Consider the following 57,671-nt stretch of genomic DNA (forward strand, 5'->3'; position numbering starts at 1 on the left):
AATCCATTCATATCTTTCATATTGATATCGAGGAAAATGAGATCCGGCTTTTCAGTATTGATCTGTTTTATAGCCGATTTGCCATTAGAACATTCGGCGATTACTTCGATAGCAGGAATTTCTTCAAGTAAATTCAGCAACCGTCGCCGTGCAAGTTCTTCATCATCTATTACCAATGCCCTCATACTTCAGGATTTAGATACCCAATTTAAAATTTATTTGCACCGGTTGAACGTTTCCCATCAAAAAACCATCAAACGGCAGGGGCGTTTGATGGCGGCAGGAACAATATGCCATAGCTTTAATTTCCAGCAACTTCTATTGCCCGAAGAGGAGCTTCAAGAGTGACATTTTTTCGCTGCTTTCCATTTTGGAGTTTTACTCTGTAGAATTCTTTGTTGATTTCCCCCATACTGCCGCGGGCAATATGTACATTTTTAACCATCGCCCATCCTTTATGATCCCGGTAAAGTTGATGTCTTAATTCTTTGGGAAGCAAAATGTTCTTAAATCTTGATGATGTTTTTACCAGCTTCCCTTCCGCGTTAAAATCGGCTTGTAAAATACCTCTGCTACTGGTAAGGGTAACGTTATAGGAATGTATTCCCTTTCCCTCAATCTCAGAAAGAAGTTTTTCTACATTCAGATTATTTTCTAAAAATAACACCGGATCCTGTTGAAATTCTCCCACATAATTTTCTTTCACATTAAAAGTAAAATTATTTCCACTTCTGGTCATTTCTGAAGAAAAAGGTGCGAATCCTACCTTTGTTTCTTTAAGTTCTGTAATCTCCTGTGCCTTTACGACTCCCCCCATCAGCACCAATACCAAATAAAAAATCAGCGTTTTCATTGTTTAAGTTTTTGAGTTAATAATTTGATTTATTGATATAAAAGTAGTGGCATTACATTCCTCTTTTAATGGGAAAGATGTAGACGACTCAAAAAGAGTAACGGGCGTATCAAAAAACAGGTAGACAGTAAAAATGAAGTACTTGTGAGAGAGATATGCGTTTATATCAGAATTTTGGTTCCCGGCATCCGGAAATTAGTGCCTCGTATGAAGAAAGGAGAAAAATGACAAAAGACAAACCGCCCCTTTGAAAAACTATCCGATTACCCTACATTCTCGGAGTTACATCAATTCGAGGCGGCTCTTGCCTTAACTATAATATTTTTAGATCTTTTAGTATACCAATTAAATGAGGGGTAGTATTAGCGGCAAATTCTTCCCGCAGTTCCTTTAATCTCTTTTCAATAGAACTTTTGCTGTTGGGAGAAATATCGCGTTTTTTAAAACTTTCCTGAATTTCTTCCTGTGTTAAACCTGTAGCTATAGCCGTAAGCAATTCCATATCCCAATCCTTCAGCATCAAAATATTGTCCCTGTTCAAGACGTTTTCAATGCCTTTGGAGTTGTATGCCTCTCCCCGGGTTAAAGCTATAATGGCTTCCTCAAGATCCTTAAGTCCTCTGCGGTCCTTACACACATAAGCGTCAATATTTCCGGAGTCCCAAAGGCTGCGTACCGTCTGTGGATGGTCTTCAACAGAATTGATCAAAACCCTTAGATTAGGATCTTCCTGTTTTAAAACACTTATCAATTCCTTACCCGATTTAATATTTTCAGTCCTATGATCGTTTTTGAAGGATAGGTCGCAGATCAGGAGGTCAAAAGGTTCTCCTGTTGAAAGTGCCTGTTTGGCAAGGATCCTGGCTTTGTCACAATACTGCGCATGTTCTACTTGTTCTATCCCCAGGTCCTTAAGCACCGCTGCAACTGCAATATTGATGCTGTCCATATCCTCCGCAACTAAAACTTTCTTGAACATTACCGGTTTTAAAAAATGAATTTTATTTGTTAATTCAAAGTTAAGCTATAACGGGAAACATTTTTTACGGTTTCCCGTAATTGCATTTATTTTTCGCTACTTTTTATAAAATTTGTTGCCCAACTTCAAAAAGATACTTGAAAGCTTCCTGGAAAATTCCCAGGATTAATGCTGCAGCTGCTTTATATTATTCTCAAAACTGTATATTTGAAGTGCCCGTAGCATACAAATATGAGTAGCCCCGAGATTATTGCATTTATATTAAGTTTTCTAGCACTTCTTCCCACAATAGCATCTATTTCCAAGCTGGACAACTGGTGGGTGAGAGATTTTGATTTTCCAAGATTACAAATCAGCACCATAATTTTATTCTTTATAATTTATTGTGCTGCCATCTTTGACTTTAGTTCTTTTTTGGAAATCCTAATGCTGCTGCTGCTCATAGGCAGTTTTGTATACCAGGCTGTAAAAATCTATCCCTATACATTTTTTGCAAAGAAGCAAGTAAAAAAGTACAAAGGGAATGATGAAAAAAGACAGATTTCTATACTCGTTAGCAATGTTCTTACCACCAATACAAAATATCAAAAGCTTATTCACCTTATCAACCGGGAAAATCCCGACCTGGTTTTAACCCTGGAAACCGACGAGGTTTGGGAAAAAGAACTTGAAGTTATTGAAGACGAATATCCTCACACCGTAAAGATCCCTTTAAAGAATCTCTACGGCATGCATCTTTATTCTAAACTGGAACTCAGCAACATTGACATAAAGTATCTCATTTCTGAAGAAATACCCTCGATCCACGGGAAGGTAAAATTGCGCAGCGGGGAAAAAGTAAAAATTCATTGTTTGCACCCCAAGCCTCCAAGTCCTTCTGAAGATGACACTTCAACAAACCGTGATGCGGAACTTTTACTTGTGGGAAAAGAGATCGATGGAAAAAACTCCACCCTTGTTTTTGGAGATCTTAATGACGTCGCCTGGTCCCGTACAACCGAACTGTTCATGAGACTGAGTGGCCTTTTAGATCCCAGGATCGGGAGGGGCTTCTATAACACGTTTCACGCCCAGTATCCGATATTCAGATGGCCCCTGGACCATGTCTTCCATAGTAGTGACTTCTTACTGCAGAAGTTGAAAAGATTGGAAAGCATAGGATCTGACCACTTCCCTATTTACATTAAACTTGTTTATGAACCGGAGAAACAAAACCTCAACGGGCATACTGAAGGAGTTGAGGAAGAAGAAGCAGAATGGGCTGAAGAAAAAATAGAAAAAGGAATTCACCCCGAGGAAGAATCTAAGGTTTAAGATTTCAAGATCAAACCTCTTTGTCTCAACTTACTTATAGATACCGCTCCGTTCAATGACCACTGACCACCTATCACTAATCACTGATCACTAATAACCGGTTCCAATACTGTCCAAACATTTTCGGCAACAATGTCGTAACCTTCTTCGGTGGGATGTATCCTGTCCTGTTGATTCAGGGAAGGATTTCCGGCTACTCCTTCCAGGAGAAACGGAATAAGGTGCAGGTCGTTCTCCTGTGCCAGCTCGGGAAAGACATTTTTGAATTCTTCGGTATAATCCTGACCTAAATTTGGTGGAACCTGCATGCCGGCAAGAATGATCTCTACATTAGGATTTTTCGCTCTCACAATATCGATGATCGCCTGCAAATTCTGTCTTGTCTCCTGAACAGGAATTCCCCTAAGACCATCATTTGCCCCCAGTTCCAGAACAAAAACATCCACCTTTTGGTTTAGCACCCACTGTATCCTGTTTCTTCCTCCCGCAGTTGTTTCTCCGCTAAGTCCGGCATCCACAACTTCATAATTAAGACCAATCGAGTCTATTTTCTGCTGAATTTCGGCAGGAAATCCTTCAGCAGGATCGAGGCCCATGGCAGCAGTGAGACTATCCCCAAAAAATAAAATTGTTTTTGTGTCTTTAGAAGTATCCTTTTCAGTTTCTTCAGATTCTTCGGCTTCTATTTCAGCATTGGTTTCATTTTTTGAAGCTTCTCCGCAGGAAGAAAATAACAGCAGGGTTAAAAAAGATAAATAGACTAGGTTTCTCATAGCATTGGAGTTCAAATGAAAATCATTTCTTACTTTGCCTTTTTTTGAAAGACAGGTAAGAATGACAAAGATATTAAACGTGCGCAACCTGGAGAAAAGCTATAACAGCGGCTCCAAAAAGCTCACTGTGCTTCACGATATTAGTTTTGATATTGAAGAAAAGGAAACTTTTTCCATAGTAGGTCCTTCTGGGAGCGGTAAAACTACTCTCCTGGGGCTCTGTGCGGGTTTGGACAGGCCGGATTCGGGTAGTATTGAACTTTGCGGGACAGAATTGGGGCATCTGTCTGAAGATGAACGCGCTGTCCTGAGAAACCGAAAGGTTGGTTTTGTGTTTCAGGATTTTCAGCTCCTGCCTACGCTTACTGCTCTTGAAAATGTGGCAGTTCCACTGGAATTACAGGGGGCGAAGAATGCCTCGGAAGTAGGAAAAGAATTGCTTACAAAAGTAGGATTGGGAGGAAGATTTGATCATTATCCTTCCCAGCTTTCCGGAGGGGAGCAACAAAGAGTGGCCGTGGCAAGAGCCTTCTCCAACCGTCCCTCCATTCTCTTTGCAGATGAACCCACCGGCAACCTGGACGCAGAGACGGGGGAAAAGGTCATCAAACTTCTCTTTGAACTTAATAAAGAAGCCGGTACTACTCTGGTTATCGTAACCCATGATCTTGACCTGGCAAGAATGACTCAGCGCATCCTGCGTCTAAAAGGCGGAAAAATTATTGAAGCGCATGAACAGCACTAGAACAAAGACCTCCTTTGGCTGGCTTTTAAAAATGGCCTGGCGGGATGGGAAAGCCAGCAGTCGCAAACTTATTTTGTTCATGGCTTCCATAGTCCTTGGCATTGCCGCTGTAGTTTCCATTCAATCCTTTGGAGAAAATCTTAAGCAAAACATCGCTCTGCAGTCAAAAGCTATGATGGGCGCCGACTTCAAGATCAATATGGACCAGGAGCCTACACCTCAAGTCACCGCCATTATAGATTCTCTTGGGGGAGCACAGGCACGGGAAATAAGCTTTAGTTCCATGGCTGCTTTTCCCGGAAAAAATAGCACCAAACTCGTGCAGGTTCGTGGAATAGAGGGTTCTTTTCCATTTTACGGAGACATGGAAACAACTCCTCCCAATGCAGCACAGCAGTTTCAAAAAAAAGGAGGAGTACTTCTCGATGCCACAGCAATGCTACAACTGGGGTTGCAGCCCGGAGACCAGATCAAAATTGGGGAAGTCACCCTTCCAATATTGGGATCTTTAAAATCTGTTCCGGGAAGTAATGCCTTTTTTAGTTCGCTGGCACCCCCTGCAATAATCTCTTATGATTTCATCGAGAAAACCGGTTTGGTACAGACCGGTAGCCGGATTAATTATGAATTTTATTTTAAGGATCCCAGTACTGACCTGGAACAGCTGGATGAAAAGCTTGATGACCGACTGGAAGAGTTTGATGCCGATCTGGACACTCACATCTCCACCAGTGAGCGGTTAGGAAAGCGCTATGAAAATTTTGGGAAATTTCTCAATCTCGTAGCTTTTATAGCCTTGCTCTTAGGCTGCGTGGGAATTGCAAGTGCAATAAATATCTACATCAAAGGCAAATTAAAGGCTGTGGCAATTCTTAAATGCCTTGGCACCACCAAAAAGCAGTCCTTCATGATCTATTTGCTTCAAATTGCAGGCATGGGATTTTTAGGAGGAATTTTAGGGACTATCGCAGGATTGCTTTTACAACAGTTATTTCCGTTGTTACTGGGAGATCTTTTACCGGTGGATGTGCAGATAAATTTTGACCTGCAGATCATTCTTATGGGACTTCTCCTGGGAGTGCTCATGTCGGTTTTGTTCGCACTAATTCCTTTGATTGGCACCTTATATGTTTCACCGTTAGAAACCCTTAGAGCGCGTAGCAGTAGTAATAAAAGATCGGGAAAGGCAGAAATTGCAGTCCTTTCTGCAATATTCCTTTTTATTCTGTTCTTCTCGTTTTGGTTATTAAAGGACTGGAGGTATTCCCTGGCTTTTGTTCTGGGAATAATAGTCACCTTTGCAATTCTTGCCGGAATTGCTAAACTCTTTATGAAAGTCATTCGGGAAAATTTTCCCACTAGCTGGGGCTTTCCTGCGAGACAAAGTTTACAGAACCTCTTTAGACCCCAAAATCAAACATTAACTCTCGTGCTGGCCATTGGGGTAGGTACATTTTTGATCAGTACCCTGTACTTTACCAGGGACATCCTTCTTGCCCAGGCCTCGCTGGATTCCCAAAGCAATAGTCCTAATATGATCCTGCTGGACGTGCAGAGGGGTCAGGAATCCAATGTAACCAAAACCATCCGGGATAACGGGAGCAAAGTCATTGATGACATTCCCATTGTTACCATGCGTGTACAAAGCATCAAGGGACGCAGTGTAAATGAAATTCGTGGGGATTCTTTATCTGATATTAACGGGTGGGTACTCAACCACGAGTTTAGGGTGACCTACAGGGATTCTCTTACGAATTCTGAGGTTCTCTCTTCGGGAAACTGGACTGCAGAAGTGGAAGCTACCAATCTTATTCCAATTTCTATCAGCGATAATTTTGCCGAAGATGCAGTGGTAGAAGTAGGAGATCGTCTAACCTTCAATGTTCAGGGAGTGATCATGAATACGGAAGTGGGAAGTATAAGAACAGTTGACTGGAGCCAGATGCAACCAAATTTTTCCATTGTTTTCCCTAAAGGAGTTCTGGAGTCTGCGCCTCAATTCAGGGTCATTACTACTAAAGTGGAAAATGAAGCAGCTTCTGCAGCTTTACAACAGCAACTGGTAAGCCTGTTCCCAAATATTTCTATTATAGACCTACGGCAGGTCCTTAGAGTGGTAGAAGAAATTCTTAATAAGATCGCATGGCTCATTAACTTTATGGCTTTCTTCAGTATCCTTACCGGAATTATTGTTTTATTGGGAGCAGTACGAACCAGTAAATTTCAAAGGATCAGGGAAAGTGTTCTTCTGCGAACTATGGGAGCCCGCAGCAAACAGATCCTGAAGATCCTTGCTTTGGAATATTTTTACCTGGGGGTATTGGGAACATTATCGGGTATCCTGTTATCGTTCATTAGCAGTTTATTGCTGGCTTGGCTGCTGTTCGACGCTACCTTTGTCCCTTCCCTGTTCCCCTTCCTTATCCTGTTTCCCGGAATCACATTACTTGTAATGATCATTGGCCTTACCAATAGCATTAGCGTGATCAAAAGTCCACCGCTGGAAGTCCTAAGAAAAGAAAGTTATTAGGTAAGGGTTAGGAAATCAAGGGAGCAACTTCCGGATGTTCCAGGATCTGCGGAATATGTTCTTTTCTTAGAGGCTTGGAATAAAATCCCATTACTCTTGGGTAGTCCAGTGCCCTTTTGTTATCGTGTCTAAATAAGGAAGAAGTCACTACCATAACAACCAGCTGGTTTGCATAGGGGCGGGTATGGCAGGCTTCCAGAAAATCCCATCCATTCATCACCGGCATATTGAGATCGAGCAACACAAGGATCTTTTGTTTTTCTTCGGCCACCTCATCTAAATAACTCAGAGCTTCCCTTCCATTCCCTACTATCTTAATATCATTTTTAAGAGCCCCTTTTAAACTGAATTTATGGAGTCGGGAGATTATGAGATCGTCTTCTACAATAAGTATTTCCAACTCCCTGTTAGTTTTCAATGCTTTCTGTTTTTTTTGATGATATTACCAATGATCTTATCTACTTCATCTGCCGAAGATCTGATAAGTTGTACCAGTTCTTCCCTGCTCCACTCCCCCTGTACCGGCTCAAGAAGCAGACACGGGAATGGAAGTGCTTCAAAGATCTCAAAGCAGGGATTTGTAATTGTAGCTCTATGCAAAATATAATCGTTCTGGGACCTTTTTATCCTGTAAGTTAGGAGATTTATTGTAAATGCCACAACCTTTTAGGTATTTTGTCGATCATTTAAACCATTTTATCAGATTTTTTTAGCTAATCAACTGGGCTGCAAATAAATAAAAACCTACTCTAACTTCCATTTTTTTAACAAATTAAAGCCCCCTCCCCATTTAAATATCGTAAGTAAATTCCTTCGGAATTGTTATTTAAACCATTCATTATTACTGGGATCCGTTTTTTCCTAAACTTCCGGAAAACAACCTTATAAATTAGCCTTGGATATACCGGGCTTTACTTTGATAGCCTCTCATTATTGCCGAACTTTGAAGAAGAATTGAAATGAAATATGCAAAAAGAAAAAAAGCCCACTCCTTATTCTATTCTTGAGCTGGCAAGTGTTGGAGCGGGGAATACTATTAAGCAAACTTTTGAGAATAGTCTGGATCTTGCAATAAAGGCAGAAGAGATGGGCTTTAAACGCTTCTGGCTGGCAGAACATCATAATATGAAAAGCATCGCCAGCTCTGCAACTGCCGTTCTTATAGGTTATATAGCCGGTGGCACTAAAAGGATAAGAGTAGGTAGCGGCGGTATTATGCTCCCTAACCATTCTCCTCTTATAGTTTCTGAACAATTTGGTACCCTGGGTTCCCTCTACCCTAATCGCATTGACCTGGGTTTGGGGAGAGCTCCGGGTACCGACCAGGTGACTGCCCACGCTATTCGCAGTGACCGGATGCAAGCCGTTTATAAATTCCCGGAAGAAATAAGCCAGATTCAGCAGTACTTTTCAGTCAAAAATCATAAGGCTCAGGTGCGTGCTACGGTTGCAGAAGGGGTAGAAATACCTATTTATGTGCTGGGTTCCAGTACAGACAGTGCTCATGTTGCCGCAGAGAAAGGTCTTCCCTATGCCTTTGCCAGTCATTTTGCACCTGCCCAGTTGTTTGAGGCACTCAATATCTATTACAATAAATTTCAACCATCCGAATTTCTGGACAAACCTTATACCATAGGGTGTATCAATGTAATCGCAGCCGATACCGATGAAGAAGCCGAAAAGATCTCCACTACCCTCATAAGAATGATGTTGGGGGTAATGACCGGCAACATTGACTATATGCAACCGCCTGTAAAAATGACTTCAGAATTGAGAGAACTGGCTGCTAATCCTGCTTTCCAAAGGATGCTTAAATATGCTTTTATTGGAAGTAAAGAAACTGTAAAAGAAAAGACACAAAAATTTTTACAGGAAACAGGAGTTAATGAAGTGATGGTCGCATCTCATATTTTTGCTCATGAAGACCGGGTACATTCTTACCGGCTTTTCTCAGAAATTATGAAAGAAATTTAGCAGGTTTATGGAGTTGGAACTTTTTCAGGTCAGCGCTTTTACACAAGATCCTTTTGCGGGAAATCCCGCCTGCGTCATACCCCTTCAAAAATGGCTTCCGGATGATCTTTTGCTTAAAATAGCCAGAGAGAACGCAGTCGCAGAAACGGCTTTCTACATGGAAGAAGGACCCGGATTTAAACTTAGATGGTTTACACCCGAAATGGAAATGGACCTTTGCGGCCATGCCACCCTTGCAACAGCCCATGTGATCAAAAACATCAAAAAATTTTCGGGTAAAAATATCATTTTTGATACCCGTAGCGGAAAGATTACAGTTTCTTTTAAAGATTCCAGGTATCTTCTGGACCTACCAAACCGTGATCCGACGCCTCATGGAATGCCCTTGCTCCTGAAGGATTCTTTGAATTTACAACCTGTTGAAGTTTTAAAAGCCCGGGATTTTGTCCTGGTTTTTCCTTCAGAAAATATCATAAAAGAAATCCAAATCAACCGGAATTACTTTGACCGACTTGAATTAGGTACAGGAGGCGTTATTGTGACTGCCCCGGGAGATGAATGCGATTTTGTTTCACGCTTCTTCACCCCGGGAGCTTCAGTTTTTGAAGATCCCGTAACAGGTTCTGCCCACTGTTCCCTTATCCCCTACTGGAGTAAAAAGCTGGGCAGGAGTAAAATGAAAGCACGGCAGCTTTCAGAAAGAGGGGGCGAATTATTTTGCACCTTAAAAGAAGATCGCATAGAAGTTGCGGGGCATGCCGTCACCTACTTTGCCGGCAGTCTCCTTTTAAACAATGTTTAACCTTCCTGCACCTCCCGTGCCGCCCGAAGTCCTGAACGCAAAGCGCCTTCCATAGTACTTCTCAAAATGCTGGTATGTTCCCCTGCAAAATGAATTTTTCCATGAGGAGCCTGTAAATCTTCAAGATAGGCCGTTACATCTCCCGGCGCAGGCCAGCTGGGACCACCCAGGGCATATGGATCCTCACTCCAGGCTTTTACATAACCTTCTGTGAAATGTTCCTGCACTTTTGGAAATACTTTTCCCATTTCCTGTAACTGTTGATCAATTGCCTCCTGCTCCTCCATTTCACCAAGGGTCTCTGCACGTTCACCAACTACATAACTCTCCAGCACGGCAGGACCTTTTTCCACATTATTAGCGTTAGTATAGGCATTCACCTGCATCACCGGCAAATCTGAAAAAACCAGGCCTGTCACTCCCTCTTGGCGCCAGAAGGGTTGATCCACTTCAAGAAAGACCCTTGTTAGGTTGAGTACCGGCATTTCTTCAATAGCCTTAAATTTTGCTGCGGAAAGAGCGGGTTTAAACGTCACTTTTTTAAGGACCTTTACCGGTAGAGTTACAATGACCTCATCTGCTTCAAAAGTGGTATTATTTCCCTTTTTTACCGCAGAAATTTTCACCTTCTCTCCTAAATCCTCAATAGTTTTTACCTCCACCCCGTAATGCAGGTCTTCTTTCAGCTTTTTAGCCATTTCTTTGGGAAGTTGGTCATTACCTCCTTTAAGAATAAAAGGCATCCCTCCCATAAACAACCCAAAATCGGACATCGCCATGGAAAGTCCCGAGGTGCCCTCGGGTGCTGCAGCAAACCACATGGTATTTTGCAGCAACTCTATAGCACCTTCACTGGCACCCTGCTTGCGAAGGTATTCGGCAAGGGATAACTTGTCGAAATTAACTACAGGGGCTTTATTCCATAGATCGGGCATACCTGATTCTTTCGGCAGAGTGTCAATTATGTACATCTTTACCAGGGAGAAAGGATCTTTCCCCTGTTCCTGTTCACTCAATTCATAAGGCCAGTTAAAAATTTCTCCTTTTTTACTAACTATTCTCTTTCCATTGAGATGATAAATGATACCTTCCTCGGGCATCGTCCATGGAATTTTCTCAAAGTTGAATTCGTTGATAAGCTTTAGAGCTTCTGTATAATTTTCGGAATATGCTGCTGCTCCTTCTTCCGCATAAATTCCATCGGGAAATGGCTTTCTTAGCGTAGATACTCTTCCTCCAGGCCGTTCCCGGGCTTCAAGAATGACTACTTCATGCCCATTGGATTTCAATTCGCGTGCTGCCGCAAGACCTGCCAACCCGGCTCCAACAACAATTACCTTTTTTGAACTTGTGGCTTTTCCGGAAAGAAAACCTGCTGCAGAAAGGCTTCCGGGAAAGAAAATACCCGTTCCCAGCGCTCCAAATCCTAAACCTACCTGTTTTAAAAACTTCTTCCGGGAAATTCCCTCCTTAGTCTCTTTTTTCATGATATTACTATTGATTGGTTATCAATTCTAAAAGCTGTTGCAGGGGGAATAAAAGCAGGAAGGGGGAAGAAAGGAACTGCTCCTCCCTCTAAAGATAAAAAAAATTATGATAAATACTTAGATCCCGGCATCAGCAATGTCTTCCTGCAGGAGAAGGGCGGCACAAAGGGAAGAAAGCAAAAGTCTTTCCGAAGGATCTTTTGTATGAAGATATACCTCCCCGTTGTCAACTAAAGATACAGCAGCAACAGATTTCCCATTGCTGTCAAATATCTCATAGCCTATTGAGCCCGCTATGATTTTTTGAGGGCCTTTTTTTCCGTCGAGATGGGTAATGGGCATTAGGGTGTAAAATTCTTTGTTATTCAGAGCAAAAAATCCCGTGTATTCACCGGCAAACCTTTGAGCTGCTTCATTATCCAGGACCAGTTGCCAGGGAGTGGTGTCCTCATTTAGAAATATTTGGAGGTAAAAAAGATTTTCAGAATATCCGGAGCCACCAAAAATGTCTTCAAGTATATTGATCACAGAATTAGGATTGTCTCCAATCTGCAAGTCTTCTGAATGAAACCGGGACACTGCATAAACATCTGCCGCATTACCAAAGAAGTCTTTCATAATAAAATAGAAAGATTGATCACTGTCTGCATAATCCATCGCTATAAGATTGGGATAATTTGGATCATGAGGTTGTCCGGAGAGGAGATCGACTCTTGTGTTACCACTTCGGGTCCAGGAGCGTTTAACTACAGAAGTCTGATAATCCCCAAAACTAATTTTTTGCTTTATCAATAACCCCTGCCTGCCTTTTACAGGAAATGCCGTAGTATCTGCAACTGAAAGTGCGGGTTTCATAGGAGTGCAGGCAACCATGACCATCACAGTTGCCAAATGGAAGAAAATTTTTCTCATAAATGTTCAATTATTTCTTCTAATACGATAAAAGGAAATAAATGTTACTGAAGGTGAGAGTTCGCTCAGGCAACATTTACCTGGGTCTCATGTTTTCTTCCCTTTACAAAGTACATCTTCATCATCCCTTTGTTCTTGACCATTATTTCTCCCCTGTAATGACAATGGAATTTGTCCTTGATCAATTCATAGGTGTTTTCTGAAATATTGATCTCTCCAGATTGGGAACAGCTTTCCATACGCGCAGCAATATTGACCGCGTCACCCCAGATGTCATATGCCCATTTCTTCCTGCCAACCACTCCTGCCACCACAGGACCTGAATTTATCCCTATCCGAACATCGAAACGGGTTTCTTTCTCTGTTTTTAATTCTTTCGCTTCCTTTACAAAAGCAAGCATATCACAGGCAGCAGATAACATTCTTTCCGCGTGATCCTCTACAGGAAAAGGAACTCCGGCAGCACACATATAAGCATCACCAACAGTTTTAATTTTTTCAAGCCCGTGTTGTTCTACGATCTCATCAAATTTTGAGAAATAAAAATCCACGCTTTTAACCAATTCTTCCGGAGAAAGATTTTCAGAGAAATGGGTGAAATTCTGAAAATCGGTAAAAAGAACGGTCACCGCCTCAAAACGCTTGGCCTTTACTTTCCCCTGTTCTTTTAACTCCATTGCCGTCTCCTGTGGAAGAATATTCAGCAAGAGAAGATCGGACCTGCTTTTTTCTCTTTCTATGACCTTTTTGGTCCTTCCTATATGTTTATTGCGCCGGTATAAACCAAATGCCAGTAGCGCAATAAGGAATAAGGCCACACTTACTGCAATGACCACATTACGTTGATTTGCCTCTCGTTCACTCAGGAGATCGACCTCTATCTGCTTTTGGGCAATCTCAAAATCTGATCGAAGATTGGCCATCTCTTCTATGGATTTAATATTTCTTATACTGTCTTTATAGATTACATATTGTTTGAAATGGTCAAATGCCTGTGGTATATTTCCTGAACGTTCGTAAAGGGTGGACAACAAAAGATGTACATTTTCGAGATCACGTTTAAGTTCATGGGTTTCGGCTGCCTTTAAACTTCTTTCTGCGTATTCAATGGCCAAATCATAATTTTCCCTATCAAACTGGACCTCTGCCATAGACAACAAAAAGTCAGTGATCGCACTATAATCCTTTACCTCCTCCAAAATTGAGATTGCTTGGTTAAGATAACTCTCACCTCTCCTGCTATCTCCTTTTCCCGCATATATTCTTCCAAGATTTCCAAGGCTGTAGGCTTCGTATAGATCTCTATTGTATTTTTTAAAAATTTCCCTTGCTTCCTGTGTATAAACCAGGGAAGAATCTAACTCCCCTTTATCAAAGAGACCATCACCAACATTATATAATGCCATCCCCAGAAATAAAGTGTCCTCTGCTTTCCTAAGATAATCGAGACCGCGATCAAAATAAGTGGCAGAATAAATAAAATTCCCACTTTCTGAATAAGTATTCCCAATTTCAACATTTGTAGCTCCCAATAAAAGGGGATCATTCAAAGATTCTGCTATTGCAATACTTTTGAAGAGATAATCCAGAGATTTTTCATACTCTCCTATCAATCTCCAGTTAGCTCCCTGAATTTTATAGGCTCTTTGTAAAAGTTGTTTAGAAGAATTAGAATCAAGGACCTCTAATGCCAGGTGACTATAATAGATTGCACTATCAGGGAACTTTACTTCACTGGCTATACTGAGTAACAATTCAGGATTTTTACGCATTTCGGGTTGCGTTCTAAAAACTGTTCTCAAACTGTCTAGATAGTTCAGTTCCTGGCCCTGAACCATAGCAGAGCCTAGCAGCATAATTAAAAGAAGAAATTTACCTGCTGAAGATCTCATCCTATTTAAGTTAAGTTTTCATCATAAGTTTGGGATCCACAGTAAACTGTCCATTTCGACCTTTTATCTCAAAAATTATATTGTAACTGCTTTCCATTCCATCTTCAAAGCCGGTCTTTACCTCGGCCATGTATGCTCCTCTGTCAGATGGATCATTTCTTTTGTCTTTCAGAAAATTATGTTCGCTGCCAGATTTGTTTTCTATGCCGATGATCCCTATTGTATCCTGGGGTCGATCTTTTGGCTGCCCAAACCAGAATACATTTTTCTGTGGATTGACCACCGAAAGAAAATTTTCAGGATCTTTTCGTGGATTTCTATTGTCGCGGTCATCTTTGAGTTCCACACACTCATCTTCATTTCCGGGTTTGATTTTTTCTGTATCTACAATCATGTAGATCCTGGTGTCTTTTGCTTCCATAGCTAAAAAAAGGTTAATTAACTGTATATTAAGGTACTAAAGAAAACTCTTTCAGCCAATTTATATCGTTGAATTACATAGAAAGCTATTCTATAGTCGCATCTACAAAAGATTTCGAAAGCAAAAGATTACAGGATTAATAAATATTTGTTAATCAGAAAATTACAAAAGAGCATAAGTCTTAAATTAACGGCATAATGCCCTCCTCAAGCTATTTAGCTGGAAAAATATAAGCGAAAGTAAACCTGTAGTATCTAATAATCTGCAGGACAGCATAATATTATCTTCGGAAAAATTCAAGATGAGTAACCGGCTTCTTCTGGACTGAAGAAGGCTGAGCTTTCCGAAAAACAGCTTGTAAAATGGCATTTTTGAAAATTCTTATTTTTTTGTTGCTCCTGCAAACAGGTAGCTACACCGTTATGGCCCAAAACTCTCCTGGTCAGTCGGAGTTTACTGGTGATGTCTTGTTGTTTCATGATTCTATAACCACCGGTGAGCTAAAAGAAATTCACCTGTCCTCCCTCAAAGGATGGAAATTTTCTCCAAAAAACGATCCTTCATTTTCTTCAAAGGACCTTGATGACAGTAAATGGATCACTATTTCCAAACCTCTCAGCGAAGAAGGAGCTGTACCCGACTCTTTGTGGAATGGCTTTGGTTGGTTTAGAATGAAAGTAAAAATTGACTCTTCCTTTAGCTCCTCTGTAACTTTTCAAAGCTATCCCGGGTCGGGAGCCGTCGAGCTGTACATCAACGATTCTTTGGTCCTAAAGAGAGGTAATCCCAGTCCCAATGCTGCAGCACAAAAACTTCAACCCGCAAATTTCTCTGTAGGGGAATGGTATCGCTTTAAGCCCGGAGAAACCTATCAACTGGCAATGAAATATTCATTTCACAACATAAGGGACTTAAGCTTCTTTATGCTTATGAATCCGGTGACAGATGTTGGAATTCACATGTTCCCTCCAAAAAGCTTAGATAAGATTATAGAGGAGGAACATACTATGCAAATTGTTTTTAATTCCGCCGGAATTATTCTATTCATGGTAATGGTACTCCACCTGTTCTTCTTTCTAAAAATAAAAAATGATCGCAATAACTTCTGGATCTTTTTAATAACCTTTCTGGTATTCATTTTTGCTCTTCTAATCAATATAAACAACCGGATAAATTCCAATAACTATAATCTTGAACTGGGGTTACTTTTTATCACGCAGGTTACCCTTACCATTGTTATGGGCATTCTCCCACTTGTATTGCATAAAGTGCTGGAAGTTAAAGCAGGTATTTTCTGGAAGATCTATACTATAGTTCCTTTTACGGTATTTATGGGAGTTTCATTGATCTACAGCCAGAATATCTTAAGCTCCATAGTAAAGAGCGAGTCGCCTCCGGTATTATTGATCCTTTTCACCCTGCTGGGAGGAATTGTTGCTCTCGTAAAAGCCCATAAAAGTAAGCGACGGGACATGTCTATAGTAGCAGCGTCCTTTTTAGGTTTTCCAATTTTACTGCTAGTGGCTATTATATCCTTTGAAGCGCTTGACATAGGGGGACTTCTCCTTGGGGCATTGATCATTCTTTCCATACTTACTGTTATTCCTATTGGCCTTTCCCTATTCCAGGCAAAAAGATTTCTAAGGCTTCACAACCAAATGGACCTCCTTGTAGAAAACCGCACAGGTGAATTGGAACAGGCAATGCAAAATCTTCAGAGATCTAATGAGGATCTTAAGGCAGCGCAGGATCAACTGGTACAACAGGAAAAATTAGCTTCTTTGGGACAACTTACTGCCGGAATAGCCCACGAAATTAAGAATCCACTAAACTTTGTCACTAACTTTTCTGATCTGTGTATAGAATTAATTGCTGAAGCCAAAGCCGAAGTACAGGCTTTAATGACTACAGAAAATAAAACTCCGGATCCTGAAAATGCCAAAGACAACGGCATATTGAGGACCTTAAAAGAACTTTTAATTACGGTTGAAGGCAATCTTGAGAAGATCTATGAACACGGAAACCGGGCAGATGGGATCGTCAAGTCCATGCTGCTTCACAGCCGTGGAGGCTCAGGGAAATTTCAGCCTGTTATGTTCAACGCCCTGGTAGAGGAGTATGTGAGGCTTGCCTATCATGGCATGCGGGCTTCTCCAAATCCTATAGACATTCAAATTGTCTTTGACCTTGATTCTTCCATTGATGAAGTAAGTCTCATCACGGAAGATTTCAGCAGGGTCATTCTTAATTTATGCAATAATGCTTTTGATGCAATTAGAGAAAAATTAAAAACTGAATCTTTTTCTCCCCGTCTTGAAGTAAAGACATTTAAAACCGAAGATTCAATAATCCTTGAGATCATTGATAATGGCACAGGGATCCCCGATGACATTAAAGAAAAAATACTCCAACCTTTCTTCACCACTAAAAGAGGAACCGACGGTACCGGTCTTGGTTTAAGTATAACCAATGATATCGTAAAGGCTCATGGAGGCAGCATAGGGATTGAATCAGTACCCGGTGAGGGAGCAAAATTTATAGTTAAAATCCAATAGAAAAAGTTTTCAGGAAAGATGTATTTAAAGTGGTTTTACATATTCGGAATTTTACTCCTGGCATTCAATGCCCAATCTCAAAGTACTACACCTGAGAATGAGGTTTATAGCATTCAGGATTCCCTTCTGCAGGGGTCTTTCATGGAAGTTTATTTACCAGATCTTATTGGATGGAAATTTTCACCATATGACCATCCGGAGTATTCTTCTCCAGATTACGATGATAGCAGCTGGTATACTACAACAACCCCCCTGAGAGAAGAATCAGCCATTCCGGATTCCTTGTGGAATGGCTTTGGGTGGTTCAGGCTTAAGGTAAAAATGGACTCAGATGAATTGATAAACAGCATCATTCAGAATTTCGGAGGGACAGGCGCAATTGAATTCTATATCAATGATTCTTTGGTATTTAAAAAAGGAAATCCTTCAGTAAATCCGGAGTTTCAGGAACTCAAAGGATTTAATAATCAACTGGGAGATCTTTACACGTTTGAAAAAGGAGAAAATTATCAGTTCGCTGTAAAATACTCCTATCATGATTATAATTTCTGGAATTCTTTCAGCTTTAATAGGGTAAGGCACGACTTCGGTCTTTCCCTCATAAGCGTAAAAGAAATTAATGAATTTGCCACATTTATTAAATCCCATTCAGGTGTTAACGCAGCAGCCCTGGTGGTACTTTTGATGGTCATGCTACTGCACTTTTTTCTGTATCGAAAATCCAAGATTAAGGATGGAAATTTCTGGATCTTTTTGATTACCGCTTCAATATTTATTTATTCTCTGGCCATGAATGTGGATAATTTCTGGTCTACTTCCAGCTTTTTCTGGCGGGCTTTTCTTCTTGGTTTAACTTCATTATTCTCTGCAGTGTCAATAGGTTTGATCCCTATTGTAAGCCATAAAGTATTAGAAGTAAAAGCTGGTTTTTTCTGGAAATATTTTCTCCACTTTATTTTACTCTCTTATTTACTTGATATGGTCTACAGGTCCACAAAATATTTTGAAGAGCAAATCAATTTATTATTAAGCCTGGCATTGGTACTTGCTGCAATAGTGGGTGGAATAACAGCATCTATTAAGGCAAAGAAGAAAAAGAAAAAAGATATCTGGTTAGTTGCAGGATCTCTTATAACCTTTCCCTTCCTGATGCTCCTTGGAATAGTGTTTATATTTTTCAATATTCAACATCTCCTTCTTTTATCCCTATTATATTTCTTTTTGTTTACGATCATCCCGATAGGTATGTCTCTTTACCAGGGAAAGAAATTTCTACGCATGCACAGCCAACTTGATGCCATGGTAGAAGAAAGAACCTCCGAACTGGAGCAGGCGATGAAGAATCTGCGGCAGTCTCATGAAGATTTAAAAGCTGCTCAAACTCAGCTGGTGCAGCAGGAAAAGCTAGCCTCTCTTGGCCAGTTAACTGCCGGAATTGCACATGAGATCAAGAATCCGCTAAACTTTGTCACCAATTTTTCTGACGTATGCCTGGAACTGGTGGAAGAAGCAAAAACAGAACTAAGGGTCGCCACAAAAGCCCAGGTCCCTACCGGAGAAAGAAATGGGATCGATACTTTACTTGATAATCTGCAGGAAATTCTGCAAACCATTGAAACCAATCTTCAGAAGATCTATGAGCATGGCAATCGTGCTGACGGAATTGTAAAATCCATGTTGCTCCACAGTCGCGGGGGATCGGGAAAAATGGAACTTACAGATCTTAATTCAGTCGTGAAAGAATATGTGAATCTTGCTTATCATGGAATGCGGGCTTCCAAAAACCCCATTGATGTAGTACTGGAATTTGACCTGGATATTGATATAAAAGAAATACCGCTTGTAGCCGAAGACTTTAGCCGTGTAATACTCAATCTGTGTAATAATGCCTTTGATGCTATGAGAGAAAAAACGGGAGAGCCTTCTTATAAACCGGTGTTAAGGGTGAGAACTGGAAAACAAAACAGTACGGTACTGCTAAGCATTGGGGATAATGGCCGTGGCATAGATCCTAAAATTGCAGACCATATTCTACAACCTTTTTTTACAACTAAAAAAGGTACTGATGGTACAGGGTTGGGTTTGTCATTATCAAATGAGATTGTGCAGGCACATGGCGGAGAAATAAAGGTTGAATCCACACCCGGCAAAGGAGCTAAATTTATTGTTGTTCTACCTACAAGCCTGTAACAATATAAAAGAAGGAAAAAAACTGCTTGCAATGTAAATTCAACAACGTAGGATTTTTTTTCTTAACTTGATCAAACCATCTATAAATAAGTGGAAAACAAAGCATTAAAAACTCAAGATTCTTTATTCCTTAAGCTTACTGAAGCCTTAAAGAAGGAGCTCTCTTTGGAGAAAGGAAAGGAAAAAATTATTGGGATAAAGTTTCAGAAGTCGGGAGAAGATTGGAACCTGGAGGAGTTAAAAGTGCAGGATCCGGAAGAAGACATCACCAGGGAACTTTCTGAAACGAAAAGACAGCTGAAAGCGGTGAAGAAACGTCTGAAGGCTGCGGAGCAACAATTGGTAAAACAGGAAAAATTGGCGAGTCTTGGTTTGCTAACCGCAGGCATTGCACATGAAATTAAAAACCCCCTCAATTTCATCACTAATTTTTCCGATCTAAGCGTGGAATATTTAGTTGAAATAGAAGAACTCCTGCAGGATCATAAGCACCTGAAAGAAATAAAAGATGCCTTTGCATTAATCCGGGATATAAAAACCAATCTTGGTAAAATCCATGACCATGGGCATCGTGCCGAAGGAATAGTTAGATCTATGCTATTGCACAGCAGAGGAGGAAACGGACATTATGATCCTGTCGACCTGAATGCCCTTCTTAAAGAATATGTAAACCTGGCTTTTCACGGCATGAGGGCCAATAAAAACCCTATAAATGTTGAGATCAACCTGGACCTTGATCCCAATTTGGGGAAGGTCACAGTCAATGCAGAAAGTTTTAGCAGAGTGATCCTCAACCTTTGCAAAAATGCCTTTGATGCGATGCGTGAAAAAGCAGGATCTCCCAGTGCACCTGATGATTACAGGCCTAAACTGAAGGTATCTTCCTTTACCGAAAATAAAAAGGCAGTTATAACTGTAGAAGATAATGGTCCCGGTGTACCCGATGAACTCAAAAATAAGATACTTACCCCCTTCTTTACCACCAAAAAAGGAGCAGAAGGCACGGGTCTGGGCTTAAGCATTTCGAAGGAAATACTTCAGGAACATAAGGCACTTCTCTCTATAGATTCAAAAGAGGGTGAGTTTACCCGCTTTAGAATAGAACTTAGTCAAAAGCTTTAAAAGGAAACGCTATGAAAATATTGATTGTTGATGATGAAAAAGATGTGGAAATGCTGTTCCGCCAAAAGTTCAGGAAAGAAATTAAACAGGAAGATCTTGAATTGGTTTTCGCCTTTTCGGGAAAGGAGGCAATTGAGATACTGGAAGAGTCCGACCCACCTTCCGTCGTTTATGTCTTTTCGGACATTAACATGCCGGGGATGACCGGAATAGAACTTTTACAGATTATAAAAAAGAAATTTCCGCAGATAAAGGTAAGTATGATTTCGGCTTATGGGGATTCTGAAAATTATAACAGGGCCATTAATTCGGGAGCTAAAGAATTTTTCACCAAACCTATAGATTTCACCTCTCTAAAAAGAGAAATAAGAGGCGTATTAAATACATAAAAAGCCATGGCCAAGATTTTGGTAGTAGATGATGAAGCAGACCTGGAGGTGTTGATAAAACAGAAATTCAGGCAGAAGATAAGGCAAAATGAATATGAATTTCTTTTTGCGCTTAACGGCCGTCATGCCCTGGAACAGCTGGAGAAAAATCCAGACATAGATCTTGTTTTAAGTGATATCAACATGCCCGAGATGGATGGACTCACCCTTCTTACCAGGATTAGTGAAAAAAATTCTCTGTTAAAAGCGGTTATTGTTTCGGCTTACGGGGATATGGAAAACATTAGAATAGCCATGAACAGGGGTGCCTTTGATTTTGTAACAAAACCAGTAGATTTTAAAGATCTGGAGATCACCATTGACAAAACAATAAACCACGTAAATCAACTTAAGGAAACGCTCAAAGCTGTAAAGGAAAATGATATTTTAAGGATGTATGTAGACGAGACTGTTCTAAATTTTATGGGAAAGAACGGGGTTGAAAATGCCCTTTTTGAAAATGAAACGGTTGAAGGTTCCGTAGCCTTTATCGACATCGTAGAATTCACCAAAATCAGTGAAACGGAATCTCCTGATGTGGTGGTTAAACTCCTTAACAAGTATTTTGACATCATGGTTAGGGAGATCATCAACCAAAGAGGGATTGTAGATAAATTTATGGGAGATTGTATCATGGCAGTTTTTAAAGGAGAATATCATCTGGACAGGGCAATTGATGCGTGCCTGGCAATAAGAGAAAGCCTGCAAAAGGTTGAAAAGGAAGAAGAGGAGGATTATAAGCTGAAGATTTCCATTGGAGTTAATTCCGGAGAAATGGTTTCAGGAAATATTGGTTCCAGCACCCTAAAAAGGTTAGACTATACAGTAATTGGTGATGTGGTCAATGTTGCGGCCCGCTTACAAGCTTCTGCTTCTGTAAACCAAATTCTGATCTCTGCCGGGAATTACGAAAAAATTAAAGAATCTTTTCAATGCAGGGAGGTTGGATTGATCAACTTGAAAAATAAAAAAGCGCCCCTTAAGGTTTATGAAGTGATTTGCTAAAAAATCTGAAAAACTAAAAATGCGAAAAAGCAAAAGGATAAATTGGAGTTCCATCTTCTCCTTACGATCCATTTTATATACCATCTTTGGTGTAATTTCGGCCATGATCGCCCTGGAAGGATTTATGCTGCCTAATCACTTTCTGGATGGAGGGGTCACCGGGATTTCTATTCTCGTTGAGGCCATTACTCTAATTCCTTTCACTTACCTTCTTGTGTTGTTTAACCTGCCGTTTCTTTATCTTGGATATAAGAAGATAGGCAAGACCTTTGCCATTAGGGCTCTGATCTCTATTATATTACTCACCATCTTAATGCACTTTATTGAAATTCCTGCCTTTACCGAAGATAAAGTGTTAATAGCGGTTTTCGGCGGATTTTTAATAGGTCTGGGCATTGGACTGGTAATAAAAGCTGGGGGTGTACTTGATGGTATGGAAATCATGGCTTTTTACACCACCCGTAAATCTGCTTTTTCCACTGCGGAAATTATTCTTACCTTCAATGGGTTGATATTCCTTGGAGCAGCCTTTGTTTTTGACATTGAAACGGCGATGTATTCATTTTTGGTCTATTTTACAGCTGCGAAAACTACAGATTATGTAGTGGACGGGTTTGAAGAATTTACTGCTCTAAGTATAATTTCCGGGGAGTGTGATCAGGTAAAATCTCTCATAGTAAATGATTTTGGAAAGGCGATAACCGTATACAAAGGAGAAAGAGGTTACCTGCCGGGTGCCTATAATGTCAAACATGATTGTGATATAGTAATGACCATAGTGACCCGCCTGGAGATCCATAGAATTAAGGAAGCGACCATTAAGATAGATCCCCATGCCTTCTTTTTTGTGCAAAGAATTAAAGAAGTAAAAGGGGGTATCGGAAAACAAACAGCAAAAGACCCTTTTGAAGATTATGTTCGAACAGATCTACAGGAAAGTAATATCAAACCTGGAGAATAACCTTCCAACCTGGTTATATTACCATTCCCCGGAACACACCAAATATGTTTTGGAAAAAACTATTTTCCTGGCAGAACAGGAAAGAGTTAGCGGCAGGGATCTTTACCTGTTAAAGGTAGCCGCCCTGTACCATGATCTGGGGTTTATTAAAGGCCGGGAAGAGCATGAACAAAAAAGCTGCGAAATAGCTGCTGAAGAATTGAAAGAATTTGATATTTCTACCCAGGAGAATGAGACGATCTGTAAAATGATCATGGCAACCAAAATTCCTCAACAACCTAAGACTCACTTGGAAAAGATCCTGGCAGATGCCGACCTTGAATATTTAGGAACAGAGAGTTTTCCTGAAATTAGTGAAGATCTTTATAAAGAACTACTACATGACCGGCCAAATCTTTCCCGACAGGAATGGAATGAAATCCAGGTAAAATTTTTACAGGACCACTCTTACCATACCAATTACTGCAAAGTGCATTGTGAAGCCATAAAAGCAGCTCACCTCGCAGATCTAAAGAAAAAGGTCAGGAAAGATACCTTACCGGGAACCCCTTAATCTCTTAGCTTTACCGGCTCCACATTCCAGATATTCTGACAATATTCAAGTATGGACCTGTCTGAGGAAAATTTTCCTACCCTTGAAACATTGAGAATTGACCGTCTTGTCCATTCTTTCTGATCCTTCCAGATCTGGTGTATCTCATGTTTTCTTTCACAGTAGGATTTAAAATCTTTTAAGAGTTGGTAAGGATCCTGTTGAAGCAAATTATTATACAAGGGCCTGAAGAGTTCATGGTCTCCATTTCCAAGTTCTCCCGAAACCAAAAAGTCAAGTACTCTTTCCAGATCCTCCTGTTCTTCATAATATTTAGAAGGCCTGTACCCCAGTCTGCGCGTTTCCTGTACTTCTTCTGTAGTTTGCCCAAACAGGAAGAAATTTTCTTCCCCAACTTCTTCACGTATCTCCACGTTGGCACCGTCTAAAGTTCCAATAGTAAGTGCACCATTAAGAGCAAATTTCATGTTTCCGGTACCGGAAGCTTCTTTCCCGGCCATAGATATCTGTTCAGACAGGTCGGCGGCAGGATAAACGCGCTGTGCCTGTTTAACGCTAAAGTTAGGAAGGAAAGCTACCTTAAGAATTTTATTTACATCTTTGTCATTGTTAACCAGATCGGCTACTGCTGTGACAAGTCTTATGATAAGTTTGGCCATAAAATATCCCGGGGCCGCTTTCCCGGCAAAGATAAATGCCGAAGGTGCAATGTTCTCACCCTTCCCATCTTTGATCTTGAGATAAAGGTCCAGAATATGCAATAACATCAAGTGTTGTCTTTTATATTCGTGGATACGCTTAACCTGTACATCAAAAAGCATGGTAGGATCAATTTTTACACCTGCACGTTCTTCCAGCAGCTGACTAAGCAGTTTTTTATTCTCCAGCTTCACTTCCATCCATTGCTTCTGAAAAATTTCATCATCTGCAAATTTTTCCAAACGTTTAAGGGTGGTGAGATCGGTAAGCCAACCGTTTCCAATTTTTTCTGTAATTAAGCGGGAAAGTCCCGGATTACTTACCGCAAGGAATCTGCGGTGAGCCACTCCATTAGTAACATTAGTAAATTTATCGGGCCATATTTCGGCAAAATCATTGAGAACCTGGGTTTTGAGGAGGCGTGAATGTAATTGTGAGACTCCATTTACCCTGAAGCTTCCTACCGTGGCCAAATGTGCCATTCTTACAGAAGGTTCCCCATGTTCATCAATTAAAGACATACGGGCTATTTGCTCCCCACTAAGTCCTTTTTCACGAAGCTCATGGAGGAACCGGCTATTGATCTCATAGATAATTTCCAAATGGCGCGGCAAAAGCCTTCCCATCAAACTTACGGACCATTTTTCAAGAGCTTCGGGTAGTAGCGTGTGATTAGTATAGGCAAAAGTATTGCGGGTGATCTTCCAGGCCTGTTTCCATTCCATTTCGTGCTCATCCACCAGGAGCCGCATTAATTCGGCTACCGCAATAGAAGGATGGGTATCGTTAAGTTGGATGGCAAATTTTTCATGAAATTCTTCCAGTTTTCGCCCCTGTACAAAATTGAGCCTTATCATATCCTGAAGAGAACAGGAAACAAAAAAATACTGTTGGCGCAATCTTAATTCCTTGCCGGAAAGATTTTCATCATTGGGGTATAAAACTTTCGTAATATTTTCTGACCGCACCTTCTTTTCTACGGCTTTATAATAATCCCCCATGTTGTAGACCGAGAAATCAAAGGATTCTGTTGCCTCGGCTTTCCACAGCCTCATGATGATCCCATTGCTTTGATAACCTAAAACGGGAGTATCGTAAGCAGTTCCCACCACTTCACTTTCCGGCTCCCATTCTACTGCATACTTATTATTCTCATTGGTACTATGAATTGTTCTACCTCCAAATTTGACCACATAAGAGACTTCTGGTCTTATCACTTCCCAAGGATTACCATAATGTAACCATTTATCTGTAGCTTCAGATTGCCAGCCTTCTTTGATCTCCTGTTTAAAAATTCCGAATTCGTATCTAATTCCGTAGCCAATGGCTGGGATTCCAAGGGTAGCAAGGGAATCCATATAACAGGAAGCAAGTCTTCCCAAACCTCCATTTCCCAATCCCGGCTCCACTTCCTGCTCAATGATCTCGTCCAGTTCGAGATCCAACTCCTTTAAAGCTTCCCGGGTTTCATCGACGATCTCCAGGTTAAGCAAGTTATTGCCAAGGTGGGGTCCCGGTAGATATTCCGCTGAAAAATAAGCGATTCCCCGGGAATTCTTTTTGGAAAATTCTTCGGTGGAACGAACAAACTGGCGTAAGACCCTGTCCCTTACAGTGAGAGCGAGTGCGGTATAAAGGTCATTGCTGGTAGTTACAGCAGGCACGCGACCTAACTGGTAAAATAATTTTTGTAAAAAGTCCTTTTTAATTTTCTCTTTTGAAAGTCCAATTTCATCCGCCTTTTCTCCTATTGTAGAAAAATAATGTTCAATAGATTTATTATGAGATTTCATATGCAGCTTTTTTTAGAAATTAAGAAAAAAAAGAAAGACAGTAATACAAGTCCCTTTTTTATAAGATTATTTTAGGACTTGCAGGAAATGTAGGTCGCAAAAATTTTCTTCAAAATTTAATTTTTAGACCTTATTGTTTTGTCATGAACAGCCCTTTTTCCTTGATCATTTGGGTAGTCTTTGGCGGCAGCATGTCTTCCCAACCAGATCTTCCTTCAACGATCATTTGATGAACCTCGCGGGAGAAGATGTCCAGGATCTCAGGATTGTAATTTTTGATGTCCACTACTCTACCATTATCTTTAAAGAATTTAAAGAGTTCCTTCATACGGGGATGAACTTTTAAATTATCACTGGTGATGATCTCCCCGGTTTCCGGATCTTTCATGGGATGCAAATAGATCTTGAGATCCCTGAAAAAGAGTTTTCCAAATGCTTCCAAAATCCCTCCGCTTAAATGGCGATAGTATTTTTCGTCAAAAAGGGCAACAAAAGTATTTATTCCCATGGTGAGCCCCATTCTCTCGGCAGTAAATTGAGAAAAATACTCCACTACCTTATAATATTCCTGAAAATTGGAGATCATTACCATTTGGCCCAGCGAACCTAACAGATCTGCACGGTCAAGGAAATCTTTTTCGTCAATAGTACCTTCAGATTTTAAATTTGACAAAGTTATTTCAAAGATCACCCTTGTCTTTTCCCTATCCACTTTTTTCTCATTCAGAAATAATTCCAGGGACTGCTCATACATATTCATGTTCACCTTGGTCACAGGTCGATAACTGCCGCGAAGGGTAAGAATATTTTTTTTGTAAAGCTCATTTGCAGGTAATACATTGTTGCCCGAGGGGGCAAACATCACTGCTTCGGTCATTCCGTTTTTTACAAGTTGCAGGCTCATTAACCGGTTATCAACATGTTCAAAGACCGGGCCTGTAAAATTGATCATATCGATCTCGATCTGGTCAAAAGTGAGGTGATCATATAGATGTTTCAGCAGTACTTTGGGATCGTCATACTGATAAAATGCTCCATAAATAAGGTTGGTGCCCATTGTTCCGAGAGTAATTTGCTGAAGGGCAGCATTGTTCTCATGAAACTGAACATGCATGATGATCTCACTATATTCTTCCCTTGGTTTCGTTTGAAATTTCAACCCAAGCCATCCATGCCCTTTATATTTCTTCGCAAAATCTATGGTAGCTACAGTATTGGCATAGCTAAAAAAAAGCTTATCGGGATGTTTTTCCCTTGATATCCTTTGCTCAATAAGACCTGTCTCATACTCCAGCATACTTTTCAGCCGCGCTTCGGTCACATATCTCGCATCCTTTTCAATTCCGTAGATGGCATCGCTAAAATCCTTATCATAGGCACTAATAGTTTTCGCAATTGTACCTGAAGCTCCCCCCGCTCTGAAAAAGTTGCGTACAGTCTCCTGTCCTGCTCCTATTTCTGCAAAGGTTCCATATATATTTTCATTTAGATTGATACGCAGTGCTTTATTCTTGATGGAGGTCACCGGATCAAATTCTACTTCACTAATTTCTTTAATTGGCATATTGGTCAAGCTTTTCACCATTCAATTTAAGTAATTTTTTTCGGCTACTTCCACCTTCCCCCCTGCTTTCTTAAAAAGACACCTTTGTTCCTGAACATTTTGAGCAGGCACAAGAAGAATTAGGAAAATCCTATGATTTTTAACAAAATTTTATACTTTTATGATCCCTACTTAACTTAACAATTTTTTTAATGAAAACTTTTAAAATCGCAATTCTGTTGCTATTCCCAATCCTGCTTGGCAGTTGCGCCTCAAAGTACCAGGCAGTAGGACCTTCCAATCTTAAATTATAACTCTCAACATGTTGAACAGGGAATTTCGCTGGAGTACAAGTATGACCTCCTTAAAAAGAAATATGCCAAGAAGGAAAAGAAAAAAGACGTGAGGCTGGTAGCAGTAAGGATCAAGAATAACAGCAATGAAGATGTCACATTTGGAGAAGACATTTTTCTTACCTACAAGAACGGCGGAAAGGTACTGCTAATGCCTACAGAAGAAGTGTTTAGCAAACTTAAACAACATCCTACGTCTCACCTGGCGTACTTACTGCTTTCCCCTGTTTCTGTCTATACTACAAAAACTCACGCCAACGGATTGACCGAAACCAGTAATGCCTTCCCTATTGGTTTAATTGTGGGACCAGGACTTGCAGCAGGTAACCTGATTGCAGCATCTTCGGCAAATAAAAAGTTTAAAAGAGACCTAAGGGAATATGACCTGCATGGTAAAAATATCGAAAGAGGAGCGACTGTTTACGGATTGGTTGGAATAAGAGCCAATAATTATGATGCATTAGAACTGCGGTTTGAATCCCCTGCAGTGCCCCCTCATGGTGAAACCACCACCCCATAAAACTCCGGAAGAAAAAATTAAAAAAGGGCCTGAAATTTCAGGCCCTTTTTTGTTAAATATTGAAAGAAACGGTTTATCTGTCTACCGCTACTTTATAGGTAGGATCTTCAAGTATATTTACCTCTATAATCTCATCGGCATTTCTGAGTAATTGTCGGCAGTCCCGGCTAAGGTGTCTAAGATGCAGTTTTTTACCCTGCTTCAGGTAGCGTTCAGTCAGTCTGTTCACTGCTTCAATGCCGGACATATCAACAATACGGCTTTCTGAAAAATCAATTACAACATCATCGGGATCTCCCAAAACGTCAAATTTTTCATTAAAAGCAGCCACACTTCCGAAGAAAAGAGGACCATAGATCTCGTAATGTTTCGTGCCCTTGTCATCAACAAATTTTCTGGCCCGTATTCTCTTAGCGTTATCCCAGGCAAATACGAGAGCAGAAATGATTACCCCCACAAGCACCGCCAGGGCAAGGTTGTGAAGCACAACAGTCACAAAAGTTACCAGCACCATCACCAGCACATCACTCTTGGGCATCCTGCGGAAGGTCCTGAGACTTGCCCATTCAAATGTACCGATGGCGACCATAATCATAACCCCGGTAAGTGCAGCCATTGGCAGTAGCTCAATAATATCGGCGGCAAACATGACAAAAACGAGCAGCATTACAGCAGCGATAATTCCTGATAATCTTGCCCGTGCACCCGAAGAAACATTGATCAAACTCTGCCCTATCATCGCACAACCTCCCATTCCTGAGAAAAACCCCGATAATATATTAGCAGATCCCTGTGCCACACATTCCCTGTTGCCATGACCTCTGGTTTCGGTAATTTCATCTACAATGTTTAAAGTAAGTAAACTCTCTATCAGGCCTACACCTGCCATAATCGCTGCATAAGGAAAGATCAACATGATAGCTTCCCAGGTGAACGGAACCATTGGAATATGAAAGGGGGGGAACCCACCATTGATAGAAGCAATATCTCCCACTGTTTTCGTATCGATGTTAAGGAAAGTGACCAGGCCAAAGATCGCCAGGATAGCGGCAAGAGAAGAGGGAAATACTTTAGTAAGTTTTGGCAGCCCCCAAATGATCAACATCGTTACCAGGACTAATCCAAGCAGGATATATAAACTGTTCCCCGTCATCCAAACCAATTCCCCTGCCTCATTTACAGTTTTGAATTGATCGAGCTGAGACATAAAGATGATAATGGCTAAACCATTGACGAAACCAAAGATCACGGAATGCGGCACAAGCCTAATCAACTTTCCCAGCTTTAGAACTCCTGCAAGCACCTGAAGGATTCCCGCAAGAACAACTGTAGCAAACACATATTCCACGCCATGAGAAACTGCAAGTGCTGCGACCACCACCGCTACAGCTCCTGTTGCCCCGGAAATCATTCCCGGTCGGCCTCCAAAAATGGAAGTTATAAGCCCCATTACAAAGGCGGCATAGAGCCCGGTAAGGGGTGAAAGCCCTGCGATCATGGCAAAAGCTACAGCCTCCGGAATAAGAGCAAGGGCCACAGTAAGTCCTGCAAGAACTTCGGTTCTGTAATTCACCTTTTGTTTAAAATCAAAAAGATTGATGAATTTTTTCATCTGTAAGTAATATTTAAAATAGATGGAATAAATAATTTCTCACTATAAGGAAAGGGAGTTTTCATGAGAAAAAGAAGTATCTCAGGGCGGAGTAACCGGTGAGTTGAATATTTTTTTTGTGCTCGTCATAAGAGCCGGCAAAAATAGCTTTTTTTAAGCTTTATCAAAGATTATTTCATCCGAACATCCAAAAAGGCCGGGGAATCGAGATTGTTGAGTACAATTGACGCCCGGGAAAAGAAGCATAGATATAGATCCAACAGAAATCCCGATATGATTTTAGAGAACAATACCGGTTTTACTGTCCACTGTACATAGGCCAATGCTCACATCACTAAGCCACTCTTACCTCTGCCGGATTGAATGTGTAGAGCAATTTGTAGTATTCATCCACAGATTTTTTCCAGGTAAACCTCATCTTACGGGCGTTAAGCTGGATTTGTTTCCAGGTGGTTTTCTCGTGCTGAAAAAGATAAAGTGCCTCCTTAAAACTTTCAACCATGTTGTAAACCTTCTCATCGTAGGTCTTGCCATCAAAAGCAAAACCTGTATGTACATGTTGGACCGTATCTTTTAATCCGCCGGTATGGTGGACTAAACAGGGTTGCCCGTTTCTCATGGCGAGCATCTGACTGATGCCGCAAGGTTCGAAGAGGCTGGGCATGAAGTAAAGGTCTGAATCCCTGTAGATGGAATTCACAACACTTTCTGACTGTGTATTGACAAAAATAAAATTCTCTCTTTCGTAGCTCAGGTTTCTTAGGAGCTCCTCATAATCGGGGGCACCTGTTCCTAACAAAACATAAATACCTCCTACTTCTTCTAATTGATCCAGAATTTGAAGCAGGGCTTCTGGAGATCGTTTAAAGAAATAAAATTTTTGTTCGGTTAACCGGGCTACACTTGCACAAATGAAATTTGGTCGCTTCTTAAGAAAAGGAACTACTTTTTCTCCGGTGTGGGCAAGAAAATCGGCTTTTTTTCGGTTTGGTTCCCTTTGAAGCTGTTGAAAAATGGTTGTAGCAATATTTGGGAATAACTTATTTTTTCTAACCGGTACATTTTGATAATCGGATCCATTGAGAATACCGTGGAAGCGCCCTTCTTTATCAGCCTGCCTAAGATCATTTTCAAGACCTTCTCCTCCAATGAATTCGGGGGCGTCGCTGGGCAGCAAAACATCCTGTTTATATGACGGAGAAACCGTGTGAACAGAATCGGCAAAGCGAATACCCATTGCCATGAGGTTAAAGCAATCGGGATATCGCGGATCGCGAAGAGCATCATAGTCCAGATCCAGCTTAGGGAACCATGTTTTCAAAGAGGAATAATTGTCTCCAAAGGGCCTGATCCCCTGAAGGGCCAGATTATGGATACAATAAACAGTCCTTATCTTTTTCAGTTTTGTATAAGCAGGATGATATTTTCTAAGGAACAACAACATACTGGAATGCCAGTCATGCAGGTGAATAATATCCAGTTTTCCAAAATGTCCCTGTTTGATAGCTTCGGCAACTGCAGTACAGAAGATGGTGTATTTCGTAACATCGGTAAAGAAAGGTTCATCATCGTGATCATAAACCCCTCCAATGCTACCGGTTCCAATTTCAGGATGATGAATCACATAATGGGTAATATTCTCATGCTCCTCTTTTGGCGGCACCTCGTAAAGTTCTGCCGAATAAACTATATCCCTAAGTGTGATCTTTAAAGTTGCTTTTAAGGTTCCAGAATAATGCAAACGCGAATAAGATGGCACGATCACGTGTACCCGGTCACCCCTCTCGGAGATCTGTCTGGGAACATCACGAATCACATCACCTACGCCTCCAACCTTGCAATTTGGAATGGCATCATTTTCTGAAGCAACAAAAAGAAAATTATTCATTTTACCCTGTAAAAACCTTTAATGGAAATCATGACGAAATTACATCCTTATTCCTTTATTTTCAGTATTTTACAAAGTTAAATTCATGATAATTTTATGTTAGAAAAACACTTAAAAAAGTGGAAAATGCGCAAACGTTTTCTACTCTGGGAAGTACCGTGAATCCTGTTGAAAAAAATTGGAGTGACTTCAGCCTCAGGGACTAAAATAAATGATCGTAGAGAAAATTTAACATTCTGCTGCTGTTAAATTTCTTCCTATTTCCACGAATTTTAGGAATTGCAATGAAATTTCAGAAGCCAAATTAACCTCTGGAACGATCTCTATGTTAACTTAACCGAAATGATCTTCACAGGACATGCTTTTGCCGCGGCTTCACATTCCTCAAAAATGGAATGATCTGTAGATTTTAAAGTATGGAAACCCTTGCGATCCAGAGATCTCAAGAGTACGCTTTTCCCATCTTTTTTAGACATTTGGAAATGTGCAGCGGCCAGCTCTACACAGTAATTGCAGCCAATACACTTATTTCGTTGCAGGGTTACCACCACCATTATGCCGGTACGATCTTATATAGTTTATCTGACAGTCTTACTCTAAAAGGCAATTTCATGGTACAGCTATCCCCCTTTGTCGCTGTTTCGGCAACCAGGTCGTTCACCATCATCTCTTCCAGATCAAATTCCTGTGCTCCTGTACTGGGGCCGGTGATAAGGATCCTGTCTCCCTTTTTGATGTCATAGGCTTCAATTTTAAATTCCGCAATTCCGGCTTTGGGAAAATAATGCATGCCTTTCCCTACATAGACTTTTTTCTGAGTGGCCAATGAGCCCGAGGCTTTGCTCCACTCCCCTAATTTTTGTCCCAGGTAATACCCGCTCCAGAAGCCACGATTGTAGACCGTACTCAACCGCTCCATCCAGTCTGCCACTTTTTCTTCGGAATAAGTTCCTTCATACCAGGAGTCGATCGCTTCCCTATAAGCCTTAGTCACCGTTGCTACATATTCGGGCGCACGGCCCCTCCCTTCGATCTTTAGAACCTGCACTCCTGCCTCCATTACCTCATCCAAAAAGTTGATCGTACAAAGGTCTTTTGGGGACATCATGTATTCATTATCGATCTCGATCTCAAATCCAGATTCCTGGTCGATCACTGTGTATTTTTTTCTACAGTTCTGCTTGCAGGCACCACGGTTTGCCGAAGAATTATGGGAGTGTAAGCTCAGATAACATTTTCCTGAAACCGCCATACATAAAGCGCCGTGCCCAAAGATCTCCACTTTCACCAGTTCCCCGGAAGGGCCTTTAATTTGCCCTTTTTGGATCTCATCGGTGATCTTCTTTACCTGCCTTAAGCTGAGTTCCCGGGACAGCACCATGGTTTCAGCAAAAAGACTGTAGAACCTTACGGTTTCAATGTTGGTAATATTCAACTGTGTGGAAATATGTACATCGATTTCCATGCTGCGGGCTGAGGCGATCACCGCCTGGTCTGATGCTATAACCGCGGTTATTCCCGCTTCTTTGGATTTCGCAAGCAGGTTTTTGATCAGGGAAAGATCATGGTCGTAAACAATGGTATTCAGGGTCAAATAAGTACGGACGTTCTTTTTCTCACAGCGTCTCACGATCTCCGGCAGGTCATCCATTGTAAAGTTAATGGAAGCGCGGGCACGCATGTTAAGCTGCTCCACACCAAAATAAACTGAGTCTGCACCGTTATCCAAAGCTGCCTGCAGGGATTCAAAATTTCCTGCGGGTGCCATGAGCTCCATCTTTCCTGAACTTTTTACCATAATTTATTTCAATAATAATGCTGCCCAATTACATATTATAACCGGCAGAAAATCTGCGGCAAAGAAAAAATTGTTTCAGGAATGAAAATATGATCCTGGTCACAAAACTTGACCAAAGGTCATCCTGGAAAGAAGGAATCCTGTTTAATAAGGCTTAGCAATAGGTATATAGAAAAAGCAGTAGTTACAGGCGGAGTAGGAAAATCTCTAAAACTGTACCTTTAGAAAAAAAATTATGGCATCTCAATTTTATGATTTTACAGCATCCGGTCTCGGCGGAGAGGAAATTAAAATGGAATCTTATAAAGACAAGGTAGTTCTGGTAGTGAATACAGCTTCAGAATGTGGCTTGACTCCCCAATTCGGGGGTCTGCAAAAATTATATGAGGAATACAAAGATAAGGGTCTTGTTATTTTGGGGTTTCCGTGTAACCAATTCGGAAAACAGGAACCCGGAGATGAAAAAGACATTGCGCAAGGTTGCGTGGTAAACTATGGGGTGGATTTCCCGATGTTTGCCAAGGTAGAGGTCAACGGAAATAATGCCCATCCCCTGTTTAAATATCTCAAAAGGGAACTGGGCGGGATCCTTGGCAGCAAGATCAAATGGAACTTCACGAAATTCCTAATCGACCGCAACGGAAAACCTGTAAAAAGATTTGCTCCTGTAACCAAACCGGAGAGCCTGGAGAAGGAAGTAAAAAAACTACTTTCTTCCAAGGTTTAAGGTTTAAGGTTTGAAGCTGATATAATTAAAAGTACTCGGATCTGACAACAGACAACAGCCAAGAGGCAGCCACAATGTGACTAAGGTCATAATTCAAGACAATTTTATCCGTTTTCTTTGCTTCGGAAAAAATTATATCATGAATGAGATTTTATCTTTGCCCAAGGGGCACCCGGTGAGCATCTATTCCGAAGAAAAAGAGCTGATCCAGCGGTTGGCGCAGGAGCTGCAGGAAACAGATCCTGAAGCCGAATACCAGAAGTTTTACAATATTTTCAACCAGTTACATCAAATCGAAAGACGGTTTGAGAGAAAAGAGAACCAGCTTTTCCCCTTTTTGGAGAAGAGAGGCTGGAACGGACCTTCACAGGGGATGTGGTCCTTTCACGACAACCTGCGGGAACAATTCAGATTGCTCCGAAAGAAGATCGAAAGTCGGGATTTTCCGGCGATAGTCCAGGATTCGCAATACCTCATTAGCGGGATCTTTAGGCTGCTGCTTACAGAAGAAAAGGTACTATTCCCCAACGCCATGGAGATCCTCACGGAAGAGGACTGGAAGCAGGTGCGCAAAGGCGAAGAAGAGATAGGCTGGATGCTTCCGCTGGAACCTGCGGCATTTCCGGAAAAAAAAGAAGAGGCCTACATTCATCCGGCTGAAGATCATACCAAACGTGAGCTTTCATTTTCTCTGGAAAACACAAGCCATTACGACGAAGGTTACATGACTGTAGATCAGGTAAATCTCTTGCTGCGCACCATGCCCCTTGATATTACTTATGTTGATGAGAACGATAAGGTGATCTTCTATAACCGGGGGGAGGAACGAGTGTTTCCACGTAGTGCCGGAATTATTGGAAGGGAAGTGAAATTCTGCCATCCGCCCAAAAGTGTGGGAACCGTTTTAAAGATCCTTGAGGAATTTAGAAAAGGAACAAAGAATGAAGCTGCTTTTTGGATCAACTTCAAGGGTAGATTGATCTACATCCGTTATTTTGCAGTACGGGATAAACAAAAAAATTACCGTGGAGTGATTGAAATGTCCCAGGATATTACTGATATAAAAAATATTGAAGGAGAAAAGCGGCTGTTGGAATGGAGTTAGTCTTGAGTATTGGGTATTGAGTATTGAGTAGTTATTATGAGAGTTAGTAGTTAGTTTTAGTGCCCCGAATTCCGGGGCACTAAATTTTAACTTTCATTTACATTTTGAAAAAAAGTTCACCGGCAGATTTTTAATAAATTTACTGTATTCCCAAATCTGCTGTATTATGATCAATATTTTAATCCTTTGCCTGCTGTTTCTGCTGTTTGGGATTTTGATCAAAATGGTATACAGCAATCGCAAACAAAGAAGCCTTATTCAAAAAGAAAAAGAATCTATTAAAGCTTTAAAAAACCAGAATGCCGCTTCTATTCTGAACAATGGCCGCTAAGACTTTCTTTCAGTTAAAACAGGCTTTTTCTACAAGCTGAATTTCTTATCTTTAAAGAGCTAAATTTTTCCTTATGAAAACCTTACTTTTTGCAGTAGCATGTTTTATGACAGCAGGCCTTGCGGCCCAGAACACTTCTCAAATTCTACCCAAAGAGATCCAGATCAAAACGGCCAGCCTTGCTGCTCCCGAAGATCTTAGGGAAGGGGTTAAGGTCTATGGCTATGATCAAAACGGGGAATTTGTAGTTTTACGCGAGGGAACAAATCATCTCATTTGCATTGCTGATGATCCTTCCAAAAAAGGCATAAATATCTCCTGTTATTCCGATAAACTCGAACCTTTTATGGCCCGTGGCCGACAATTGATCGCAGAAGGTAAAGGAGAAATGGAAAAAAGACAGATTAGGAGGAGTGAAGCAGAATCCGGAGAATTGCAATTAACTGATACCCCCGCAATGACCTACATCTTAAGCGGAACTGAAGAAAACTACAACCCTTCTACAGGAGAACTTAAAGACGGACATTTTAGATATGTGATATACATTCCTTATGCAACCACAGAATCTACCGGGTTACCCGATAAACCTTTTGCTCCGGGTATGCCTTGGTTAATGGACCCGGGGACGCACAGGGCTCACATCATGATTACCCCTCCAAAACAATAATAAAGTCTAAGACTTTAGGATTATTATTTAGGATTCCTGGCTCCAGGTTTAAGATTCCTGGTCCAGGGTACGGATTTTTATTTCCAGATTTAAAGGGCTACAAATGTGCAATTAAAATAGGGTTGAACGAAAAAGGATTCACCAATCACCACCTGCTTAACTTACGCGAAAATGTAAAGGTGGATTGGATCGATAAAGGATACGCGGTAGGTAATTAATTTTTAAGTTCTGCTAACAGATCATCAAAGTGTAAAGCTTTGGAGTACATAGCAAGACCACCCTGGCTATCTTTTGGCCATTCTCTCCTGGGGCGGTCATAGTATAATTCCAGGCCGTTACCATCGGGATCATTAAGGTAAATCGCTTCTGAAACGCCATGATCTGCGGCACCTGTGAGAGGATATTCCACTTCCAGAAGTCGTTGCAATACCTGTGCTAGCTCTTTGCGCTTCTCGTAGAGAATTGCTGTATGATAGAGACCTACGGCATTTTTGGGAGCTTCAGACGCACCTTTGCTGTGCCAGGTGTTAAGACCTATATGATGATGATATCCTCCCGCTGATAAAAATGCAGCTGAATCTCCCATCATTTGTGTAATTTCAAAACCAAGTATTCCGTTATAAAAATCCAGAGCCTTTTCAAGATCGGAGACCTTAAGGTGCACGTGGCCAATCCTCGCCGTGGATGGAGCCTTAAAATTTTCCCCGTTAGTCATACTTTGTTTTTTAAAGTTCCTGCTTCACTATTCTGTCAATGGAGATTATAAGCCATCATCAGACAAACTCATTTCAAGATAAGAAAGCTACAAGGGAACTGTTTTAAAAGAATCATAAAACCTAATCCGCTCCTGTTCATAAAAAAAGAGTGGCACTATGATTTTAATCTGGTAAAATTCGATTTAGCTAGCACGAGGTCTAATAATGGAGCTCTTCAGATAAAAATTAACAACAACTTAACCGAATACAACTATTTAGGTGTTGTTCATATCTGCATTTCTTTAGAAATTGTATAAAAACTGCTATGCTTTCCATTCAAGTTGACAAGAATATTATCTATACCGTCGCCGAAGAAAAACTCACCGATGAAGATTACGAAAGGTTAATCCCTCTGCTGGAGGAAAAGGTGAGATCATATGGCAAAATTCGCTGGTATTTTGAAATGAAGGAATTCGAAGGCTGGAGCCTTAGTGCAATGTGGCGGGATCTAAAATTTGATTTCAGCAACAACGAAAATCTTGAAAGAATAGCTATGGTAGGCAACAAGAATTGGGAAAAACAGCTTACCCTGCTCATGAAGCCTTTTACAGGGGCTACAATAAAATACTTTGACAGCAGCGAAAAGGATGAGGCTAAGAATTGGATAAAGAAGATAGAATTATGAAGATAAGTGATTCCTATGATTCCTGGGCCTCGTCATATGACTCGGGTAGAAATAGCACCCGCGACCTGGAAGCAGAGGTATTAAGGGAAACTTTTTTGAATCCGCATTACGGGAACATTCTTGAACTTGGCTGTGGAACCGGAAAAAATACAGGCTGGTTATCTGAAAAAGCAGATTTTGTTATTGCCATTGATTTTTCTTCCAATATGATCGCTAAGGCAAAGCAAAAGGTCACGGCGGAAAATGTCACTTTTATTGAAGCCGACCTCATCAATGAATGGCCCGTAAAACCCGGATGGGCCAATCTTATCACCTGCAGCCTTGTATTAGAACATATACAGGATCTTGAACAGATCTTTGCTGAAGCTGCACGTGCCCTGAAGCGCAACGGAAAATTCTATATTTGCGAACTGCACCCGGGAAAGCAATACGCCGGGGGAAGAGCAAATTTTAGTACTTCAGAAGGGTTACATACCCCCGAAGCTTTCGTGCATCACCTTTCAGACTACCTAAATGCAGCAAAAGCCAATGACTTTAAACTCCTTGACATTAATGAATTTTTTGTAGACAGGGAAAAGGAAAATATTCCGCGTTTGCTTTCCCTGGTATTCGAAAGCGGAATTTAGTCAGGAAATGGGAAAGTCCATATTAAAGACCTTCTCAAAAAAGAGAAAAGTGGCTTTTGCTTTTTGAATAGCCTCTTCTTCTTCGGCACGGTTAAAATTGTAGGCTTCCAGTTCCTTTTTAAAGCTGTTCCAATCTTTCAGGTTTTCTTTGTCACCATTGAAAAAGTAATGCCTGTCCACCTCGTTGAGCTTAATACAATGTTGCAGATTTTTTGCCAGCAGCATTCCCCCCAAAGCAGAACCTTCTACCACATAAGCAGCTCCTAAAGCTTCTGCAGGAGAATGGCATTCAAAAATGACATTTTTCACAGGTATTGTAGTAGAAACCTTTAGATTCTCTAAATCCTGTTTTAATTGCAGATGCTTTCCAGCCTTGTAGTTGGGAAGGTGATTTTTAATTTCATTCTCAGTTTCCCGGTACGCAATATAATTCTGTAGTAACAACAGCTTATATGTGGGAAGATCAATGCTGTGATCCATGATCTTTGTTGCAAGGTTTTGATCTTCTATTTGTTCATGTAACCAGCGGGTTTCCTCTTTAAGTTTTCTTATCATCATCATCACCTATTTCAAAATTCCGGATGGTTCTTTTAATTTTCCCCATATTATCTTTCTGCTCCTTATTGTCCAGCTTCAGGTTGTCCAGGTAATCGTAAATTTGATTAATGGCAATTCTGTTTTGGCGTAATCTTTCACGAACTTCATCTTTTGCATCCATTTTAAAGACTACCTTCTTAAGAAGAGGTCTCAATTTCTCTGCCAGGTTGTTCATGTCCTTTTTCAGGATATAGCCTGAAGCCCCTGCGAGGATAGTATTTGCTGCAAGTTCCTCATCGTGAATCGTTCCCGTTAAAAAGATCACCGGCAATTCAGGACTTTTTTCCTGCACCAGTTGCAAAACATCCAGTCCTGTACAGGTTGGAAGATTATAGTCGGAGATCACGACATCGGGCAAAAAGCTAATGAGTTTAGATTTACAGGAAGTGAGATCTTCTACCACCTCAATTTCAGGTTTTTCTACCAGTTTACCTATAGTACGCCGGGTAATTAATACATCAGCTTCATTATCCTCAACGAGTAAAATTCTTAATGGCGTTGTTATCATTGCTCCCTTTCCTTCACATTAAGCGGATCAAGATAAAAATAAAATTGAGAACCTTTTTCCGGTTCGCTTTCTACCCACACCTCTCCTCCGTGTTTTTCAACAATTTTTTTTACAATAGCTAATCCAATTCCTGATCCTTTAAAGCGGCTTCCAACTGCCCTAATAAAAGTTTCGAAGATCTTTTCCTTATATTCGGGTTTGATCCCTATACCGTTATCCCTTATGAAAAAAACATTATTACCCTTCCTATCGGTGATCCCGACTTCAACAACAGGAGCATCATTTTCTGCTGAATATTTATAGGCATTGCTAAGCAAATTCGCCCATAGCTGAAATAGCATTCTTCGATCTCCTTTAACTTTAGGCAAATCCTTATTTATTTTTATTGTTGTATTGGGATAACTTGATTTTATATTAAACAATTCCAGAACTTCCTGAATTAATTCTGTAGTATTTATTTCCTGAAAATCCAGACCGTGAATATGGCTTAGCCTCGAATATTCAAGAATATTGTCAATGAGCAAATTCATCTTTTCTGTAAGCCCGCGTGCCATTCTTAGCAATTGCTTACCATCGGCACTAAGCTCTTCCCCATGATCTTCTTCCAGAATAGTGAGGAAACCTTCCATTCCTCTAATAGGAGCCCTCAGATCATGAGAGAGTCCATAACTAAAAAGTTCCAGTTCCTGGTTGGCAGCTGTCAATTTTTCATTTAAAGCCTCAATTTCTTCCCGCTGCCTGGCAAGGAGGAAGTGACTCACGTTTTCCCTAAGAGCTCTTGCTATATTGCGGTCAAGCACATTCCAGGGTTCTGAGACGCCTGTAAGTTCCTGTGACCATTTCTCAAAGGATTTCCTCGGGCTAAGCCGCTGTTCTTTCTCGTTAAAAAAAGCTTTTTCTTCAGGATTTCCTCCCCAGTTCACTACCTGCACCTCTTCTGGCCTAAACCAAAAGAAATACTTATTTTCAGCAATCTTTAAGCTTAGTACTCCCGAGGCTGCTTCTTTATATGATTTAGCTTCCGGAAAAAGAGCAGATAGATTTCTGTCCATAAAAAGGCTCTTTGGCTGCTTTTTGATAAAATTAAAAAGCAGGCTTTGCAATTGTTCCCGAGTGGGGGTTTGCCCTAGTAATTCCCATGTGCCCTTTATATAAAAAGCGCCACCCCCACAGGAAATAAGGTCGGTAAATTTTACTGTATCGTGGCATAAGGCCTTTATAAGGTCCTTATGAAAATTCATTTGGTTAATCAATTGCCGCCTGATATTGTCTGCTAACTCAGACCGGTCTAAGGTTTCCCTGGTTTCCCTAAGGGTTAATTCTGTAGAAAATATTTGTGCCAAAAATCTACAACTCTCCCGTTGATAAAAATCCAGGAATTTGGCTGTTCTATGATGACAGGCAATAAGTCCCCACAACTTTCCTTTGACAATAATAGCAGCCGAGAGAGATGCTCCTACTTCCATGTTCCTCAGGTATTCAATATGAATAGGTGAGACTGCTCTTAAGGCAGATATGGAGAGATCTAAAGGCTTGTTTGTAAGAGGAGAAATTTCGGGAGTGATTGGGACCGGTTCATAAGAAACATTGGAAATTATCCTAACCCGGTGTTTAAGAAAAAGTTTTCGGGATTGTTCAGGAATATCGGTTGCGGGATAATGTAAACCTAACCAGGTTTCTAACTCCTCTTCCTTTGCCTCGGCAATAACCTCTCCATTCCACTGCTCATCAAAACGATAGATCATCACCCTGTCATAACCATACATTTCTTTTGTAAAGGACACAGCTATTTCGCTTAGATCTTCAACTGAAGATGCCGCCTGAAATCTATTGAGTATAGACGCGAGCTGCCTTTGAAAGACAAAAGGGTCCTGCACATCATGTAACGGCTCGAAATCTATAATTAAACTGCCTTCAGAAAAATGTGCAGAAACATTTATCCTCCTTCCGTTGATATTCACTTCCAGCGCTTCGGAAGTATCTTCTCCATGAAGCGCGTGCTTAAATTTTTTAAAATCCTTCTCTTGCAGCAGGTCCGGGATTTTTTTTTGTAGTAGTTCTTCAAAGTCTATCCCAATGATCTCTTCCGCGTTTTCTCCTACCTGTACAATTTGAAAAGTATGGGGGTCGCAAACTATTAAAACACCATAAGCCTGAGTTCTGCCAATGTTGTGAATAGGTTCTTTAGCGCAATTATCAAGATCTACCCGGTTCGGGTATGGTGAAGGGTTCGGGGCCATTAAAAATTTTTATGCTTTTAGTTTAAAATAAAAGGAACTTCCCACTCCTTCCTGCGATTCCACCCAAATACTTCCTTCGTGCAGGAGAACGATCTTCTCCACATGTGCCAAGCCTACACCCGTACCTTTATCGTCATCATTTTTAACCCTGTTAAAAATGGTGAAAATCTTCGCCTGATCTTCTTTGGCAATTCCCATTCCATTATCGACAATTGAAAAAAGCCAGTATTCTCCTTCTTTGTAAGCGGAAATCCGAACTTCAGGATTTCTATCCTTAGGTGTATATTTTATAGCATTACTAATTAGGTTTTGAAATAAAAGCCTTAATTCTACTTCATAGCCAAGGATCTCCGGAAGTTCACCCACATGTATCCTTGCTTTCCTGTCTTTAATGCTTTTTCCAAGGTCATTGGTCACCACCGCTACAACTTCCCGGGTGTTCACCAGTTTCTTCTTTCCGTTTCTTCCAATGCGGGAATGTTCTAAAAGTGCCCTTATCTGTTCGGAAAGACGCGTAGAAGCCTGTTTAATATATGAAATATAATTCTGCCCTTTTTCATCAAGTTCAGATGAATACATCTTGCCCAGAATGTCAATACCGAATTTTATGGTAGAAAGAGGCTCCTGGAGGTCATGAGAACAAATTGATACAAATTGCTCCAAATCCCGGTTAGCCCTTTCCAAATCTGCCTTTTGTTCCTTTAGTTGAGTTTCAGCAAGTTTTTGCGCCCCAATTTCAACAAAAGTATAACGAATGGTCACCAGTCTTTGTTCCTCATCTTTTTCGGCAATTGCATTAAGGATCACAGGCAAACGTTCCCCGGTACGGGTAAGGAGTGTTTGTTCAAGGTTAACAAGAGTACCTTTTTCTGCAAAAATTTTATGAGACTTTAGTGCTTCTACCTGAGCATTTTCTTCATAGAGGTCATAAATGGATTTGCCCACAAGATCTTCCCTGGAGTCATATTTAAGCTTCCTCACCGCCATGTTGTTACAATGGATAATCTTGTAATTGTGCGGGTTTACACTAATATGCATTACAGGATCCTCCTCGTAGAAATTCTTTAGCCTCTTCTCACTGGCCTGTAGCTTTTCTTTTGACTTGTGCAGGTTTTCTATATCGATGAAAGTAATGACCACGCCATCAATTTTCTGGTTCGAATTGATGTAAGGAGAGATCCTACGCAGAAAATGAGTACCATCTCTGGAAGTGACAGGTTTCTCTAAAGTTTTACCTGTAGCCAGAACTTTTTTACATCGTTCCACGAGTTTACTTCTTCCAATGTTCCCTGTAAAATGGCTAATGGGTCGTCCTATATCACTTTTCAGGAAACTAAAGTGATTTTGGATGGCAGGAGTAAATTTTCTTATGCTCAATGAATTATCCAGGAATATGGTTCCTATCTGTGTACTTTCAAGCAGGTTGTTCACATCTGCGTTAAGAGCAGCCAAATCTTCCATTTTCTGAAGATTTTCTGCATTTACAGTATTGATCTCCTCATTTACACTTTGAAGCTCCTCATTGGTACTTTGCAGTTCTTCATTTGAAGCGAGCAATTCTTCATTGGCCGCCTGTAATTCTTCATTACTTGTCTCAATTTCTTCCAGAGAGCTTTGGAGCTCCTCTTTGGTTTGCTTTAACTCCTCTTCCAGGTTGATCACATATTCCTTTGTGCGGGTAGTGAGAGTAAGATTATCTACAGTTTCCACTTCCTCTAGATTCAGTTCCTTTTCAATAAAAGTGATCATAAATCCTGTTTCGGAATCCAGGTGCTGCTGAACAAAAGGTTTAATTAGAATATCTACTGACTTTTTCTCATCCTGGTGGCGAAATACGGCATCACTGCAATAGACTGTTTCCTGAAGTTTGTTAGCCTTTTTAAGGCTGTTCTGGATAAGATATTTGAGATCTGAATCCAGCATATCAAGAAGGTTTGTAGAAAAACCGTTTACAGGAAGGTTGGCATATTTCCTGAATTCCCCAATTGCATCCAAAATGTTATAATCTGAATCTACATAAACACTGGCTGCGTTAAAATGGTCCAGAATAGTGGAATTAAAGTCTCCGGTAAGTTTGGTCGTAACTGAAACTGAAGGAGCTTTTAAAATTTGCCTTGGCTGATTTTCCTTCCTTTGCTGCCCATAATTTTGTTTTGACGGAAAGTGAGAAAGACCGGATTCAAGTCTTTTACTCGGTCTTATATTCTTGTAGATCTTCCATTTGCGGTCAACATCTTCAAAATTGTTCTGTTGAGGATGGACCGTTTCACTGGTACCTAAAACAAGTATCCCATTTTCTTTCAAACTATAGTGCAATACGCTCAGCGCTTTAGCCTGAATAGCGGGTTGGAAATATATAAGCAAATTGCGACAGGAAACCAGATCCATATTACTGAACGGCGGGTTCTTGATCACATTATGCCGGGAAAATATAACTGCCCGTCTCAGCTTTTCAACTACCTCATAGTTGTGGGCTTTACTGGCGAAGTACTTTGCCAGAAGTTCTGCAGGAACATCTGCCGCAATACTTTCGGGATATCGGCCCATTCCGCCAATTTCAAGATGCTTTTCTGCAATATCTGTAGCAAAAATCTTAAGCTCAATATTCTTATTCTGCTTTTCCATTTCTTCATAGAAGCACATGGCAAAGGAATAAGCTTCTTCTCCTGTACTACAGGCAACATCCCATAGTTTAATTATGTCTCCGTCCTCCTTTTCTTTAATAATTTGAGGTATGACAGATTTTCGGAGGACTTCCCACACCTTATTATCTCTAAAGAATTTGGTTACACCTATCAGAAATTCCCGGTATAAGATATCAACCTCACCTTCTGTACTGGTCAAATAAGTATAATATTCTGCCAGCGACCGACTTTTACAAACACTCACCCGCCTTGCTACTCTTCTTGCCAGAGTAGATCTTTTATATTCCCTGAAATCCAAACCTGTCTGCTCATCAATAAAGTTCAGGATTTTCATCAACTCAGACTGGTCGTAGGCTACATCCCCATCCTTAAAATGAAAGACAGCCGGGGCAGAAATAAAGTTGCTAAGCTCTGCTCCCATTTTTTTTACCGGAAGCACGTAATCAACCAATCCGGTATTGATGGCACTTCTTGGCATTCCGTCGAATTGTGCTTCGTCGGGTTCCTGCACCATTACCATACCGTCATTTTCTTTAATGGCACGTGCACCACGGGTACCATCACTTCCTGTCCCGCTTAAAATTACACCAATTGCCTTTTCCTTATGCTCCTTTGCAAGAGACTCAAAGAACATATCAATGGGAAGGTTAAGCGTCTGGTTCTTGGGTTTTTCGGAAAGGTAAAGGCGATCATTCTTTAATACCAGATTATTTACCGGCGGAATTAAATATACATGCCCCTGCATTACCTCCATTCCATTTTCCACTTCCAGAATGGGCAGATTGGTACTTCGGGAAAGCAACTCTCCCATCATACTTTTATAATCGGGTGAAAGATGTTGTATAATGACATATGCACTTTTAGAACCCTGCGGCACATTTTGAAAAAATGCCTTAAGAGCTTCAAGCCCTCCTGCACTGGCTCCAATTGCAATAATTCTTGCAAAAGTGGGTTTGGAAGATGGTTCGGGTCGAAGAGCCTGGGAATTGGATACGTTTTTACTCATACATGGTCTAAGGCTGTCAATGACTCAACATACGCTACACTGAAAATCCTGGAGTTTTCCTATTGTTTTTCAGCGTAAGCTGTGATCGTACTTAACAACACCAATAAATTTAAGCGCTTATTGAAAAATATCAGGCCGTGAAAATAATTCTATCTGGTTTTTTTTGCTGTTAATGAATTGTTAACTAACATTTCAGGAAAGAATTTTTGGCAATTAAAAGAAAATGACTAAGGTATTCTGCAGGTAATTTTTAATTGCATAACAATATTGATAATCTTTAAAACAAAAAGCTGTAAAACAATGAAAGAGAGAAGAATAACGCGCCTTCTTCCCCTTTAAAAGGCACGTTAGTGATCTTACTCCCTTTCTTTATTTTAAACAAAAAATTAAAGCTGTAACATAATAATTATCAACATCTTACAAAGATACTCTATCCTCTTAAAAAATCATAGTCTATAACCCGGGGAATTCCCCCAATTTTTATTTCGGAATTCTTAAAATTGAACACTAAGCGTATTTGAACAAATTTCCAAACTTGAAGAAACACAAATTTTATAGGTCAGTGCACCTCCTCCTTTAAAGGATGTGGAATCGGTATAGATTCCGGTGTCATCTATAGTTCTTAAAAATTCGCCATTTCTGTAGAGATCAACCTGCTCATAATTACCGGCAGGGCTCCAGGTGAGATCGGTTTGCCACTGCCCTTTATTCTTATAGCCTCTGCCAGTCAACAAAAATTCCCCGGGATTCATCTCCTCCCCCTTAACTGAAATATTTTTTGCTATAAATGAAGTTGCACCCAAATTGTCGGTCACCTGAAGTCCCACCTCATAATTACCGCCTGTTGCATAGGTATGCTGCGGATTCTGCTGATTTGATGAATTTCCATCTCCAAAATCCCAGCTCCAGGCAGTGATATTTCCGTCAGAATCTGAACTCTGATCTATGAATTCCAAGTCCAAAAGATCGGCGGAAAAGGAAAAATCGGCTTGCGGTGAATTATTTCCGGAACCCGAGGTTCCTCCATTTCCGATGACCACAGCTACCTCTTCAGAACAATTTTCGTATTCGATATTACACACCCGGTAAACTATTGTAGCATTCTTTTCAAAGAGGAATTCATCGAAAATATAAGGACCTTTTTCAAATCGCCCTATGATCATTCCGTTTCTATAGAGCTCGTAAATTCTTCCTTCCGGAGTATTCCAGTTAAGATGTACTCTATAGTCTCCTCTGGACTTTGACAGAAGAGCCTCAAGGGTTATTTTAGGCGCAGGAGGGGGTATAAAGTCTATTGTTCCCCAGGAATTATTGGCAAGAGCAGAGGTGCCAGACGGCACATCATCAATAAAGCCGGGAGTAGCGTTTTCAACAACAGCAGCATGAACCTGGGCAGGCGTAGCTTCCGGATGCATTTCCAAATATTGAGCTGCAATTCCTGAAACATGAGGAGCAGCCATTGAAGTTCCACTTTTTAGAACGGTTGCGGTATCAGCTTCAAATCCGGCTGAAGCAATGGAAACACCGGGTCCATAAACATCCACACAGTTGCCGTAATTTGAAAAATAGGCCCGTTTGTTATAAATATCACTGGCTCCAACTGTTAGAGCCCCGGGAGTTCTTGCCGGAGTGTATTCACAGGCATTTATATTTGAATTTCCGGCAGAAATAACATAATTAATTCCAGAAGAAATAGAATTTTCAATAGCCAGTTCCAGGGGCTCCTCTACTCCTTCCTTACCCAGGCTTATGTTCACCACTGCCGGATGAGCAGCATTTGCGGTGACCCAATCTACAGCCTGCAAGACCCTGGCTTCAGAGGTTTGAGAATGGCAACTAAAGACCCTTACCGAAATTAAATTTACATCTTTCGCCACCCCATAAGTTTTTCCCCCTATAGTACCCGCAACATGAGTTCCATGACCATTACAGTCCTCTCCATCTCCTATATCGGGATCATCAATATCGTAAAGATCATCGGGAAAATCCCGAACAAAATCTTTCCCCAAGGTCGCCCGACCTTCAAACTCATTATGAGAAAATCTTATTCCCGAATCCATGACGTAGACATTTATTCCGGCACCTGTGGAAGTGTAAGCATAAGTCCGGTCTAAAATACTTTGTCTTTGATCTATCCTGTCAAGTCCCCACTCCGGGTACTCCTGTACAGTAACAAGAGAATTGACTTCTTCGCCTGTTAGAAAAATATATTCATCCTGTGTGACAGAGATCACCCTCGGATCATTTTCCAGTCTTTTAACCTGCTGCAGATCCAGTTTAGCAGTGAATCCCGTAACAGTATGTTTAAAGCTTCCCTTTATTTCAACTCCAGGGATCTGACGAATTTCTTTAGTTACCGCATCTAAAGCTGCTTGCGATTTGAAATCGGCAGGAAATTTTGACAACAGTACAATGTATTGGTCCTTTACCAATTGTTTATTTTCTACACCACTTTGAACGTCTACCTCCAGTTTTTTTAGACTGTCCTCTGCCACTGATTCCTTTTCACAAGACCAAATGGAAATAACGAATAAAAGTAAAACCATAGTTTTTACTATTTGCCAAAAAGGGACTGAGAAGTAAAACCGGAAGGATTTTTTTTGAATCTCTATCATGATAATTTTTATTTTTTCAAAATCTTCAATTGGAGATTAGCTCCAATACTGTTAGTATGGACAAGCAATTGATGAAACAGAAATAGAACATTATATTCACGCCTCAGGGGGTAGAGGGGAATTTTCCCAGATTGTAGGGAATCGGGAAGGAATAGCATAAATTTAACAATAATTATAATTAAAGTTTGGAATTACAGTGCTTAAATCGATAAAATAATATTTATAGATGATGTAATGGTGTTTTTCCTTAAAGTCCTTACGAGCAAGTAGGATAAATCCCTTATTTTTTTAAAGAGAGAGGCTAGCCTCTTAAAAATCTTACTGAAATTCACTACCTTAGGAGGTAGATCTTAAAATTTCATGAGCCATGAAAAATCGCTGTTTATTTACCCTTAAAAATTTAGTGGCCCTCCTGCTTATTATCAGCTTTAATTCCGAAGGTTCGGCAATGTTTCAACAAATTCCCGGCACTTCATTTACCGAATACAAAGGCAAAGTTGTCAATAGCCGTAATCAGGAACCTTTGTCTGCCGTGTATCTTGCTGTTGAGAACAGTAATATTTCTACCGTGACCAACAGTGACGGAGAATTTTCCCTCAAGGTGCCTAAGCAAAATGAGGACGTAAATGTTTTGGTTTCTCACCTTGGCTTTAGAAGCCAAAGACTGCCATTATCATTTTTTGCCAGGGGTAATGTTGTTATCGAACTGCAGGAATCCTTAGAAGAACTTGAGGAAGTTGCCATATTGACCTATACCGATCCCGTGGCGTTAGTTAAAAATATGCTTGAAAACCGGGGTAGCAACTATTTTACCGAGCCAACGACCATGACAGGTTTTTACAGAGAGGCTATCAAAAGAGGTCGCAAAAATGTATCTCTCAGCGAAGCTGTTGTAAAAATCCATAAGGAATCTTACACCTCCAATGCAGACGACAGGATTTCCCTGGTTAAAGCCCGTAAAACGGCAGATTATGACAGATTGGATACCCTGGCTCTAAAATTAAGAGGTGGCCCGTATAATCCTTTGAGTATAGATATCATGAAAAATCCTACTTATATTTTTAACCAGCAGGATCTTTCGAATTTCAGGTTTAGTTTTGATAATCCTACAAGAAATGGGGAACGGTATCTTTACGTAGTAAATTTTGAAGAGTTGGAAAGAGATCTACCCTGGTACTATGGAAAACTCTACATAGACGCCGAAAGTTTCACCCTTGTCAAGGCTTCTTTTAATCTTAATGTCGACAATAGAAAGGCTGCTACAGATCTGTTTGTAAAGAAAAAACCGGGGGGCACTAAAGTTTATCCCATCGAAGTCAATTATGACATTTCGTACAGAGAAAGAGATGGACGCTGGTATTTTGGCCACGGGCATACCGAGTTGGAATTTGTTGTAAACTGGAAACGCAGGCTGTTTAACTCCCGATATAAAGTAGATAGTGAACTGGCTGTAACAAACTGGCAAACCGTAAATGAAGAAATTTCGCGAAGGGATGAGAACTTTATCAACCGCAGGATTATCATGAACGATGATGTCTCAGGCTTTGCCGATCTTTCTTTTTGGGGTGAAAATAATATTATAGAACCAGATGAATCTATTGAAAGTGCAATAGATAAAATAAGGAATAAACTGGAGAATAATTAAATCAGTTTATCAGCACAAAATATACTCCTGAAAATGATATTTTTCAGGAGTATATTATTTTATTGCGTCACCGTTTGTCGTCGTGCTCTGTAACTTTGCAGGAAACTTAGAATCCCTTTACCTTCGAGATCTCAAATATTATATCTGAATGAAGATCCTTCATACTGCCGACTGGCACATAGGAAAAAAGCTCCACAAAACAGAACTGGCCGAAGATTTCGATCTGTTCATCAACTGGCTGTGCAAGACTATTGAAGCTGAAAAAGTAGATCTGCTACTCGTCTCGGGTGATATCTTTGATCTTGCCAATCCTTCTTCTGATGCCCGCCGACAATATTATCGTGCCCTCATAAAAATGAAGCAGTTCAAATGCCGGATCATTCTAACAGGAGGCAACCATGATTCTCCCGCAATGCTCGATGCCCCAAAAGAGATCCTAAAGGAATTAAACATCGACATCCTCGGGGGCTTACCGGAAGATCTTGAAGATGTTGTAATCCCTGTGCCGGGGAAAGATGGTAAAACTGAAATAGTAGTAGCTGCCTTACCTTTTCTAAGAGATGCCGACCTGCGAAGGGCAGAGGATGGCGAAAATTATGAAGGTCGTGTAGAGGCTCTTAAAAAAGGCATTCAAAATACCTTTTTTGAGGCTTCAGAAATTTGCGCATCTAAATTTCCCGAAATTCCGGCTCTGGCAATGGGCCATCTCTTTACTGCAGGAATTGAGACTTCAGAAAGCGAAAGAGAGATTCAAATAGGGAATCTTGCAGCCTTTGAAGCTTCCCGCTTCGGCAGTTACTTTAATTACATCGCTTTAGGTCACATCCATAAGCCACAAAGAGTTTCGGCTGCAGTGCCGGCCTTTTACAGTGGCTCTCCCCTCCCCCTTTCGTTCAGCGAAAGAAAAGATGAAAAAAGAGTGCTGCTAATAGATACCAATAATGGATGGGAACCAGAAAGCTTACCTGTTCCTTCATTCCGGTCGTTGCTTAAGATCACTGGGAATTTGGAGAAACTCAACCTCAAATTGGAAGCACTTTCCGAAAAAAAACAATTGGAAAGTTTGATTGAGGTTGAATTGAGGGAAGAAAATTATGACGCTTTAAAACTATATGCACTTGACGAGCTGGTTTCCAACTTTAAAAGAGATGGTTTTAGGATTGTAAAATATCGCACGGGAGATAAACATCATAGAAAAGGCGCTGCACAATCCTTTCATGAAGGTCAACAATTGCAGGATTTACAGCCGAAAGAAGTTTTTGAGGAGCTTATTGGCCACCACGAATATGATCCAGAAACCAGACAGGAAATTTTCTCTGCATTTGATGAGCTTCTGGAAGAGGTACAACGGGATGAAAACACTGCGCTATGAAGATCTTAAAAATTGAATTTCAAAATATAAATTCCCTGAAAGGAACTCACGAAATCGACTTTTCTAAAGCTCCTTTTACCGTTAGCTCATTATTTGCGATCACAGGGCCCACCGGAAGTGGAAAAAGCACGATCCTGGATGTGATTGCACTTGCACTCTTCAACCGTGTTCCGCGCATGCCCGGTAACAGGACGATTTCAAAAGCAGACATTGAAAAATTTGGTGCGGTACTTACCCGCAATCATAAAGAAGCCTTTGCAAAGATCACCTTTGAAACCAACTCGGGACATTACACCTCAAAATGGTCCATCTCCACAGCCCGTACTGGAAACCTAAGGGATTACGAAATGGAGATCACCGATCTCTCCTCCGGAAGGCTCTTTGATCTCAAAAAATCTGAAGTACCTTCTAAAAATGAGGAATTGATTGGTCTTTCTTACGAGCAGTTCATTAAAGCTGTGCTCCTGGCGCAGGGAGAATTTGCACAATTGTTAAAGGCTGAAAAAAAGGAAAGAGGCGAATTACTTGAAAAAATCACCGGCACCGGAATCTACCGGCAATTAGGGATAAGGGCTTTTCAGAAATTTAAACAAGTTAACGCCGAAATAGAAGACCGGCAGCGGGATATAAACCTGCTTCAAAATGACCTTTTAGAAGACGAAGCCGTGGAGCAGTTAACGAAAGACCTCGCAGAGAAATCGGCAGCCTGTGCCCCGTTGGAAAAGGAAGTGGAAAAGCTTAAGAAAAATCTTGATCTCAAAAAAAATATTGAGGAGCATAAAAAACAGGTTTCTGAAAAAGAAAAACTGAAACACTCTGCTGATAATCAACTGCAGCAATTTCTGGATCAATACCAGAATAAAATAGAAAAGCATGAGCAGGTGCAGGTTTTTGCAGAAGATCTTAGGTCCTGGCAAAACCTGGATAAAACCTGTAAGGAGATCAAAGAAGAATTGGCTGCACAGGCCAGGAACGAAAAGGAAAATGAGCAAAACATCAGTTCATGTCTTGAAAAGATCAGGGCCTTTTTAAAAACAGAACCCGAAACAGAAAAAATTGAGGACAGCCTGCAGGAATTTTCCAGAAATGTGCGAAATCTCCAACAGCAAAGAAAGGACAAGCTTAACAAATTTGATACTTTGAAAGACCAATTTCATTTCGAAGTAAGGGAAGTTCCCTTTAAGCTGAACGGAGATCTTGATTCTGAAGAGCAGAAGCTGAAGGAGATGAAGGCAGCACGCGAAGAAAGCCTTGAGGAATTAAGGGAGCAGCTGAAGGACCTCAACCTTGAAGATCCGGAAACAGAAAAAGACAGGCTTCAACAGGCTGTTCAGCTGGGAAGGCGTGCCCAGCAGCAGGCTTCAGGTATAGAAATGCTTTCGGGGGATATCGAAAAAGCAAAAAAGGAAGAGCAAGATCTGCTTCCCCAGATAGAAGGACTTCCGAAGAAAATTGAGGAGCTAAGCAAAACATCTGAAGCTGTACGAAAAGATCTGAAGATCTTTCAGCTGCAGCGCGAAAATGAAATCATTACTGCTAATCTTGAAGACCTGCGACATCAATTGCATTCCGGCGAACCCTGCCCTTTGTGCGGGGCAAAGGAACATCCTTACGCCAGCGGACTCCCACCTAAAAATGATCAACTTCAGGATCAAATTGCTGAAGCCCAAAACAACCTGGATCGGCTTGAAAGAGCAATCACCGGCTACAAAACCAGCCTTGGGCATTACCGGAAGCAACTTGCAGAAATTCAAAAGCATCTTTCAGAAAAGCAGCCGCAACTGGAGGCTCAAAAAAGAGATTTTGAAGACAAATTCTCTAAGATTAATCCTTTAGGAGAGAACTGGGAATTGTTTTGCAGCCACAGGGAACAAAAGCTGCAGCTCCTGGAAAAATTTGAAAAGGAAAAGCGGCGTTTAAGTGCCATCATCGCGGGAGTCAAAATTATTCCGGAAATAAAGGAAGTAGTCTCGCAGGGGAAACAGATCAAGACACAACTGGATGAACTTTACCAGGGAAATAATATCGACACCGACTGCCTGAACCTTCAGAAATCCTGGACTGGATTCCAACACCAATCCAAGTCACTTAAAATACTGGCGGAAGAATTAAACCGCAAATTGGAAAGAAGATCGGGAGAATTAAAGCTCCTGGAAAATTCCCTGCAGCCAAAGCTCACCGAAATAGATTGCAGGGAAATTAAAGAGGCTTTAGAAAGGTTAATGCCCGAAAATGCGTTTACAGAACTTAGAAAAAAACGGGAACAGCTTACCTCCCAAAAAGAGCAAATTGAAGCCTCTTTAAAAACACTCCGGGAACAATTCCGGAATTTAAAAAACAAAGATGTTGAGGAAACTGAAGAGGAACTCACGCAAAAATTGTCGGCTGCAAAAAAACAGCTTGAAGAATTAGGAGAGGAATGTGAAGAATTGAGGTATAAACAGCGTATCCATACAAGCTGTTTGACGAAGATCGCTGCTATTGAAAAAGATCTTGCGGGAGCTAAAAAGGGGATCAGACGCTGGAAATTGCTTGATGAACTTATAGGTGATTCAAAAGGAAACCGTTTTAATGATTTTGCACAGGACCTAAGCCTTTCTCAACTTTTGGCCCACGCTAACAGCAGACTTAAAGATCTGAGCGATCGTTATATTATAGATAAACCGGAGAAAGATGAAGATGACAGCCTCGTAGCAATTGATGAACATATGGGCGGGCAGCGACGTTCTGTCAAAACCCTTTCGGGAGGGGAAACGTTCCTGTTGAGTCTTTCTATGGCGCTTGCTCTAAGTGACCTCGCATCAAGAAATGTTGAGATCAACTCCCTTTTTATAGACGAAGGCTTTGGAACCCTTGACCCTGAGACTCTGGACCAAACTCTGGATACCCTGGAAAAACTACAGGCAGAGTCTTCCAAAACCATTGGAGTGATAAGTCATGTGGATTCTTTGAAAGAAAGAATAGCCACACAAATTCGACTTACCAGAAACGGCCAGGGATATAGCTCATTGGAAATTGTGGGGTAAAGATATTTTTAGCTTTTCGTATTAATTAAAAGATAAAGTTTTGGCTTGCACCAGGGCTTTTGAGGATCTTTATAGTTAAACGAATTACGATATGAAAAAGATCCTGATCATTCTTACTTCTCATAGTGAACTGGTAAACACAGATTCCAAAACAGGTGTATGGCTGGGAGAATTCACAGATCCCTACTATGAATTTATTGATAAAGGCTATACGGTTACCCTGGCAAGTCCTAAAGGCGGGAAGCCTCCTGTGGATCCCAGAAGCGAACTCACTGAAAACATTACTTCTTCAAACCGAAGATTCAAGAAAGATGAAGCAGCTCAACGAGGTTTCGAATTTACGCAGAAGCTTTCAGACTTAAGCGCTGATGATTTTGACGCCATTTTCTTCCCCGGAGGACACGGCCCAATGGGCGATTTGGCTACAGATGAAGATACTGCCCGCCTGGTGGTTGAATTCTTTAATCAGGATAAACCCATTGCGGCGATATGTCATGGGCCAGCAGCTTTGTTAACTGCAGCAACCGAAGCACCTGAACTTTTGCAAGGCAAAGAGGTCACCGCCTTTTCAAATACTGAAGAAAAGATGGTAGGTTTGAGAGACAATATTCCCTTTAGCCTGGAAGATCGTTTAAAGACTTTAGGTGCTCATTACAGCAGTGCAACAATACCTTTCACTTCAAGGGTAAAAGTTTCAGGTAAACTTGTTACAGGCCAGAATCCCGCCTCAGCTGAAAAAGCAGCGAAAGAGCTAATCAAACTATTATAAAAATAGGTCTTGCAGGGTTCTAAAAATTCATTCTTTCCAGGCTGATATAGAATTGTGGCCAACCCATACTATTACTTGTGCCATACCCTTCAGGATTACCAATGGTCGAGTTCTTGCCATGGCAGCAGGCGGAAAAAGGACCGGCAGAATCGCCGAATCTCTGAATATTATCAAGAGATTATAAATTCACATTTAAATATCAAGAGAAAACTGAAGGTGAGTTCCTCTTTTGAACTTATGGAATTCGCCAGAGCTTTTGACCTTTTATAAAGGTTTTTGGGATTTTGTCGTTATCAATGACTCTGTTTTCAAGAATTATCAGATTTTTATATTTTTAGCAAAAACGAAAGGATTTGGTTCAAAATTTCCATGAAAAATTAGAGATTTTTTCTTCCTGTGCAGAATTAATGCCCGGAGTAGTAGTAGTTCACGAATTAAAAGAAAAGGATTTCCGCACCGTCTTCATGAGTTCCCGGGGTTTGGACCAACTGGGAGTGAGTTTGCAGGAATTATCAGATATGGGTTCAAAATATCATGAACGCTTCTTCAACAATGAAGATATGGAAGATTTCATGGTGAAACTGCGACAGCTGCTTCAAAATAAAGATCCCCTGGAAACCTTCACCTTTTTTCAACAGGTAAAATTTAAAGACAGAGAGGAATGGGTATGGCATATGGGGTCCATAAGAATCTTTCATCAGGCTGCAGATGGCACTCCCACGCATTTGGTGACAGTTTCCTTTCCGGTGGACAGAATGAAACATATCCCCAATAAAGCAGAACGTCTGCTAGCTGAAAATGAATTTTTCAGAGAGAATCTTCATAAATTCCTGAACATGGGCAAAAGGGCAAAGGAAGTCCTAAGGTTGGTAGCTTTGGGAAAAAGTTCTGCTGAGATTGCAGAAGAGCTCAACATTTCCATCGAAACCGTAAATACCCACCGCAAGAACATCAAGAAAAAACTTGGGATCTCATCTAATTACGAATTTGCAGAATATGCTCGCGCATATGACCTCATTTGAGGAAAGGACAAAAAAAAATCGGGGCCCCTACACCCCCGATTTTTTAATCCATTGAATTAGTAATCCTACTCTTTCAACTTCATGGTGTAAAAATAACAGGGCTTTACGATCCAAACAATACCCATTATTGGGGAATTTTTGCTTTAAATTGGACTTTATTTGTTAAAATTGCCGCTGTAAATTTATTTCCGATATAATTTCTAATGCTCCCTTAACCCGATGGAAAGACATTTTAGGATCTTCAAACCCTATGGATATTTAAGCCAGTTCATTACCAACCAAAGAACCCGGCGCAATAAAAAGCTGCTGGGGGAATTATTTGATTTCCCTGAAGGAACCATGTCTATAGGAAGGTTGGATGAAGATTCTGAAGGCCTCTTGTTGTTAACCACCAACGGAAAAGTGAGTGCAGAAATTACCGGAAGAAAGGTTGAAAAAGAATATTTTGTGCAGGTGGACGGCAAAATTACTCCTGAAGCTGTAGCTCTCCTAAGAGATGGAGTAGAAATTGGACTCGAAGGGAAAAAATACATGACAAAACCCGGCAAAGCTGAGATCATTTCCTCTCCCCCTTCCTTCCCGCCAAGGCAAAAACCTATAAGAGATGAGCGGCATGGACCTACCAGCTGGATTGCTGTAACCATTAGGGAAGGCAAATTTCGCCAGGTAAAGAAAATGACTGCGGCTGTTGGCTTTCCCACCTTAAGATTGGTAAGAGTGAGGATTGGAAAAGAAATGCTGGGAAGTATGGAAATGGGAGAAGTGCAGGAAGTGAAGGAATTTATACTTTAAAATTCTGCTTATCCATTCCCGTTATACACCGGGAAATGCTTTCCTTCTTTTTCGCCTTTGTGCTGAAAAGTACCCGATTTTTTCGTAACTTCAGGATAGCAATTCCTATAAGATTTTTCGGTTTTGCAACATATCTCTAAACCTGCTTCCTAAAATGAGGGTTTTTATAGCGATTTTGCTTCTGCTTCACGCCATCCTGCACCTCCTGGGTTTTGTAAAAGCCTTTTATTCGGATTTTTTTCCGAAGTTGATGAGAGATATAAGTAAATCTGAAGGATTGCTTTGGATGGTTTGCTGTGGCCTTTTGATCCTGGCTGACATCTATTTTTTACTTCAGTATCCCTTTTGGCCGGTGCTGGCGATCATAGGATCCTTACTTTCACAATTCCTTATAACTATGAACTGGGAAGACGCAAAGTATGGGACAATTCTAAATATTCTTATCTTAGGTATAAGTTTCCCTGCCTTGACTTAAAGTCCAAGGGCAGCAAAAGTATCTCCCAAAGAAAGATCTCCGGTTTGATATCCTTTTAAAAACCATTCCATGCGCTGCCGTGAGGTCCCATGCGTAAAAGCATCAGGAACTACACGTCCTGTGGTCCTCTTTTGTATAGCATCGTCTCCCACTGCACTTGCGGCACTGAGGGCTTCTTCTATATCACCTTCCTGTAAATATTTCTTGTTATAATGAGCCCAGATACCCGCGTAAAAATCTGCCTGCAGTTCAAGAGCAACAGAAAGTTCGTTTGCTTCTTCCTGGTTTGAATCCTGCTGAAGTTGCCTCACCTTTCCCGAAGTCCCTAACACTGTCTGAACATGATGTCCTACCTCGTGTGCAATGACATAGGCTATAGCAAAATCTCCCTCTTTTGCCCCAAATCTGGTACGCAATTCCT

The 57,671-nt window shown here is 40.8% G+C and carries 49 protein-coding genes (2 of these 49 cut by a window edge); 26 read left to right on the forward strand and 23 right to left on the reverse strand.

What is annotated here, in order from left to right; all coding sequences use genetic code 11:
* The 3 genes from CRO16_RS13185 to CRO16_RS13195 form a co-directional block, all read right to left on the reverse strand.
* On the reverse strand, positions 1–185 hold the start of the coding sequence (locus CRO16_RS13185) for a LytR/AlgR family response regulator transcription factor (protein ID WP_097056865.1). The gene continues 580 nt to the left of window position 1, outside the view; only the first 185 of its 765 coding nucleotides appear in the window; its start codon is at positions 183–185; the stop codon falls past the left edge of the window.
* Between the two features lie 116 nt (positions 186–301).
* Positions 302–853, reverse strand: coding sequence for a hypothetical protein (locus CRO16_RS13190; protein WP_097056866.1), 552 nt, complete (start codon positions 851–853; stop codon positions 302–304).
* Positions 854–1,166: 313 nt separating this feature from the next.
* Positions 1,167–1,832: a response regulator transcription factor gene (locus CRO16_RS13195; RefSeq protein ID WP_097056867.1), complete on the reverse strand. Its 666-nt coding sequence runs from the start codon at positions 1,830–1,832 to the stop codon at positions 1,167–1,169.
* Between the two features lie 231 nt (positions 1,833–2,063).
* On the opposite strand from CRO16_RS13195, the gene CRO16_RS13200 reads away from it, so the two are divergent.
* A complete protein-coding gene (locus CRO16_RS13200; RefSeq protein WP_097056868.1) occupies positions 2,064–3,146 on the forward strand; it encodes an endonuclease/exonuclease/phosphatase family protein in 1,083 nt (360 codons plus the stop codon).
* A gap of 80 nt (positions 3,147–3,226) precedes the next feature.
* Here CRO16_RS13200 and CRO16_RS13205 read toward each other — a convergent pair whose 3' ends face one another.
* Complete coding sequence (locus tag CRO16_RS13205; protein ID WP_097057143.1) at positions 3,227–3,919, reverse strand: arylesterase; 693 nt, start codon at positions 3,917–3,919, stop codon at positions 3,227–3,229.
* Between the two features lie 61 nt (positions 3,920–3,980).
* On the opposite strand from CRO16_RS13205, the gene CRO16_RS13210 reads away from it, so the two are divergent.
* Together CRO16_RS13210 and CRO16_RS13215 are read left to right on the forward strand one after the other, a co-directional pair.
* The gene (locus CRO16_RS13210; protein ID WP_097056869.1) at positions 3,981–4,664 is read left to right on the forward strand and encodes an ABC transporter ATP-binding protein; all 684 of its coding nucleotides are present in this window, start codon (positions 3,981–3,983) and stop codon (positions 4,662–4,664) included.
* Entirely contained in the window at positions 4,651–7,194 is a 2,544-nt protein-coding gene (locus CRO16_RS13215; protein WP_097056870.1) for an ABC transporter permease, read from the forward strand. The genes CRO16_RS13210 and CRO16_RS13215 overlap by 14 nt, the downstream gene beginning before the upstream one ends.
* A gap of 7 nt (positions 7,195–7,201) precedes the next feature.
* Here CRO16_RS13215 and CRO16_RS13220 read toward each other — a convergent pair whose 3' ends face one another.
* Positions 7,202–7,612, reverse strand: a complete 411-nt coding sequence (locus CRO16_RS13220; RefSeq protein ID WP_097056871.1) for a response regulator — start codon at positions 7,610–7,612, stop codon at positions 7,202–7,204.
* The gene (locus tag CRO16_RS13225; RefSeq protein ID WP_097056872.1) at positions 7,609–7,854 is read right to left on the reverse strand and encodes a hypothetical protein; all 246 of its coding nucleotides are present in this window, start codon (positions 7,852–7,854) and stop codon (positions 7,609–7,611) included. Before CRO16_RS13225 ends, CRO16_RS13220 begins: the two co-directional genes overlap by 4 nt.
* Before the next feature lie 306 nt (positions 7,855–8,160).
* Here CRO16_RS13225 and CRO16_RS13230 point away from each other — a divergent pair, with 306 nt between their 5' ends.
* Both CRO16_RS13230 and CRO16_RS13235 read left to right on the forward strand, forming a co-directional pair.
* Positions 8,161–9,168, forward strand: coding sequence for an LLM class flavin-dependent oxidoreductase (locus CRO16_RS13230; protein ID WP_097056873.1), 1,008 nt, complete (start codon positions 8,161–8,163; stop codon positions 9,166–9,168).
* Between the two features lie 7 nt (positions 9,169–9,175).
* Complete coding sequence (locus CRO16_RS13235; protein WP_097056874.1) at positions 9,176–9,970, forward strand: PhzF family phenazine biosynthesis protein; 795 nt, start codon at positions 9,176–9,178, stop codon at positions 9,968–9,970.
* Here CRO16_RS13235 and CRO16_RS13240 read toward each other — a convergent pair.
* The 4 genes from CRO16_RS13240 to CRO16_RS13255 all read right to left on the reverse strand — a co-directional run bounded on the left by CRO16_RS13240 (position 9,967) and on the right by CRO16_RS13255 (position 14,682).
* Positions 9,967–11,457, reverse strand: a complete 1,491-nt coding sequence (locus CRO16_RS13240; RefSeq protein ID WP_097056875.1) for a flavin monoamine oxidase family protein — start codon at positions 11,455–11,457, stop codon at positions 9,967–9,969. The genes CRO16_RS13235 and CRO16_RS13240 overlap by 4 nt on opposite strands.
* A gap of 117 nt (positions 11,458–11,574) precedes the next feature.
* Positions 11,575–12,369 carry a hypothetical protein gene (locus tag CRO16_RS13245; protein ID WP_097056876.1) on the reverse strand — a complete coding sequence of 265 codons (795 nt, stop codon included), beginning with the start codon at positions 12,367–12,369 and terminating at the stop codon, positions 11,575–11,577.
* 65 nt (positions 12,370–12,434) lie between these two features.
* Positions 12,435–14,225 (reverse strand): adenylate/guanylate cyclase domain-containing protein, encoded by a 1,791-nt coding sequence (locus tag CRO16_RS13250; RefSeq protein ID WP_179670543.1) that lies wholly within the window; start codon positions 14,223–14,225, stop codon positions 12,435–12,437.
* Positions 14,226–14,271: 46 nt separating this feature from the next.
* A complete protein-coding gene (locus CRO16_RS13255; RefSeq protein ID WP_097056878.1) occupies positions 14,272–14,682 on the reverse strand; it encodes a hypothetical protein in 411 nt (136 codons plus the stop codon).
* A 371-nt stretch (positions 14,683–15,053) separates the two neighbouring features.
* On the opposite strand from CRO16_RS13255, the gene CRO16_RS13260 reads away from it, so the two are divergent.
* The 7 genes from CRO16_RS13260 to CRO16_RS13290 all read left to right on the forward strand — a co-directional run bounded on the left by CRO16_RS13260 (position 15,054) and on the right by CRO16_RS13290 (position 23,496).
* Positions 15,054–17,237 carry a sensor histidine kinase gene (locus CRO16_RS13260; RefSeq protein WP_179670544.1) on the forward strand — a complete coding sequence of 728 codons (2,184 nt, stop codon included), beginning with the start codon at positions 15,054–15,056 and terminating at the stop codon, positions 17,235–17,237.
* Between the two features lie 18 nt (positions 17,238–17,255).
* A complete protein-coding gene (locus tag CRO16_RS13265) occupies positions 17,256–19,427 on the forward strand; it encodes a sensor histidine kinase (protein ID WP_097056880.1) in 2,172 nt (723 codons plus the stop codon).
* A 90-nt stretch (positions 19,428–19,517) separates the two neighbouring features.
* Entirely contained in the window at positions 19,518–20,549 is a 1,032-nt protein-coding gene (locus tag CRO16_RS13270) for a sensor histidine kinase (RefSeq protein WP_097056881.1), read from the forward strand.
* Positions 20,550–20,560: 11 nt separating this feature from the next.
* Positions 20,561–20,938, forward strand: coding sequence for a response regulator (locus CRO16_RS13275; protein ID WP_097056882.1), 378 nt, complete (start codon positions 20,561–20,563; stop codon positions 20,936–20,938).
* Positions 20,939–20,944: 6 nt separating this feature from the next.
* Positions 20,945–21,982 (forward strand): adenylate/guanylate cyclase domain-containing protein, encoded by a 1,038-nt coding sequence (locus CRO16_RS13280; RefSeq protein WP_097056883.1) that lies wholly within the window; start codon positions 20,945–20,947, stop codon positions 21,980–21,982.
* Between the two features lie 19 nt (positions 21,983–22,001).
* Complete coding sequence (locus CRO16_RS13285; protein ID WP_097056884.1) at positions 22,002–22,943, forward strand: YitT family protein; 942 nt, start codon at positions 22,002–22,004, stop codon at positions 22,941–22,943.
* Positions 22,897–23,496 carry an HD domain-containing protein gene (locus tag CRO16_RS13290; RefSeq protein ID WP_097056885.1) on the forward strand — a complete coding sequence of 200 codons (600 nt, stop codon included), beginning with the start codon at positions 22,897–22,899 and terminating at the stop codon, positions 23,494–23,496. Before CRO16_RS13285 ends, CRO16_RS13290 begins: the two co-directional genes overlap by 47 nt.
* Here CRO16_RS13290 and CRO16_RS13295 read toward each other — a convergent pair.
* Both CRO16_RS13295 and CRO16_RS13300 read right to left on the reverse strand, forming a co-directional pair.
* Positions 23,493–25,988, reverse strand: coding sequence for a glycogen/starch/alpha-glucan phosphorylase (locus CRO16_RS13295; RefSeq protein ID WP_097056886.1), 2,496 nt, complete (start codon positions 25,986–25,988; stop codon positions 23,493–23,495). The genes CRO16_RS13290 and CRO16_RS13295 overlap by 4 nt on opposite strands.
* A gap of 130 nt (positions 25,989–26,118) precedes the next feature.
* The gene (locus CRO16_RS13300) at positions 26,119–27,552 is read right to left on the reverse strand and encodes a nicotinate-nucleotide adenylyltransferase (protein WP_097057144.1); all 1,434 of its coding nucleotides are present in this window, start codon (positions 27,550–27,552) and stop codon (positions 26,119–26,121) included.
* 381 nt (positions 27,553–27,933) lie between these two features.
* Between CRO16_RS13300 and CRO16_RS13305 the strand changes: the two genes are divergently transcribed.
* Positions 27,934–28,404 carry a hypothetical protein gene (locus CRO16_RS13305; RefSeq protein WP_097056887.1) on the forward strand — a complete coding sequence of 157 codons (471 nt, stop codon included), beginning with the start codon at positions 27,934–27,936 and terminating at the stop codon, positions 28,402–28,404.
* A gap of 73 nt (positions 28,405–28,477) precedes the next feature.
* On the opposite strand, the gene CRO16_RS13310 is transcribed toward CRO16_RS13305, so the two are convergent.
* The 4 genes from CRO16_RS13310 to CRO16_RS13325 all read right to left on the reverse strand — a co-directional run bounded on the left by CRO16_RS13310 (position 28,478) and on the right by CRO16_RS13325 (position 33,702).
* On the reverse strand, positions 28,478–30,016 hold the full coding sequence (locus tag CRO16_RS13310; protein WP_097056888.1) for a SulP family inorganic anion transporter: 1,539 nt from the start codon (positions 30,014–30,016) through the stop codon (positions 28,478–28,480).
* 334 nt (positions 30,017–30,350) lie between these two features.
* On the reverse strand, positions 30,351–31,904 hold the full coding sequence (locus CRO16_RS13315) for a glycogen synthase (protein WP_097056889.1): 1,554 nt from the start codon (positions 31,902–31,904) through the stop codon (positions 30,351–30,353).
* Between the two features lie 323 nt (positions 31,905–32,227).
* Positions 32,228–32,458, reverse strand: a complete 231-nt coding sequence (locus CRO16_RS13320; RefSeq protein ID WP_097056890.1) for a ferredoxin — start codon at positions 32,456–32,458, stop codon at positions 32,228–32,230.
* Positions 32,458–33,702: a peptidase U32 family protein gene (locus tag CRO16_RS13325; protein ID WP_097056891.1), complete on the reverse strand. Its 1,245-nt coding sequence runs from the start codon at positions 33,700–33,702 to the stop codon at positions 32,458–32,460. Before CRO16_RS13325 ends, CRO16_RS13320 begins: the two co-directional genes overlap by 1 nt.
* A gap of 235 nt (positions 33,703–33,937) precedes the next feature.
* On the opposite strand from CRO16_RS13325, the gene CRO16_RS13330 reads away from it, so the two are divergent.
* From CRO16_RS13330 to CRO16_RS13340, 4 genes are all read left to right on the forward strand, one after another.
* A complete protein-coding gene (locus CRO16_RS13330) occupies positions 33,938–34,429 on the forward strand; it encodes a glutathione peroxidase (RefSeq protein ID WP_097056892.1) in 492 nt (163 codons plus the stop codon).
* 139 nt (positions 34,430–34,568) lie between these two features.
* Complete coding sequence (locus CRO16_RS13335) at positions 34,569–35,534, forward strand: DUF438 domain-containing protein (RefSeq protein WP_097056893.1); 966 nt, start codon at positions 34,569–34,571, stop codon at positions 35,532–35,534.
* Positions 35,535–35,700: 166 nt separating this feature from the next.
* A complete protein-coding gene (locus CRO16_RS16220) occupies positions 35,701–35,865 on the forward strand; it encodes a hypothetical protein (protein ID WP_179670546.1) in 165 nt (54 codons plus the stop codon).
* A 73-nt stretch (positions 35,866–35,938) separates the two neighbouring features.
* A complete protein-coding gene (locus tag CRO16_RS13340; protein WP_097056894.1) occupies positions 35,939–36,532 on the forward strand; it encodes a hypothetical protein in 594 nt (197 codons plus the stop codon).
* 214 nt (positions 36,533–36,746) lie between these two features.
* On the opposite strand, the gene CRO16_RS13345 is transcribed toward CRO16_RS13340, so the two are convergent.
* Positions 36,747–37,247, reverse strand: a complete 501-nt coding sequence (locus CRO16_RS13345) for a VOC family protein (protein WP_097056895.1) — start codon at positions 37,245–37,247, stop codon at positions 36,747–36,749.
* A 305-nt stretch (positions 37,248–37,552) separates the two neighbouring features.
* Here CRO16_RS13345 and CRO16_RS13350 point away from each other — a divergent pair, with 305 nt between their 5' ends.
* Positions 37,553–37,912, forward strand: a complete 360-nt coding sequence (locus tag CRO16_RS13350) for a SpoIIAA family protein (protein WP_097056896.1) — start codon at positions 37,553–37,555, stop codon at positions 37,910–37,912.
* Positions 37,909–38,538, forward strand: a complete 630-nt coding sequence (locus tag CRO16_RS13355; protein WP_143544546.1) for a class I SAM-dependent methyltransferase — start codon at positions 37,909–37,911, stop codon at positions 38,536–38,538. The genes CRO16_RS13350 and CRO16_RS13355 overlap by 4 nt, the downstream gene beginning before the upstream one ends.
* Here CRO16_RS13355 and CRO16_RS13360 read toward each other — a convergent pair whose 3' ends face one another.
* The 5 genes from CRO16_RS13360 to CRO16_RS13380 all read right to left on the reverse strand — a co-directional run bounded on the left by CRO16_RS13360 (position 38,539) and on the right by CRO16_RS13380 (position 48,080).
* A complete protein-coding gene (locus CRO16_RS13360) occupies positions 38,539–39,096 on the reverse strand; it encodes a biliverdin-producing heme oxygenase (protein WP_179670547.1) in 558 nt (185 codons plus the stop codon).
* Complete coding sequence (locus CRO16_RS13365) at positions 39,077–39,643, reverse strand: response regulator (protein ID WP_097056899.1); 567 nt, start codon at positions 39,641–39,643, stop codon at positions 39,077–39,079. Before CRO16_RS13365 ends, CRO16_RS13360 begins: the two co-directional genes overlap by 20 nt.
* A complete protein-coding gene (locus CRO16_RS13370; RefSeq protein WP_097056900.1) occupies positions 39,640–41,883 on the reverse strand; it encodes an ATP-binding protein in 2,244 nt (747 codons plus the stop codon). The genes CRO16_RS13365 and CRO16_RS13370 overlap by 4 nt, the downstream gene beginning before the upstream one ends.
* Positions 41,884–41,892: 9 nt before the next feature.
* Positions 41,893–45,534: a chemotaxis protein CheB gene (locus CRO16_RS13375; protein WP_097056901.1), complete on the reverse strand. Its 3,642-nt coding sequence runs from the start codon at positions 45,532–45,534 to the stop codon at positions 41,893–41,895.
* 494 nt (positions 45,535–46,028) lie between these two features.
* Positions 46,029–48,080 carry a S8 family serine peptidase gene (locus tag CRO16_RS13380; RefSeq protein WP_179670548.1) on the reverse strand — a complete coding sequence of 684 codons (2,052 nt, stop codon included), beginning with the start codon at positions 48,078–48,080 and terminating at the stop codon, positions 46,029–46,031.
* Between the two features lie 436 nt (positions 48,081–48,516).
* Between CRO16_RS13380 and CRO16_RS13385 the strand changes: the two genes are divergently transcribed.
* The 7 genes from CRO16_RS13385 to CRO16_RS13415 all read left to right on the forward strand — a co-directional run bounded on the left by CRO16_RS13385 (position 48,517) and on the right by CRO16_RS13415 (position 57,250).
* Positions 48,517–49,794, forward strand: coding sequence for a carboxypeptidase-like regulatory domain-containing protein (locus CRO16_RS13385; RefSeq protein WP_097056903.1), 1,278 nt, complete (start codon positions 48,517–48,519; stop codon positions 49,792–49,794).
* Positions 49,795–49,942: 148 nt separating this feature from the next.
* Positions 49,943–51,166 (forward strand): exonuclease SbcCD subunit D C-terminal domain-containing protein, encoded by a 1,224-nt coding sequence (locus CRO16_RS13390; protein ID WP_097056904.1) that lies wholly within the window; start codon positions 49,943–49,945, stop codon positions 51,164–51,166.
* Positions 51,163–54,192: an AAA family ATPase gene (locus CRO16_RS13395; RefSeq protein WP_097056905.1), complete on the forward strand. Its 3,030-nt coding sequence runs from the start codon at positions 51,163–51,165 to the stop codon at positions 54,190–54,192. The genes CRO16_RS13390 and CRO16_RS13395 overlap by 4 nt, the downstream gene beginning before the upstream one ends.
* Before the next feature lie 91 nt (positions 54,193–54,283).
* Entirely contained in the window at positions 54,284–54,961 is a 678-nt protein-coding gene (locus tag CRO16_RS13400; protein ID WP_179670549.1) for a type 1 glutamine amidotransferase domain-containing protein, read from the forward strand.
* A gap of 353 nt (positions 54,962–55,314) precedes the next feature.
* Positions 55,315–55,983 (forward strand): response regulator transcription factor, encoded by a 669-nt coding sequence (locus CRO16_RS16355; protein ID WP_245859057.1) that lies wholly within the window; start codon positions 55,315–55,317, stop codon positions 55,981–55,983.
* A gap of 219 nt (positions 55,984–56,202) precedes the next feature.
* Positions 56,203–56,775 carry a pseudouridine synthase gene (locus tag CRO16_RS13410; RefSeq protein ID WP_097056906.1) on the forward strand — a complete coding sequence of 191 codons (573 nt, stop codon included), beginning with the start codon at positions 56,203–56,205 and terminating at the stop codon, positions 56,773–56,775.
* 154 nt (positions 56,776–56,929) lie between these two features.
* Positions 56,930–57,250 carry a hypothetical protein gene (locus CRO16_RS13415; protein WP_097056907.1) on the forward strand — a complete coding sequence of 107 codons (321 nt, stop codon included), beginning with the start codon at positions 56,930–56,932 and terminating at the stop codon, positions 57,248–57,250.
* On the opposite strand, the gene ypfJ is transcribed toward CRO16_RS13415, so the two are convergent.
* Positions 57,247–57,671, reverse strand: the 3' portion of a protein-coding gene (ypfJ, locus tag CRO16_RS13420; protein ID WP_097056908.1) for a KPN_02809 family neutral zinc metallopeptidase. 418 nt of this gene lie beyond the right edge of the window; 425 of the gene's 843 nt are visible here — the last part of the coding sequence; its start codon lies beyond the right edge, outside the window; the stop codon is at positions 57,247–57,249. The genes CRO16_RS13415 and ypfJ overlap by 4 nt on opposite strands.

Source organism: Salinimicrobium sediminis, from assembly GCF_900215295.1.
In the GTDB taxonomy this organism is placed as follows: Bacteria; Bacteroidota; Bacteroidia; order Flavobacteriales; family Flavobacteriaceae; genus Salinimicrobium; species Salinimicrobium sediminis.

What these genes read in the sequence shown, in the direction of transcription:
- CRO16_RS13190 (WP_097056866.1), bottom strand. Translation starts at nt 853, where the DNA reads ATGAAAACGCTGATTTTTTATTTGGTATTGGTGCTGATGGGGGGAGTC.
- CRO16_RS13195 (WP_097056867.1), bottom strand. Translation starts at nt 1,832, where the DNA reads ATGTTCAAGAAAGTTTTAGTTGCGGAGGATATGGACAGCATCAATATT.
- CRO16_RS13200 (WP_097056868.1), top strand. Translation starts at nt 2,064, where the DNA reads ATGAGTAGCCCCGAGATTATTGCATTTATATTAAGTTTTCTAGCACTT.
- CRO16_RS13205 (WP_097057143.1), bottom strand. Translation starts at nt 3,919, where the DNA reads ATGAGAAACCTAGTCTATTTATCTTTTTTAACCCTGCTGTTATTTTCT.
- CRO16_RS13210 (WP_097056869.1), top strand. Translation starts at nt 3,981, where the DNA reads ATGACAAAGATATTAAACGTGCGCAACCTGGAGAAAAGCTATAACAGC.
- CRO16_RS13215 (WP_097056870.1), top strand. Translation starts at nt 4,651, where the DNA reads ATGAACAGCACTAGAACAAAGACCTCCTTTGGCTGGCTTTTAAAAATG.
- CRO16_RS13230 (WP_097056873.1), top strand. Translation starts at nt 8,161, where the DNA reads ATGCAAAAAGAAAAAAAGCCCACTCCTTATTCTATTCTTGAGCTGGCA.
- CRO16_RS13235 (WP_097056874.1), top strand. Translation starts at nt 9,176, where the DNA reads ATGGAGTTGGAACTTTTTCAGGTCAGCGCTTTTACACAAGATCCTTTT.
- CRO16_RS13240 (WP_097056875.1), bottom strand. Translation starts at nt 11,457, where the DNA reads ATGAAAAAAGAGACTAAGGAGGGAATTTCCCGGAAGAAGTTTTTAAAA.
- CRO16_RS13245 (WP_097056876.1), bottom strand. Translation starts at nt 12,369, where the DNA reads ATGAGAAAAATTTTCTTCCATTTGGCAACTGTGATGGTCATGGTTGCC.
- CRO16_RS13250 (WP_179670543.1), bottom strand. Translation starts at nt 14,225, where the DNA reads ATGCTGCTAGGCTCTGCTATGGTTCAGGGCCAGGAACTGAACTATCTA.
- CRO16_RS13255 (WP_097056878.1), bottom strand. Translation starts at nt 14,682, where the DNA reads ATGGAAGCAAAAGACACCAGGATCTACATGATTGTAGATACAGAAAAA.
- CRO16_RS13265 (WP_097056880.1), top strand. Translation starts at nt 17,256, where the DNA reads ATGTATTTAAAGTGGTTTTACATATTCGGAATTTTACTCCTGGCATTC.
- CRO16_RS13275 (WP_097056882.1), top strand. Translation starts at nt 20,561, where the DNA reads ATGAAAATATTGATTGTTGATGATGAAAAAGATGTGGAAATGCTGTTC.
- CRO16_RS13280 (WP_097056883.1), top strand. Translation starts at nt 20,945, where the DNA reads ATGGCCAAGATTTTGGTAGTAGATGATGAAGCAGACCTGGAGGTGTTG.
- CRO16_RS13285 (WP_097056884.1), top strand. Translation starts at nt 22,002, where the DNA reads ATGCGAAAAAGCAAAAGGATAAATTGGAGTTCCATCTTCTCCTTACGA.
- CRO16_RS13290 (WP_097056885.1), top strand. Translation starts at nt 22,897, where the DNA reads ATGTTCGAACAGATCTACAGGAAAGTAATATCAAACCTGGAGAATAAC.
- CRO16_RS13295 (WP_097056886.1), bottom strand. Translation starts at nt 25,988, where the DNA reads ATGAAATCTCATAATAAATCTATTGAACATTATTTTTCTACAATAGGA.
- CRO16_RS13300 (WP_097057144.1), bottom strand. Translation starts at nt 27,552, where the DNA reads ATGCCAATTAAAGAAATTAGTGAAGTAGAATTTGATCCGGTGACCTCC.
- CRO16_RS13310 (WP_097056888.1), bottom strand. Translation starts at nt 30,016, where the DNA reads ATGAAAAAATTCATCAATCTTTTTGATTTTAAACAAAAGGTGAATTAC.
- CRO16_RS13315 (WP_097056889.1), bottom strand. Translation starts at nt 31,904, where the DNA reads ATGAATAATTTTCTTTTTGTTGCTTCAGAAAATGATGCCATTCCAAAT.
- CRO16_RS13320 (WP_097056890.1), bottom strand. Translation starts at nt 32,458, where the DNA reads ATGGTGGTGGTAACCCTGCAACGAAATAAGTGTATTGGCTGCAATTAC.
- CRO16_RS13325 (WP_097056891.1), bottom strand. Translation starts at nt 33,702, where the DNA reads ATGGTAAAAAGTTCAGGAAAGATGGAGCTCATGGCACCCGCAGGAAAT.
- CRO16_RS13330 (WP_097056892.1), top strand. Translation starts at nt 33,938, where the DNA reads ATGGCATCTCAATTTTATGATTTTACAGCATCCGGTCTCGGCGGAGAG.
- CRO16_RS13335 (WP_097056893.1), top strand. Translation starts at nt 34,569, where the DNA reads ATGAATGAGATTTTATCTTTGCCCAAGGGGCACCCGGTGAGCATCTAT.
- CRO16_RS16220 (WP_179670546.1), top strand. Translation starts at nt 35,701, where the DNA reads ATGATCAATATTTTAATCCTTTGCCTGCTGTTTCTGCTGTTTGGGATT.
- CRO16_RS13340 (WP_097056894.1), top strand. Translation starts at nt 35,939, where the DNA reads ATGAAAACCTTACTTTTTGCAGTAGCATGTTTTATGACAGCAGGCCTT.
- CRO16_RS13345 (WP_097056895.1), bottom strand. Translation starts at nt 37,247, where the DNA reads ATGACTAACGGGGAAAATTTTAAGGCTCCATCCACGGCGAGGATTGGC.
- CRO16_RS13350 (WP_097056896.1), top strand. Translation starts at nt 37,553, where the DNA reads ATGCTTTCCATTCAAGTTGACAAGAATATTATCTATACCGTCGCCGAA.
- CRO16_RS13355 (WP_143544546.1), top strand. Translation starts at nt 37,909, where the DNA reads ATGAAGATAAGTGATTCCTATGATTCCTGGGCCTCGTCATATGACTCG.
- CRO16_RS13360 (WP_179670547.1), bottom strand. Translation starts at nt 39,096, where the DNA reads ATGATGATAAGAAAACTTAAAGAGGAAACCCGCTGGTTACATGAACAA.
- CRO16_RS13365 (WP_097056899.1), bottom strand. Translation starts at nt 39,643, where the DNA reads ATGATAACAACGCCATTAAGAATTTTACTCGTTGAGGATAATGAAGCT.
- CRO16_RS13370 (WP_097056900.1), bottom strand. Translation starts at nt 41,883, where the DNA reads ATGGCCCCGAACCCTTCACCATACCCGAACCGGGTAGATCTTGATAAT.
- CRO16_RS13375 (WP_097056901.1), bottom strand. Translation starts at nt 45,534, where the DNA reads ATGAGTAAAAACGTATCCAATTCCCAGGCTCTTCGACCCGAACCATCT.
- CRO16_RS13380 (WP_179670548.1), bottom strand. Translation starts at nt 48,080, where the DNA reads ATGGTTTTACTTTTATTCGTTATTTCCATTTGGTCTTGTGAAAAGGAA.
- CRO16_RS13385 (WP_097056903.1), top strand. Translation starts at nt 48,517, where the DNA reads ATGAAAAATCGCTGTTTATTTACCCTTAAAAATTTAGTGGCCCTCCTG.
- CRO16_RS13390 (WP_097056904.1), top strand. Translation starts at nt 49,943, where the DNA reads ATGAAGATCCTTCATACTGCCGACTGGCACATAGGAAAAAAGCTCCAC.
- CRO16_RS13395 (WP_097056905.1), top strand. Translation starts at nt 51,163, where the DNA reads ATGAAGATCTTAAAAATTGAATTTCAAAATATAAATTCCCTGAAAGGA.
- CRO16_RS13400 (WP_179670549.1), top strand. Translation starts at nt 54,284, where the DNA reads ATGAAAAAGATCCTGATCATTCTTACTTCTCATAGTGAACTGGTAAAC.
- CRO16_RS13410 (WP_097056906.1), top strand. Translation starts at nt 56,203, where the DNA reads ATGGAAAGACATTTTAGGATCTTCAAACCCTATGGATATTTAAGCCAG.
- CRO16_RS13415 (WP_097056907.1), top strand. Translation starts at nt 56,930, where the DNA reads ATGAGGGTTTTTATAGCGATTTTGCTTCTGCTTCACGCCATCCTGCAC.